A 56065-nucleotide genomic window follows, 5' to 3' on the forward strand; every position below is an offset into this window, starting at 1 on the left:
GGGGTCTGCCAGCCGCCGTTGACATCCGACAGGAAGGCCGGGTTGAAGAACTCCTGCCGATGCAGGACCCGTGCCAGCGGGAGCGTGAGGGCCGCCTCGGCGGCGAGGTTCCAGACCGCCAGCGATCGTGTCCACACCCGCACCGCTCGGATCGCGTCGAGCGTCACGAGGCCGGCGAGTCCGGCGAGTCCGGCGAGGATAGGCCAGATCCAGCTTGACCACGGGCCCGGGTCGAGCACGTCAAGGCGTATGCCGTCGCCGGTGCGGTAGGGCTGCGCAGTGTGTTGCCATATGACCAGGACGATCAGCAGCGCGTGCCATGCCATCCGGGTGTAGGCCGCCACGTTGTGCTCTTTCGACGTGGCGGTGGCCAACAGTCCACCGGTGAGCAGTCGTAGTTGGCGGCGAACTGTCGCTGTCCGTGGGCCGATGCCGTCCTGTGTGCAGCGCAGCAACGCGGCGGCGGCGAGCAGGATCGGGAACAAGACCAGGAAGTGCAGAGCCCGCACGTAGGGATTGAGATCGGTAAGTACCAGGATCCCCCCGATCAACGCCTGCGCCGGCACCACCAGCGCCAGCACCTGCACCCGGTCAGCCAAAGCATGATTTCGGAGGAGCGGGCCGGGCTTGGATCGTCGCGGCGACCAGCGCGACGGCCGCCAGCTCGAGGACGACGCCGATCAGGCGGTTACCGAACTCGATGTAGCCATGAACGCCCATCTCGGGAGTAGCGACCAACGAGGCATCGGTGCATCGTGGCCAAGTCGGGCAGCCCAATCCGGAGCCGGTCAACCGGGCGACCACGGTTGGGTGCTGAGCTCACTTCGGCCCTGTCTTGTTTCACTTCGGCTCGTCACCCAGCAGTGCGGCAACGAGGGTGCTCTTGAGCCATGCTTCGTAGTCATCGAGAGACCAGCCGGAGCCCACGACGAGGCTGTCGTACACCCCGGAGCTCATCAAGGCGACGGCGATGTCCTCAGCCTTCGGATCGACGCCACGCCCGGTTCCGCGGACGCGCTCGATGACCATCTCGACACCGAGCCTGTTTCGTCGTGCCCCTTCTGCTTGCGTGACAGCGATTTCTGGGGCGACCGCGGCACCGGAGGTCAGCATGGTGACGAGGTCGCCACAACGTTCCCGGACCTGGCGGCTGGCCCTGGCCAACAGCCCAAGCAGCTCGACGGGGTCTGTCATCTCTGCCGCCTCGGCCATCAGTTCCGGGAGACCAGCCTCCTCGTCCATCAGATCGACCAGCCCGGTGAGGACTCCGGCCTTTGAACCGAAGTGCGCGTAGATGGTCTGGGGTGCGACGCCGGCTTCCTTCGCGATCGAGCGGATCGGCGTGCGGGCGTAGCCATGTGTTGCGAACAGCCTGCGCGCGGCGGTGAGGATCGTGCGCAGTGTGAGCGCCTCGCGCCGATCCCGGAGCCGGACGACCCCCGGTAGATCCGACATGTATGCTCCCAACTAGAACAGCGTTCCAGTGTTTGGATCGCTGTTCTCGACCCTATCAACGGGCGACTGTGAGGGAGAAACGCATGAAGCTCGTCATCTTCGGGGCGAACGGCCCCACTGGACGACTCGTCACGCAGCGTGCACTCGCCGAGGGGCACACCGTGACCGCCGTGACCAGGCGGCCCCATGCCTTCCCGATCGAAGAGCAACGGCTGCGGGTGGCGGGCGCGGACGCCCTGGACGCGGCAGCGGTGGACGAGGTGGTGGCCGGACACGATCGCGTCATCTCGACCGTCGGCATCCCGTACACCCGGGAGCCGGTCACGATCTTTTCCCAGAGCGCGCGCAACATCATGGCGGCGATGGGCCGACACGGCCTGCGGCGACTGGTGTGCGTGACCTCGATCGGCGTACACCCCGAGCTCCCGCCAGAAGAGAAGTTCTTCTTCCGTAAGGTGATCGGGCCGATCCTGCTGGCCATGGGGCGCCCTCTGTACGAGGACGCACGCCGCATGGAGGAGATCGTGCGGGCCACCGATCTCGACTGGACGATCGTCCGTCCGTCAGGACTGTTCGACGCAACGACCGTCACCGACTACCGCATCGCCGTCGCACCACAGCGGCTGCCCGGCATGTTCACCTCTCGCACCGATTTAGCCGACGTGCTACTGCGCGAGGCCGTGGACGACCGACACGTGCGCGCCTGCATCGAGGTGATCACCGCCCAGGGCACGCCGAACTACGCCAGCGTCTTCCTCAAAGAGGCACTGCATATCGGCAAGTGATGAACTTGGAATGATCTTGGTACGTGGCACGGGGAGATCTGACGGACGCGCAATGGGCGGTGCTGGAACCGCCGTTGCCGAAGGAAAGAATCCCGGACGACCGCCGACGTGGGCCATGCGGCAGCTGATCGACGGCATACGGTGCCGGGTCGGGTTCCGGGTCCGTACCGGCGTCCCTTGGCGGGACCTCCCCGCCGAGTACGGCCCGTGGGGCCGGGCGTACGCCGTGTTCCGCCGCTGGCAGCGGGACGGCACCTGGCATCGGATCTTCACCGAGCTCCATGCCCAGGCTGACGCGAAAGAGCTGATCACCTGGGACATCAACGTCGGGGTCGGTGGTGGTGAGGGTCTGTGGTGATGTTCTGGGGTGGGGTGGGGTGGCGCGGGGCTGGTCAGCGATTGTTTGTGGGTGGGTGGACGAGACAGGCACTCACGGGCAAGATCGCCTGGTCACCGGGGGCGCGGACTGGGAGCCATGACTGTACGACTGCTGGCCGAGCAGGGCGCCAACGTCGCCTTCACCCATGTCAGCTCCGAGAAGCAGGCCCAGGTCGTCATCGACCACGTGCGTCTCAAGGGAGCGAAGGTCATCGCCTTCAAGTCCGCCCAGGCAGACATGAGTTGAGCGTCGGCGCTGATTGACGACGTGGTCGCGCACTTCGGCGGCCTGGACATCCTCGTCAACAACGCGGCGATCTCGGTGGAGCAGGGCCGCGCGGCGGACGACCTAGACGCCGACCGCCGCACTGGACCGGATGCATCCCACCAACTACCTCGGCGTGATCGCCGTCATCCGGGCCGCCTCCCGAGCGCTGCGCGCGGGCGGCCGCATCATTACGGTGACTTCCGGACTGGGCTCCCGGGTCGGTGTCCGGGCCTTGCCGACTACTCGGCGACCAAGTCGGGGATCGAGACGCACACCATGGGGGTCGCACGGGACCTCGGGCCGACGGCGTGGAAGGGCCGCACCCCGAGACCCTCAACGCTCTTTTCAGCTAGCTGTCCCTGCAAGGCATGGGGCACCCCGACGAAATCGCCGCGGCGATCGCCTTCCTGGCGAGCCCGCCGCGTCGTACGTCACGGTCGCGGTGCTGGACGCCCACGATGGGCGCAACGCCTGAACCGGAACTCTGCCGCGCACCGAAAGAAATGTCCGTCGCCGTGCGACGGCGCTACATGGATCGGGCGATCGCTGCGCTCAGGACCACTCACGATTCGGCACCTGCCTTTCCCACCCCGCTGCCCAGCCTTCCGGGGCGAGGCCCCAGGGCTTGGGACCGGTGCCGTCCGTCCACGCCTGGAGGGAGGCCCGATCCACGCACACGATGCCGCACTGGTCGGCGTACTCCACCGCTGGCGTGGTGAAGTCGCTTGTGGTGACCAGCACGGCGACATCGGCCTCGTGGACGGTGAAGCACGTGCCGCCGAAACGCTGGAGATCCTGAGAGCCGACCCGGTGTGAGTCGCCGTAGTGCTTGCACTGGATGACGATCCGGCGCCCGTCGGCCGTCACGGCCACCACATCGGCGCCCAGGTCCCCCGCCCCTCCCACAACCTCGACGGTAGAACAGCCGTCGCGTTCACAGAGGGCGGCGATCGCCTCCTCGAACTCCTCGGGCGTCAAGTCGTCGTAACCGACGGCGACCTCAGCAGCTGGGCGCTGAGACGGAATCGCAAGAGCCTCCAGTTCATCGGCCGTCTCCCTTGCCGCCTCGTCGAGCGCTGATGCGGCTCGGCGGGCCGCCCTCGCCACGTGCAACCGGTGCCGCAGGCCCACGAGACTTGCCACGCCCACGACGACCAGGACGCACACCCAGGCGGGGCGCCGCTCGAGAGTGCCGGCCATCATGCGCACGGCGAATCCGACGACGCTCACCACCACAGCGAGGAAGACGAAGAACAGGGTGGTCGAGCGAAGGTCGAACTTGTGCCGCCGGTTCGCAGCCGATTTACGAAACGCAGGTGCGGTCACGACATGCCCCTCCTCATGGGACCAATGGAAGATCACTTCCACCGTCTTCCCAAGATCAGGACCTTCATCGTCCCGCCGCGGTGTCGTACATCGCTCCAAGAGGACGAAGAACGAAGAACATCCATCTATACCGCCCGTGCGTGATGTTGACCGCAGGTCGTCACTTTTCGTAGCGAGCCCGTGCTGTGGCACGCGCGCGGCGCGGTTCCCGGTCGGGAAGCAGCCCTCTCGTCCGCCCCCCGCTCCTGGCCGGGAGATCTCCCGCCCATTCAGGAACAGGTCAGCTGGCGAGTGTGAGCGCAAGAGCAGACGTGAGCGGAGCACCCAGCTGGGGGTCACCGAACACCGAACGGACGAACTCGCTGGGGAGAGCCTGGCGAGCGCAAAGCCCGCGCGGGATTCGCCTGCGGTCGGTACTGTCCCGTGCGACGCCGACGCCGACGCCGACGACCAGGCCGCGCTACACCGGGGCACGGGTCCAGCGCTCCCAGCGCACCTACGCGTCAGGCTCTTGGCGTAGGACCAGGAAGCAGCGCAGCCGTACGCCGGGCTTGCCGCGGTTGAATCTGGCAGCTGGCCGATCATGTTTCCTGGGTCGTGAGGACACTCTAAGTTTTGGGCCCGGGTTCCTGGGCGGCCCTCCCATTCGGCGTTGGTGTGGTGCGCGATGGCGACCGGCTGGCCGTATACACAACCTGTCCACGCGGGTTGGGGTACGGCGTCTGTTCGCCTCGGCGCGCCACCCTCCCGGAGGCGATCGCACTGTCACGCGAAAGTGAGTAACAGCAGGCCGGATGCGGAGCGCTCGGTTCTGGCCCTTGTTGCGGGGCCAAGGCCCGCCAGAGGACGATCTTCCGCCTGTTCGCCCGCACCGAAGAGTCGTCACCGCATCCCTGTGTTGAAACAGGGGCGGTGCTTGTCGTGTCGGTGGGAAGGAGGATCCGTAACCAAGGGAGGCTGATGTGTTGCGCGATCGGATGGGTCTGGCGGATGTGCTGGCGGCGGCGGAGGATGCCGCGCCGGTGGACTCCCTCGATGTCGTGGCGCGCAATCTGCGGGAGCGGTTCGGCGCGCGGTACGTGTCGTTCCTGTTCGTAGACGTGGTGGGCCGGCGCCTGCTGCGGGTCAGCGACAAGTCGAACGCGCAGCAGGAGCACCGCACCGAGCACGTTCCGCTCGCTGACAGCAGTGTCTACGACGAGGTTTTGCATACCCAGAAGGTGGTGCGGGCGCCGGAGGACGGGCAGGGGCAGCGGGTGCTGGCCCCTGTCACCAACCGGGGTGACGCCATTGGTGTGTTGGAGTTGTTCCTCACCGAAGTGACGGAGGATGTGCTGGAGCAGGTGGAGGAGGCTGCGCACGCGCTGGCGTACATCATCGTCACCGACCGCCGATTCACCGACCTCTACCACTGGGGCAACCGCACCGCATCGGTCAGCCTGGCCGCGGAGATCCAGCGCCAGCTGCTGCCCTCGGCCGCCTCCTGCGAGGCCGCCGAGTTCGCCCTCGCCGGCGCCCTGGTCCCGGCCTCCGACATCGCCGGTGACACCTACGACTACTCCCTCGACCAGAACACCCTGCACTTGTCCATCACCGACGCCATGGGGCACGACGTCGACGCCGCCCTCATGGCCACCCTGTTGGTCAACGCCTCCCGCGGCGCCCGCCGCGCCGGCACCGGCCTTGCCGAACAGGCCCGCCAGACCCACCAGGCCCTCCTCGACCACGGCCGCCGTACCTTCGCCACCGGCCAGCTACTGCGCATCGCCCTGGACGGGACCAGCGCACAGCTCGTCAACGCCGGCCACCTGTGGCCGCTGCGACTGCGCGACGGCAAGGTCGAGGAACTGCCCCTAACCGTGAACCTGCCCTTCGGCGTTGTCGGGCAGGGCCCTTACCAGGTGCAGGACCTGGATCTGCGCCCCGGCGACCGCCTCGTGCTCTACACCGACGGCATGCAGGAACGTCAGGCCGAGACGGTCGACCTGCCCCGCCTCATGTGCGAGACCGCCGCCGAGCACCCCCGCGAGGTCGTGCGCACCCTGGTCGGCGCGGTCGCCGACGCCTACGGCGGCCGTCAGCCGAGAGACGACGCCACCGTCCTGTGCCTGGACTGGCACGGCCCCGAACGCGAGGGCCGGGGCAACCCCGGCTTGCTCAGGAGAAACCGGCAGGAGGGAGTCGACGAAGACATCCCGCGTGCGGTCGGCTCCCACGCCACGGTCGACCGGGCCATCGGTGTTCTCATCGCGGCTCACGGCATTTCGACGGCCGCCGCCTTCGAGATGCTGGGCGAAGTCTCCCAGCACACGAACATCAAGCTGCACTCGGTCGCGGAATCCGTACTCGCCTGGGCGTTGGGGCAGCCACTGCCGGGACCTGTGGGCCAGCAGCTGGAAGCAGCGGTGCAACGGCGCATGCCGGGTGAGGCACCGGAAGAGCCCCGGTAGGGGAGCGCGATCGATGGAACACGGCCTCGTCCAGCGGGTGGCACAGGGCCGGCGTGGCCCGCTCCCTATTCAACCCGAAGGTCGGCGAACTGATCCGAGAAACCCATCCGAGTAACCAGGGCGCGGTTCCCCCGGTGGCTCCCCGCTCCGGGCGCGAGGAGGAGCGGAGCCGACCGTGCGAGGCGGCGGTGCGGGGCCGCCGCCCGGCGGACGGGTTTGACGCGCCATCAGGTCTGGCGCTGTCCCCCCCCGGTCGGAGCTGGCCGTGGTTGGTGACGGTGCTGTTCATGCAGGCCGACACAAAGTTCTGGGACTCGCTGGTGGCTTGCACTCGCTGGGGATGGGCCGGCGCCCGACTGTCCGCCCAACTGGGCTTAAAGGTCGGACGGATGACCTTGCTGCGAAGGGTCATGGCGCTGCCCGACCCGCAGCTCAACACACCGCGCGTGCTCGGCGTGAGCGATTTCGCGACCCGCCGCGGGTCCTGCGGGGAGGCCCATCGCGTGGTCGACGTACTCCCGACGCGCGACTCCGGGCCGCTGGCCGCGTGTGGGCCACTCACCCGGGTGTGGAGATCATCTGTCGGGACCGGGCGGGCGCCTTGGCCGAAGGCGCACGGCTCGGCGCTCCCACCGTGATCCAGGTCGCCGACCGGTTTCATCTGTGGCAAGGCATCGGCCGGGCCGTTGAGACTGGTCTCGCTGCCCACCGCGAGTGCCTGAGTGCACCAACGCCGCGTACTAAAAGTGACGTTAAGACGTCCAACTGCACTTCGGGTGCGCGCCTCGAACCGGCCCCTGACGGCCGCCGGGCCCAGCGCAAGAAAGCCGCGCACACCATGGTCCACGAACTGCTCGCCCAGGGCTGCTCGTGCAGGGCGACCGCCCGGCATCTGCCTCAACACCGTGCTGCGCTTCGCACGCGCCGCCGACTGGCAAGACACCCTCCGAGAGAACCGCTCCCGCCCAGCCGGTTGGACCCCTAGCTGGAGCGGCGATTGCCTGGCCTGACAGGCTTCGCACTCCACCTGCTCCGAGACCTCGACGGGTTGACCGCCGGCCTCACCCTCCACTGGAGCTCCGGCGGTACGGAGGAGGCCGTGAACCGCATCAAAAAGATCAATAGCCAACTCTACGGACGAGCCGGATTCGAACTACTCCGAAAGTTGATCCTGCTTCAGTGACCATGCATGGCCGCTCCTCCAAGAACTGTGCCGTATCGAGCTGTTGACGTCCCCGGGACGGCCGCCTCTGTGAGGGGACCTGTCTTGCCACGGAAAATTGAAAATGCAAGGGTTTGTGCATGACACCTGCATTCAGCGGTTCGTCCCCCTATTGCTATTCCAACTCGCTGGCGATGGTCCTGGGGATCGACGCGCCTGCGCCGTCGGCAATTGAGGTATTGACCGGATCTCCGTACTGCCCAGTTGACCGAGGGTGAACTGCCCCACTTCGATCCCTACGGGTGGATCCCGACCTCGGGCTGGACCAGGCCATCGATCTGCTCGGCTGGACATGTCGGCGCACCAGCGGCGGCGAGGCGACGGAGGCCATTGACCGTCTCCGGCAAGCCAGCAAGTCGGGACCAGTGCTGGCCGGCCCGGTCGATGTCGGGTTGCTTCTGCACCAGCCATGGTCCGCGGGGGAGCCCAATGGCTGTGACCACTGGGTCGTGGTCCTCGCGGTGGACGATGAGCAGGTCCTCTTCCACGATCCCGACGGCTTTCCTTTCGCTACGTTGCCCATCGGCGCATTTGCTGCTGCATGGAGCAGCCAGCTGGTGGAGTGTGCAGGCCCCTTCACTATGCGCAGCGATTTCCGGCGCGTGCGTCACGTCGATGTCCTTGCCGCGCTGCGGAATTCGCCCCCGACAGCGCAACGATGGCTTGCTGGTGGCCAACAAGACGAATGCCAGACCCCACCCGGCGCCTTGGGCCAAGGTGCTGCGGTCGAACGTCTCGCTGCCCAGATACTGACTGGGCTGGACGACCGTACTCACGGTCATCTGGCTGGCTTCGCCGTCCGGGTCGGCACCCGTCGCCTTGCCGATGCGTCACTGTGGCTGGACCGGGTGGGTGCGCGTAATGCCGCCGAGGTCGCCGGCTTCCAAGCCCGGCTGCTGGGAAGCGTGCAATACAACCTTGTTGCGGGTGAGACGCAAGCGGCGGCAGCCACACTCCGACAACTCGTAGATACCTACGGTGAATTACACAATGCGCTTGAGGCGACTTTCGGGAATTGATGCCTGCGCAGCCAGCATCAGCGGAACTACTCCTCAAGCCGGTCCTGCTTCAGTGACCCTCCGCAACTGCTCCCCAAGATCTGTGCCAGAACGAGTTTCGACAGCGGTCTTGCCGCATGGGCTGAGCGCCGGGCTCGATCAGTGCAGGATTTGGACCGCGTAGAGGGCGCTGATGCTTGTGGCGAGGGTGGCGCGCAGGAGATGAAGCGCGGTCTCTGGTAGAAGCGGCTGGACACGGGCGCCGACGTAGCCGCCGACCAGGCCCCGGAGCCCGCAGGGCAAGCCCAGCGGCCGATCGGGAGCAACGTCGCCGGTGGCGGCCAAGAGAGAGCAGCGCGTAGGTGATTGCGCCGACCACGGACGTCACGAATGTGGAGACCAGAGCGGTGGGCGCGACGATGGCCACTGGAGCTCCGCGGCCGACGAGGATTGGGCCGAGCAGGGAGCCGCCCCGATCCCGTAGATGCCTCGGGCGACGCCGACGGCCAGGGCCGGCGATGTCGTCGCGCGGAGCTTCGGCTCGCGGGTGGCGCGGGCTGGTGGTGGGCGCACGGTCCAGTACCGGGCCCGGACGGCATCGCCTGCGCAAGCCGTCATGGCCAGCGGGCACTTCAGGCGCGCTCGGTCGGCGCTTCCCGCAACAGCCGTTCGCGACGCCCGTGGCCTGCACTTCGCTGTTCATCGCTGGCGCCGCTGGCGCCGCTGACGTGCTCCGTGAACAGCACGCCCCTCCGTACGCCGCCCGTCATCACCGCCAGCTTCCCGTGCCAGGGAGCCTGCCAGCTCTGCAGGCTCATGCCCCACGCCAGATCGGCCGGCTCGCCGCGAAGAGTGACAGGCCCGGTCCGGATAGACGAGACGCACCCGGCCTTCCTGGCCGGGTGCGTCAGTGCCCTGACGGGGCGTGGAATGAGGCGTTCAGGTCCCGCCCGCGGTGTGGGGTCTGCGGTGGTGGCCGCCGTGCCGGTGGTGGCACCAGGACTCGTCACGCTGCCATCCTTGATGGGGGAGCGCCGCTTCCACGCCGATCTGCCGCCCCTGAACTGCTGAGTTGCCCGCATGTGAGAATGTCGCCTGTGACCGGATCGTCTTCCCCGCCCGACGCCGAAGGCACGTCTGGCAACCACGGCCTGGGTTCCCGTACCGCTGTCATGCTCGTGTTCGCGTCCTCTGCCGCGGTCCTGGTGGTCGAGATCGTGGCTCTGCGGTTGCTGGCGCCCTACCTCGGGCTCACCCTCGAGACCAGCACCATGGTGATCGGCATCGCTCTCACCGCTATCGCCTTCGGCTCCTGGCTGGGTGGGCGTATCGCCGACCTGGTCGATCCGCGACGGCTTCTGGGCCCTTCGCTCGGAATCTCGGGAGCGGTCGTGGCACTCACGCCCGCCGTGCTGCGCACCACCGCGGAGTGGGGGCCGGTGATGCTCTTGCTGATCGCGTCGCTGACCATCCTCGTGCCGGGCGCGCTGCTGTCCGCGGTGACGCCGATCGTCACCAAGTTGCGTCTCACCAGCCTTGCCGAGACCGGAACGGTGGTCGGCCGACTGTCCGGCGTCGGCACTGTGGGCGCCATTGTCGGCACGGTCCTCACCGGCTTCGTCCTCGTATCGCGGTTGCCGGTGAGCGGCATACTGATCGGCCTCGGAACGCTGCTGGTGGCCGGCTCGGCACTGGTCGAGCGGCGAACGCGCGGGTGGAGCGGCACCCCCGCCCTGACACTCGTGGTGGTTGCCGGCGGGCTCGCCGCCGTGGTCGCGCCCGGTGACTGTGACACGGAGACCAAGTACCACTGCGCACGGGTCGTCGCGGACCCCGACCGAGGCGGCGGTCGCACGCTCGTTCTGGACGGTCTGCGGCACTCCTACGTCGACCTGGACGACCCGACCTTCCTGAAGTTCGCGTATGTTCGCGCCATCGCGTCGGTCGTCGATGCCGGCTTTCCCGCAGGTGAGTCGCTCACTGCCCATCACCTCGGCGGCGGCGGGCTCACCTTTCCCCGTTACCTCGCGGCCACACGGCCCGGGACGCGCAGTCTCGTATCCGAGATCGACAGCGGAGTGGTACGTATCAACCGCGACCGCCTCGGTCTGACACCGGGAGCCGGTGTCGACGTACGCGTCGAGGACGGCCGACTCGGTCTGCGGCGACTGGACGACGGCAGTCGTGATCTCGTCGTCGGCGACGCCTTCGGGGGCGTCAGCGTGCCGTGGCACCTCACCACGGTGGAAGCGATGACTGACGTACGGCGGGTGCTCAGCGAGGACGGCCTGTACGTCGTCAACCTCATCGATCACGGTCGTATGGCGTTCGCGCGTGCCGAAGTGGCCACCCTCAGCTCGACTTTCCAGCACGTCGCCCTGGTCGGCGAACCCTCGGACATCGGCCTCGACCCGACCGCCACCGCCGAGGGCGGCAATGTGGTGGTGCTCGCCTCCAACCGCCCCGTCGACCTGCCGGCGCTCCAAAAGGCGCTGGACGCCCGGCAAACCGGCTGGAAGATCGCCGCCGGCGACGACCTCGCCTCCTGGACGGGCGATGCCAGGCCGCTCACCGACGACTACGCACCAGTCGACCAGCTCCTCCAGCCCTCCGGCCCACAGAGCAGCCAGTGACGGCATCTCGCCCGGCCGCCGTCCGGGTCGAGGACGTACACGCGGACCTGCCCGCTGCCGTGCCCGAAGATCTGGAAGGGATCCGGTAGGTGCGGTTGTCCGAGTCGCCCCCCGTCGACCTGGTCGCGATGAGCGCCCTGGCCGACCGGCACCGCATCGCCGTGGCCGCTGCTGCACCTGGGCGTGGCCGGCTTCGAGGAACTCGGTGACGTACGGCTGTCGCTGACGGCGGCTCAGGCCGTCGAGGCTCGCCGCCTGCTCGGCGACACCTTCGTAATGCCTGTGCACGCCGAGGGCTAGGCGCACTACACCGAAGACCGCAGCCACGCCCAGCAGGCCTTCGACGCCGCCGGAGCCCCGCTGCACTGGCCCACCCCAGTCCGGCCCATCACCCAGCCGGACCCGCACACCGACGACACCTCACCCAGCGCCGTCGGCGCACCGGCCCGCTCCTTCTACGCTGCCGTGGACGCCCGTCCATTCGACCCGGAACGCGTACGGGCCCATGGCATCCACACCGGAGCCGCATTCCTCGGCGCCCAGCAGTCGGTGCCCGCGTGGACTTCGTCGGCACCGACCTGTTCACCGCCGGCAGCGGAGCCTTCACCGCACAAGGCCACGTCGAAGACCTGCTCACGCTCAGCAGCCAACTGCGCACGGGCCACACCGGATCGTGACCGCGTCACCGACTGCCGTAGACAGGTTCCTGTCCCGCTCCCGGTGCGAACATGGCGTGTTCGTCGAACAGGCAACCCAGTCCGTCGAGGTCCCGGTCCTTGAGGTACTGGGCGAAGCGTTCGTGCACAACCGCCGGTGTCATGTTCTTTCCCTCGTTGCGGACGGGCGATCGGCTACAGGCCGATCTGCGTGAGCCACTGACCAGTGGTGCGCGGCTGCAGACCCAGAAGCTGCTGGGCGCTGTTGTGCGCGCTGATGGTGTTGTCCGGCACGGTGGCGAGGCGCTCGTACAGTGCGGTGACCGCGGCCGCTCCCGCGTCTCCGATCAAGGGGACGAGCAGGTGGCCGAACGCCTCAGGCGAGAGCGGTTCGTAGGACACGCGTCGGCCGAGGTGGTCGGTGAAGGCCCGTGCGAGGTCGGGGCCCGTGATCCCGGGGTGCTGACCCACGGCGATCGTGCCGGTGATGTCGGGCCGGTCGAACAGGGCGGCGGCGACGTCGGCGTTGTCCAGGTGCGACGACCAGGAGACCGGGAAGTCCGCGGCCGGCGGGTAGCGCAGCACTCCCTTGATGCGCACGACGTCGAGGATCGGCGGCAAAAGCAGGTTCTCCAGGAAGAGCCGTGGAGCGATCACCGCGTGCGACAGACCGGTCTCCTCCAGGCCGCGTACGAGTGTTTGGACGGCGGAGTCGTCCGGGGCCTGGAGCTGGGGGTGGGAGCTGTCGATGATGGCGCCGCTGGTGGAGACCACCACCCGGCGGGGCCTCGCCTGGGAGAGGGCGGCAACGATGTTGCGCGCGTAGGCCAGTCGGTCCTCCTCCGAGACAACAGGCAGATGCACGAAGACGCCGTCGGCACCCGCGTAGACGCTCGCCAGCTGCTGGACGGAGGTGTAGCCGGCCGCGACGACCGGGGTGCCGTCCGGGTGGGTACCGGGCTTGCGGCCCACCGCCACGACAGGCTTGCCAGCGGTCTTCAGGAGGGAGAGGAGGGGGCTGCCCTGGGCGCCCGCGGCGCCGTGGATGACGTAGCTCATGACATCATTAGTGCACACGATGCACCGGTTACATCAACTGCACTATTGGAGTAGTGTCCGGTATGTGACAACGAACATTCCGCCTCTTCCCGAATGCGGGGTCGCCCGGTTCCTGGCCGTGCTGGAAGGGCCGTGGGCGACTCTGGTAGTGCGGGAGCTGCTGCCGGGCAAGCGCCGCTTCTCCGAACTGCGTGCCGCGCTTCCAGGGATCAGTCCGCACACCCTGACCAGCCGTCTGCGAAGGTTCGAGGCCTACGGGATTGTGACCCGTTCCGTCCACGCCGAGGTACCGCCGCGCGTCGAATACGAGCTCACGCCGCTCGGGCAGCAGCTGCGCACGGTGCTGGACGCGATGGCGCAGTGGGGTGAGACCGTCCAGGATCCCCAGCTCTCTGTGTCCGCCGCCATCGCGGAGGACGTCGACGCTGCTGAGGCGCCAGCGCCAGTGCTGCACAACGGGTCGGCGTTGGCTCCGTATCCGGCTCCACATCGTATGACTGATCACTAATTGGACAGGCACATCCGATCAACCGGCCAACGCGCTGAAGAGACATGCCTGTCGACCATCGTCTGGTGCGATCGCCAAGGTAGTGGCCTCACGGGCGCACTCAGGTGTGCATCTCGGCCGGGACGGGACGGAGGGCCAGTCCGGCGGGTTCGGTCTGGCCCTCAACGCCGTCGTGCTGTGGACGACCCGCCGCCTTGACGCGGCCGTCGACCAGCTCCGCGCCGAGAGCCACGAGATCCCGGGCGGGAAGGTCAGACGCTGGTGGTGCTGCCGCTCAGGCAGCTTCTTCGTGTGCCAGGTTGCCGCCCAGTTCGCGGGAGGCTTCGGCCTGGGCGAGGAGTTCCTTGGCCTTGGCCGTGGCGCCTTCGATGGCGTCGGTGCCGGCGAGGAAGCGCAGCGGCGGCTCGATCTGGTCGGCGAGGGTCAGCAGGGCGTGGGCGAGCTTGGCGGGGTCGCCGGGTTGCTGTCCGTTGATGCTCTTCCAGGCTTCGACCGTGGCGGTGGTGCGCTCGGCGTAGTCGTCGATGGTCGGCTCGGGCCAGGTGGTGGAGGCGTCCACGAGCAGCTCGGTGCGGAAGAAGCCGGGCTCCACGATCGTGGTGCGGATGTTGTAGGGCTTGATGTCGTGGTGCAGGGCTTCCATCCAGCCCTCGACGCCGAACTTGGAGGCGGCGTAGGCGGAATTGAACTCCGAGCCGACCAGGCCGGCGATCGAGGACAGGGTGATGATGTGGCCGTCGCGCTGAGCGCGCATGACGGGCAGGACAGCGCGGGTGACGTTCATGGGCCCGTAGAGGTTGGTCTCGATCTGCCGGTGCATGTGCTCCGGGGAGATCTCCTCGAAGAAGCCGGCGTAGAAGTTCCCGGCGTTGTTGATCAGGATGTCGATGCGGCCGAACCGGTCGACCGCGGCCTGCGCGGCGGCCTGTGCGTCCTCGAGGCTGGTGACGTCCAGCTTGGTGGCGAGCAGGTTGTCCTGCGGGCCGCCCAGGGTCTTCTCGACCTCCTCGGGGCGGCGGCCGGTGGCGACGACCTGGTGGCCGGTGGCGAGGGCCTGGCGGGCGATGTCGGTACCCAGGCCGCGTCCGGCACCGGTGACGAAGATGACCTTGCTCATGACGGGTTCCTTTCCGGGGCCGTATGCGGCCCGGGTGGATGGGGGTGGTTGATGGGTTGCCTTGGCCGGGGAGGCCGGGCGATGGAGGTGCTCAGGCTTGCTCGGTGGGCATGATCCACAGCTCGCCGACGGCGGCGTGGCGGGGACGGGTGACCATGTAGGCGACGCCGTCGGCGATGTCCTCGGGGGCGAGGACCTCGGTTCCCTCGAAGAAGGGGTTGATCACCTCGTCGCGGATCTCGGGCTTGTTGTGCGTGCCCAGTTCGCTCTCCACGGCGCCCGGCTCGAGGACACCGACGCGTACGTGGCGCTGGGTGATTTCCTGGCGCAGGGACTCGGTGAAGGCGTGGACGCCGAACTTGGTGGCGTTGTACACGCCGAAGCCCTTGCTCGCCACGCGGCCGGCATACGAGCCGATGTTGACGATGTCGGCGACCTGGCGCGGGTCCTGTTCGGCGGCCTTCAGCAGGTGTGGCAGGGCGGCCCGGGTGATGTAGAGCAGGCCCTGGACGTTGACGGCGATCATGCGGTCCCACTCCTCGGCGTCCGCGCCTTCGACGGGGCCCAGAAGCATCAGGCCGGCGTTGTTGACCAGGGTGTCCAGCCGTCCGAGCCGCTCGATGACCTGCTGTACGGCGCCCTCGGCCTGGACACGGTCGGTGATGTCCGCTGCCACCACCAGTGCCGTGCCACCGGCCTGCTCGATCTCGGCAGCGAGGGCTTCCAGGCGGTCCTTGCGGCGGGCCACCAGCGCCACCGAGGCGCCCTGCTCGGCGAGCTCGCGGGCGGTGGCGGCACCGATGCCGCTGCTCGCGCCGGTGACGACCGCGACCGTGCCGGTCAGTTTTGGAGCCATGGGGGTCCTCATCTCCAGACGTACTAAGGGCAGAACGGCGGGCAGCGGCAGCGACGATCTCCTACGACCGGCACGGCGACTTCTCGAAGGATCAGTGCCGTGCACCGGGCCCGCTCTCTCCAGGCAACCACCCGCGAACGTCCCGGGGAGCGCCATGAAGGGCACCGCTCTTCCGGGGGTCTGCCAGTACCCCCTTCAGCACGCTGACCTGCCAGGTACCGCCGTACCGTGGACCCATGGACCGCAGCAGCGAGATCCGTGAGTTCCTGCGCACCCGCCGGGCCCGGATCACCCCCGAACAGGCCGGCCTCGCCCCGCACGGCGGCGTCCGCCGCGTGCCGGGGCTGCGCCGCGAGGAAGTCGCCCAGCTCGCCGGAGTCAGCGTCGACTACTACATCCGCCTGGAGCGGGGCCGCACCCAGGGCGTCTCCGAATCCGTTCTGGAGGCCGTCGCCCGCGCCCTGCATCTAGATGACACCGAACGTGCGCACCTCTTCGAGCTCGCCCAGCCCACCGCTACCCGGGCCCGCCGCAAGCGCGCCCTCGCCCCGCAGCGAGTCCACCCGGTCCTCTACCGGACTTTGGACTCTCTCAGCGTCCCCGCGGTGGTCCAGGGACGACGTACAGACGTCCTGGCCGCAAACCGGCTGGCCCACGCCCTCTACACCGACTTCGAGGCCCGGCCTCACCGCGAGCGCAACTTCGCCCGCTTCGTCTTCCTCGACGAGGCAGCCCGCACGTTGTACGCCGACTGGGACCGGGTCGCCGGCGACTGTCTGGCCATGCTGCGCCTGTACGCCGGACGTCACCCCGACGACCCGCAGCTCACCGAGCTGATCGGGGAACTGTCCCTGCACAGCGACACCTTCCGCAGCATGTGGGCCGACCACGACGTCCAAGCCCACACCACCGGTACCAAACGCCTCCACCACCCGCTCGTCGGCGACCTCACCCTCGACTACGTGGTCCTGGCCGTAGAAGGCGACCCCGAACAGACCCTCACCATCTACACCCCCGAACCGGCTTCCCCTTCTGCCCAAGCCCTGGGCCTCCTCGCCAGCTGGAGTGGCACTTCGGGCACCGGGCCGCACGCTCGTGAAGAGAAGACCGACTCAGCTGGAGGTTGAGAGGTCGTTGGCCTGGATCATGCCAGCCCGTCGGCATGCCCTGTGGTGCTCGGTGGGGCGGATCTGACCTAGCGCCGGTCGTTGCTCTCCCGCACCCGTTCGACCAGGCCCTTGGCCTCCACCCGGTCGAGCCGTTCGGGAATGGGGTGGGGGAGGCCGCGTCGTCGCAGGTAACGGGGGTCGTTCCTCGACGTGTAGGCCTTGCCGACCAGAACGTGCTCAGGTTGGCGGCGTGGCCGCACGATTCCGATGAGGCAGCGTAGTTGGCCGAGCCGGGCGGGGAGTTCTGGGGTTGGGCTGGGCTGGGCGCACCCTGGGTCCCCCGGGCCCGCACCGCCGCCGGTGCCCCGGCGTGGCTGCGGCTTCCGGGGCGGGTCAGCGCACCGCGGTGTCCTCCCCGGCGGTGAGCCGCGCGAGTGTCCGCCCCGGAGGGCAAGGCGTCGGAAGAGCTGTGGGACGGTTGCTCCACCACGCCTTCGGCGACCTCGACGGACACCGGCCCGCCCTCCTGGGCGTGCACGACACCGTCGACGACCCATGGCCTACCGCGCCGAGCTGTCGGCCCGCGTGAACCAGCCCGTCCTGTCCGACGACCCGATCCTCCAGCAGGCGCTCCCTCTGCCGGACTCCTGGTGGCAGGAGCTTGCCGGGGTGCTGGAGATGGACCTGCACTGGGCGAACCTCACCGCATCCCTGCAGATCCTGGACTGGGAAAGCTGGGGCAGCGCGCCAGTGGGTTTCGACCCCGGCATGCTCTACGCCCACACCCTGCTCCAGCCAGACACCGCCATCCGCGTCCGCGCCGCCTTTCCCGTCCCGGGCGGCCCGGCCTGCCTCGTGGTGTCCTGGCACTGTGCGTGGGTTGGGGGAGGGGATGGCCGTTCTGTGGTGTGTGTCGTGGGCTGCTGGAGCGTCAAGGGGGATCATCCGGGCTTCGTCGTGAGCCGTTCGGCCAGGAAGGCGATGATGTCGTCGCGGGCCTGCATGGTGGGGTGGCCGTCCTGGTCGACGAGGTGTGCGGTGACGACGCTGTGGGCGCATCCGACGACGTCGCGGAAGAAGGGCGGGGGGTTGGTGTTCGCTGTTCTGGCTGGCAGGACGCGGCCGTCGAATGCGTCCCCGAGCAGCGCTCGGTAGGCCGCGAACCGCCGGCCCGTGCACCACGTGTCGTTGTCGAAGCGGTAGGCGAGGACTTGCAGTCCGTCGCGTGTGATGCGTTCTGCCACGGCAGCGGCGTCTTCGTCGCTGATCTCCAGAGCGCCGGGGTCATCGAGTGGAAGCGAGGGATGGTTGACCACGGGGGCGATGACGGCGGGTTCGAGTGCCATGGTCAGGGCGAAGTTGCCGGTGAAGCACAGCCCGACGGCGCCGACGCCGGGCCCGCCACGCTCGGCGTGGGCCAGGCGCGCGAGGCCGCGCAGCCAGGTGACCACGGGGCTCGTGCCGCCGCCGGCGAAGGCACGGAATTCGGCGCTGACGCACGCGCGTCGAACGACGCTTTCGCGCGCCTCGGTCAGCGGGTAGGCGCCGTCGACGCCGAAGAGGGAGGGCAGATACACGGAGAAGCCGGCGTCGCGCACCCAGCGCGCGAACCGCGCGACGTCGGGGCTGATGCCGGGCATCTCGGGCATGAGGATGACGGCTGGACCTGTCCCGGCGACGTACACGGTCTTGTCGACGCCATCGACGCTGACGGATGTGCGTGTGAAGTCGTCCAACGGGTCGCTCTGTCCTCGCATGATGGTCATGACCGAGATGATGGTGAGCGGCCCCTTCTCGTGAGAAGCGGCGGGATCGCCACCTGTCCGGGTAATATCGCCACTCGTTCGAAACCGCCGGAGGGCCACATGAGTCCGCTGCGAGTCGGCGTGCTGGCCTACCCGGGCTGCTTCGCCTCAGAGGTCTTCGGAGTTCCCGACCTCCTGGCCATGGCAACGCACGTGGCCGCCGCGCAAGGCTCGCTTCAGCCGGCCTACGAGGCATCGGTCATCTCGCCCCGGCGGCGTGTGATCTCCTGCGGGGGCTCGGTCCTGGACGTCTCGCCTGTCCGCCCCGTGGACGTCCTGATCGTGCCGGGCTTCGAGCTCGCGCCCACGCTCGATCTCGACGCGACACTGGCGGACCTGCAACCGGAATTAGCCTCGATCCGATCTCAGGCAGCCTCGCAGACCGCCGTGGTGTCGATCTGCGTGGGCGCCTTCCTGGTCGCTGAGGCCGGGCTGCTCGCAGGGCGCGAAGCGACCACGTCCTGGTTGTTCGCGGACCGGTTCGCCCGCAGGTACACCGACGTGCGCCTGCGCCCGGAGAACCTGGTCGTGACCGACCGGGGGGTGACGACCACCGCCGCCTTCAGTGCCATGTACGACTTCGCGCTGCAGTTCGTCCGCGAGCACCACGGCCCCGGCGTCGCCCGTAGCACCGCGCGGATCGCCCTGGTCGATGACGCACGTTCCACGCAGACTCCTTATGTCGACTTGGGGCTCATACCTCCCATGGGCAGGGAGTTCTCACTCAGCGTCAAGCGCTGGCTCGACCAAAACCTCCCCGCTCCCTACAACCTGGCCGCCCTCGCTCAAGAGTTCCACGTCAGCACGCGAACCCTGCTCCGTCGTTTCGGTGAGGAAGCCGGCGAGACGCCCCTGGCGTACCTGCAAGCGGCCCGGGTGCGTCGAGCCAGACACCTGCTGGAGACGACCGACAGGACCATCGCACGTATCGCCGCCGACGTCGGTTACCGCGACTCCGGGGCGTTCGGCGGTATCTTCGCCCGGCATACGGGTCGGCGGCCGGGGGAGTACCGGGCGGTATTCCGTCGCCGCGGCGACCGGCAGGAGCCGGCGCGCCACACGGGCCGTCGCCGATGATGGCTCCAGGACGTCTCGCACACCGTTGGCGGGGCGGATCGCCTTGATCATGCGGACAGCGCGTGTGTGGCGGCCGGGATCGGCTCGACGCACGTGCCGCCTGCGCTGAGCGCAGCAGTCGTGGACGCGCCCGTCGTGCTTGTACCGGCCGTTGCGCGCCCGCGTCGGCCGAGAGCGGCCGTGGCTCCGCCTGACCTCTCTGAGCTGCAACTTCTGCGGATAGAGAGCCGTGCGCACGGCACCAGCGTCCCGGCATGCGCCGGAGCGGTGCCGCGCTCGCGCACACCCCTGAATCCGCGGATTCCGCGGCCCGTCGTGGTCGCGCGTGGAGGGGAGGGCACGATGATCGCCGAGGAGATGGACAAGCTCAAGGAGTCCTCGGGCACGGCGTTCGACGACGCCTTCATGGAGATGATCATCAAGCACCACGAGGGCGCGTTGGCCATGGCCCGGACCGAACAGGCCGACGGTGCTTACCCCCCCGGCCAGGAAGATGGCCGGTGACATCATCACCTTGCAGAGCGCCGAGATCAGCCAGATGAACCAACTGCTCGGCACGGACTGACCCGAGGCCGACAGCACGGGGCGGGCGCCCAGCGTGCCCGCCCCGTCCCTGTGTGCCCACCGCGTGAACGGGACGCGCCTGCCGGCCGCGGCCGGCCCCGACACGGTCCACGAATCCATCGACGAATCCATCGACGCGGCATGCACCCGCACGGTGCCCCATCGGATCGCCGCTGCGCCCGATCACCCCTGGAAAAATACCCCTAGGGGGTATACCGTTGGCGGAAGACGGGAACGGACCACACTGGACGGGAATGGGGATGAAGGTCATGGACCACACCGCTCACCACGCCAGCACCGTGCACGACCACGCCGCGCACGAGGGTCACCACGGCGGGCCTGCCGGAGCGTCCTGGGGCATGGCGGCGAAGGCAACCCTGCACTGCCTGACCGGGTGCGCCATCGGCGAGATCACCGGTATGGCGATCGGCACCGCCCTGCTGTGGGGCAACGTCCCTACCATGGCGCTGGCGATCGGGCTGGCATTCCTTTTCGGATACTCGTTCACGCTGTTCGCCGTCGTGCGGGCCGGCCTGGACCTCAAGACCGCGATCAAGGTGGCGCTGGCCGCCGACACCGTCTCCATCGCGGTGATGGAGCTGGTCGACAACGGCATCATCGCTCTGGTCCCCGGGGCCATGGACGCCCACCTGGACGAGGCACTGTTCTGGGGCGCGCTGCTGGGCGGCTTCGCTGTGGCCTTCCTTGTCACCACCCCGCTCAACAAGTGGATGATCGGCCGAGGCAAGGGCCACGCCGTCGTCCACGCCTACCACTGACCTCAGCAGCCGCCGAGCGGCCGGGAGCCCCCGCCAAGGGCTCCCAGGGCCCGGGCGTATGTCACGGCGTGGCCGGGCGCGGCTAACGTGCGCTGGCAGATCGGCCGAACACGGCCGGGCACGTCGCCGGGATCCACTACGCCACATGCGCACCCACCACGCCCGCGTGGCCGAGGCCCTGGACGGACTCCTCCGCAGTCCTCTCGGATGCGACTTCCATCTATACCGCCCTTGCGTGAGGTGACGCGCTGACAGATGGACACGCCGTGAGGGGACTGAGGCGCGGCATATCTCCGCCACGGTGTGCCACCCCGCAGGGGACCGGGCGGTCACCGAAAGTGAGTAACAGCAGGCTGGGCGCCAGTACTCAGGATTTAGCCTGGAAAACTGGCCTGTGCTGTGCTCCCGAGGGGTGTCGGTCTGGACGACTGTCTAAGGTGCGTTCTCGGTTCGCCTACCGCTGGGGGCTCTGCGCGGCCGCAGTCCGCGTCGCGCTGTCTCGCCCGCGAGGGGCGCAGCGGGCTGCGGCCGCCCTCGGCAGTCCGGGTCGTGCCTGGCTGATGTTCGTTTGTCTTCAGCAGAGTGCGCACCTCCGGGCGGCGACCTATGCACGAGCAGCCGGCCACTGGCCCGGCCCACTTCGTCGCCTTCGACCTGCTCCGGGCGGGCGCCGACCTGACAGCGCAGCCCTACCAGGCTCGCCACGCGGCACTGGAACCGCTCTTCGCTGATCACAGCCTGCAAGGGCCCTGGACTGTGCCCCTCCACGACCGACCCCAAGGCCCGCCGCGGCGCGAACCTCGTGCTGGTGGCCCGCCGGGCGGACCGGCTTGAAAGCCTGGCCGCCGAACTCACCCGCGGCCACGGCGTCACGGTGACCGCCGTCGCCCGCGATCGCGGCCTGCCCGACGCCGGCCGCACGCTGCGTGCCGAACTCGAGTCCCGCGACATCTACGCCACCGGACTGGTCAACAACGCCGGTTTCGGCACCCACGACGCGTTTACCGACGAGGATCCCGACCGCCTGCAAAGCATGATCGCGCTGAACGCCAGCGCGCTGGTCGACCTCAGCCGCGCCTACATCGCCCCGCTGACCTCTGCCGACACCGGCGTCCTGATCAACGTCGCGAGCCTGCTGGGCTTCCAGCCGACCCCATACCTGAGCGTCTACGGCGCCACCAAGGCATTCGTCCTCAGCTTCACCGAATCGCTGTGGGAGGAGACCCGCGGTACGAACCTGCGCGTCCTGGCCCTGTGCCCCGCCACCCGGGCCGAGTTCTACGACGTCGCCGGGAGCAGGTCGTGACGATTGCCCTCGACTGTCCTCGACACGCTCGACCGCCGATCCGCGCCCCCCTCAGTGATCACCAACGGCCGGCCGCTCGCCCGCGAGTACGCCGTCATGGCGAGCCAGGGCCGGTTCAAGGCGAGAGCCGGCCAGTGCCCCAATCGTGTTGACCGCCTCCGGCAGGCAGTGCTGGAGTCGGCACGTGGACAGCATCCCCGCCAATCGGCGGCTCTGGAACCAGATCAGCAGCGCCTACCAGCGCAAGCATGACCCGCACATCGGCGCCGCACCCCGGCTGTGGGGCATGTACTCCATCCCCGACGCGCACCTGAACGCCCTTGGCGACGTCACCGGCAAGCGCGTCCTCGAACTCGGCTGCGGTGCCGGCCAGTGGTCCAGGGCGCTCGCCGCCGAGGGCGCCATCGTGGTCGGGCTCGACCTGTCCGAAGCCCAACTCGCCGCAGCGGCCCGCGCGATGGGAGCGGCCCGCTACCCGCTAGTGCAAGGCGCCGCCGAACAGCTCCCCTTCGCCGCAGACAGCTTCGACCTGGTGTTCTGCGACTTCGGTGGGCTCAGTTGGGCGCCCCCGCACCTGGCCGTCCCGCAGGCCGCACGTGTCTTGGGCCGAGGTGGGCGCCTGGTGTTCAACGTCGCCAGCCCATGGTTCGAAGCTTGCTACGACGAAGCCGCCGGCCGCGTGACCACGACGCTGCAGCAGGACTACTTCGGGCTGAACACCATCGCCGAAGACGACGGCGCGACCAGCTATCAGCTCACCTACGGCGACTGGGTCAAGGTCCTGCGCGGCGCGGGTCTCATCATCGACGACCTCATCGAGCCGCGGCCCGATATCGGAACACGCAACGGCTACAACGAAACCGACCCACCCGACTGGGCACACCGCTGGCCGGCGGAACTGCTCTGGGTAACCCACAAACCGTAAGTCCCGCCGCGCCGAGACGCGAAGGCATCCCCTCACCGGACATGCCCAGGGCCCCGGCTGATCCTGGGCGGAGCCAGAGCCGGATCGAGGCGAGGGTGCGGTCCCGTGGAAGACGTAGGCGCGTTGTCGAAACGTGTGGCCACGGCCCGGGTCCGGCCCGCACGCGTATGCAAGTGCGGGCGCACCCACCGTGAGGAAGCCCCCCTTGTCCGCGGCCTGTTCACCCAGGGTATCGGCCGCTAAACGCCGGTTCCTGATCTGGTAGAGGGCCGTGTGCACATCCTGTCGGACGCAAACGGACTGCCGTCTTTGTCGGCGTCTCTGCCGGCAACACCCACGACAGCGAGGGACTGTAGCCGATGGTGGAGGGTCACCAAACGAGACACGACCCCCACAACGGCCGCCACTTCGAGTCCCAGCGACCGCGCCGACCTGCGCAGATGGCTCCGCGGCAAACGCATCGGCGTCCGCATCGCCCGCTACAAGCGACTCATCCGCCTCACCACATAGGACATGGTTTAAGCCGAGGATGAGGACGTCGGGCTGGCTGTGGGAGCGGGGCAAGTTCCGCGGCCTGTTCCACAGACAGACCTGCGGCCCCGTCGGGGTCCGCGTGCTCCACTTTCGGATTGTCGCAATGAGTCACTTGAGTCTCCAGTGGCTGGAGGGTTCAGGATCGCGCCCATGGAAGACGAACGACCCGACGTGCTCACCATCGGCCAGCTTGCGCTCCGCACCGGACTTCCGGTGCGTACCCTGCGCTTCTGGTCGGACGAGGGAGCGGTGCCGCCCGTGGCTCGCTCCGCGAGCGGTTACCGGCTGTACGACGCCGGGTCCGTGGCCCGTGTCGAGCTGGTCCGCACCCTGCGGGAGCTGGGCCTCGGTATCGATGACGTGTGCCGGGTGCTGAGCGGCCGGACCACGGTCGCCGAGGTCGCCGGCGCGCAGGTGGCCGCGCTCGATGCGCAGATCCGCTCGCTCAAGGTGAGCCGGGCCGTCCTGTCCACCGTGGCGACGCGTGGTTCGACCGCTGAGGAGACAGCACTGATGAACCGGCTGGCGCGGCTTTCCGCCGCCGAACGCAAGCAGATCATCGACGAGTTCAAGGAGGAGGTGTTCGGCGGTCTCGACGTCGAGCCGCACCTGCGCGACCGCCTGCACACCCTCAGCATCGAATTGCCCGACGATCCCACACCCGATCAGGTAGACGCCTGGATCGAATTGGCCGAACTGGTGCGGGACCCCGGCTTTCGCGCCCGGTTGCGCACCTGGATGCAGCTCAACACGCCCGTGCCGGGGCAGGGCCGTCCCCCCGGGGCGTCCGTCTGGTGGGCCAGGCAGGTCGTGCAGACCGTCGCGGAGGTCAGGAAACGCGGGGTCGCCCCCGAGGGACCGGAGGCGGCCGAGGCGCTGTCCGAGCTGTTCGGCGATGCCGATCGGACTGCCGTACGGCGCAGCGTGGAGGCCGGGATCGATGCGGGGGCGGAGCGCTACCGCAGGCTTGTCGCCCGCGTGCGCGGGCAGGGTTCGGCGCCCGATGCGACCGAGGAACTGGAGTGGCTGGCGCGGGCTCTGCGCGCCGCAGATCAGGACTGACCGGCCGCATGTAGGCGTCCCGGGCGGCCCCTCCCATCGAAGTCCCCGCCGACCCAGGGCCGACCATCGTCACCCACACCCTCGCCCCCACCGCGACCCACGCCACCGTATTCCTGCGGCTTCCCACCCACACCCCAAGTCCGGCTCCCAGACACCGGACCCGGCAGCTGACAGCGGCCCCCACAAAAACGCTGCCCGTCATTCCGCATCGGCGTCTTTGTTCGCGTCCCGGACGCGGAAGGCTCGCAGGCCCTGCCTAGGGCCGCTGTCCTGGATATTGCACAGATAGCGGCCCAGGAAGTTGATGTGCCGTTCCTTGAACGGAGAAAGCCGGGCGACATCCTCGTCCCGAATCTCGTAGCTCTCGGCACGGCCGATGCGGATCCTGTGACCGGCCGCATGGAACCGAGGTTGAAGGCGACGGCGTAGCCGGCCGTGTCATCCGCGCCTCGCCGCACTTCACTGACCGGCAGCAACTGGCTTGGGATGGGACCGGATGACCATCATCGACAGCTGCCTGTTCCTCGCCAGTCACGGGGAGCAGTCCCGCCTGTACCTCGTTCGCGTCGTTCGCGTTGAACGCCGACGCCTGGAAGGCCAAGTGGCCGCGCCGGGAACAGTTGGTCCGGCCGGCAGGGTTGCATCGACCGAGGGCCCGGCGCCGCACGGGCGGGGAACACGGAGACCACAAGGTCGTCCGCCCCACCAGGATCCGGGCCTCAGGATCGCGGTACGCCTGCCGCGCGCTTTGAAAAGACGTACTTCTGCAGGAGGACTGTTTCATGACTGGCCGGCCTATGACGCTCATGGCAGTACACGCCCACCCTGACGACGAGGCCACCGGAACCGGGGGTGTCCTCGCGCGGTACGCGGCGGAAGGCATCCGCACGGTTCTCGTCACGTGTACCGACGGCGGTTGCGGTGACGGACCGGGGGGGCGTCAAGCCCGGCGATCCCGGGCATGATCCGGCGGCGATCGCCGTGATGCGCCGTCAGGAACTCGAGGCGAGCCGTGAGGTTCTGAAGATCAGCGATCTGGAGATGCTGGACTACGCCGACTCCGGGATGATGGGCTGGCCGAGCAACGACGCCCCCGGATCCTTCTGGCAGACCCCCGTGGCGGAAGGCGCCGCCCGCCTCGCCGATCTCATGCGGCACTACCGCCCCGATGTGGTCGTCACCTATGACGAGAACGGCTTCTACGGCCACCCCGACCACATCCAGGCCCACCGCATCACAATGGCGGCGCTGGAGATGACCGAGCTGTCACCGAAGGTGTACTGGACCACGATGCCCCGCTCGGGGATGCAGCGGTTCGGCGAGATCATGCGCGAGTTTCATCCGGACATGCCGGAGCCGGATCCTGCCGAGGCCGCCGCGATGGCCGAGATCGGTCTTCCCGACGATGAGATCACCACGTGGGTGGACACCACCGCGTTCAGCGGTCAGAAGTTCGACGCGCTGGCCGCGCACGCCAGCCAGGGGGAGAACATCTTCTTCCTCAGGATGGGCAAGGAGAGGTTCGGCGAGTTGATGGGCATGGAGACCTTCGTACGTGTCCAAGACGCCACTGGCGCTGCCATACCCGAGAACGATCTATTCGCAGGACTGCGCTGATCCGCTCGTCCGACGGGCCGGGACATCGCATCGACAGCCTGATGCGATCGAGCGGGTCGCACACCGGGAGGCTTGTCCACGCGAGTTCCGCTCCGGCAGGCCGCGTCCAGGGTCTCGCCGGCGGCGTCGGCGCGTCCCCGCGCTTCCGACCCGACACCGCGCTTGCCCCCAGGCCATCTGGCAGCCGTACAGGGGGGAGACGTGCGGGCTGCTGACTCACAAGGCGCGCAGCAGCCCGGGTCAGCCCGGCGGTCTGCTCCGAACAGGACAGACCGTCGAGGAAGCGACACGAAGCTGAGGGTCCGATGTCCGACACGCCGTGAGTCAACAGAAGAAGCAGCAGGCCACGGGGACGGTCTGCGACACCGACCGCCGGGCCCTACACGGGCCAGGAGGACCGCACGATCCGCGTGCCGACCTTCGTGGTCGCACCTTGTGTTCGCTCCGTTCTGGAGCGCCAGGCGCGGGGCTGGGAGTTGCGGTTCTGGCGTACGTCCAGGTAGCAGCGCAGCCGTACGCCGGGCTCGCCGGGGGCCCGGGTCGTCCGGTCCGCCGGGGCCGTGGCCCACTGCCCGGCGAGCGCCTCCCCGGGCGGTGGGAGGCCTCCACGGCGTAGGGCGTCGGTCAGCGCGCGGCCGAGCAGTCCGCCTCATGAAGGCCCGGGGTGAACCTCCGGTGTTTTGCGACGTTGAGCCTGGATCGTCTGCCATCGAAGTGGGAGGTTCAGACGACGGCGATGGCGTCGATCTCGACGAGGAACCCGGGGCCCAAGCCGGCTACGACGTGGACCGTGATCGCCGGCGGCGGGTCGGCGCGGTTCCACACCTCCTGGAAAGCGGCCACACCCTCTTCGAACGTGTGGCCGTCCACCACGGCGATAGTCCAGTGGACGATGTTCGCCAGGCTCGCCCCCTCGCTCTCCAGGATGGTCGCGAGGTTCCGGAACGCCTGACTGGCCTGCTCCCCGACGGTGGGTCCGACGACCTTGCCGTCGGCGTCGACGCCGTTCTGTCCCCCGATGTAGATCGTCTTCGCCGGCTGTTCGACCACGACGGCCTGACTGAAGGCCGGGCTGCGATGCAGCCCGTCGGGATTGATGTGCCGCACACCCATGTCTTGCCTCCTCTGAGAACGAAACCAGTTATAGGGGTTATCCATGCGGCACCACTTATAGTGGTTTCATGCGAACGAGCGCAACTGGACGGGTGTTGCACGACCCCAAGGGAGGGTCGTTCCGGTTCGACGCCGGCGCCACCTGCCTGGACTTCGCCCACACCGGCGGCGAGGGTCAGTACGCAGTGTTCGAGACCCTCCACGAGCCCGCCGACTTGGGCGAATGGCTGGCCCAGCCTCCACTGGCCGCGGTCATGACAGTGCCCGTGACGGTTCGCGAACTGGCCGCGGCCAAAGCCCTTCGTCAAGCGATCTGGGACGCGGCGCACGCCCGGGCAGCGTGCCGCCCCCTGCCGGCCGGGGCGGTCGCGACCATCAACCGGGCCGCGGCAGCGGCATCGCTGGTCCCCGAGCTTGCCGCCGACGGCACGACCACGGGCTGGGCTCCACCGGTGCGGGCCGGGCAAGCGCTGTCAACGCTGGGGCGGGAGATGATCGAGCTGCTGTCCGGGCCGCTTGCCGGGCGCATTCGCGAGTGTGCGAGCGACAACTGCCCGCTGGTGTTCGTGGACTCGTCTCGCCCCGGCGCCCGGCGCTGGTGCGCGATGGAACGCTGCGGCAACCGCCACAAGCTCCGGACTCTCCGCGCCCGGCGGGCCACGGATTCGTGACGCAGCCTCCAGATGTGGCGACGGCGTGGTGGAGGCCGTCTCCCCGTTGGCGGCAGTCGCGCAGGATCTTGCAGTTCTTCATCCGGGCGAAGGTGTGCTCGACACGGGCCCGCACCCGCCGGTGCTCGGCGTTGTCTTCCTCGCGGCCGCGCAGGGGGGCGCCCGGCTCGTCTCCGGAGCGGGACGATCAGCCCCTTGCCCAGGTAGGCGCCGTCCGCGATCGCTGTCGTCCCGGCCGCTACGGCGGGCAGGTCGGACTCGCGCCAGGCGTGGGCGTCTGACTTGTTGCCGGGTGCGGGCCGGGCCGACCTGCCGGTCACGGCCCGGGATCAGTGGGTTCCCCGACGGGCCGGCAGCGGTACCGGCCTGCCGGGGGCACTTCCGATCAGGTGAAGTTCTTGGTGAAGAACTCGTCGAGCTTGTCGAAGGGGATGAGGTCCTTGCGGTCGTACAGGTCGACGTGGTCCGCGCCCGGGACGATCACAAGATCGACGGTGTCGGGTGCCATCGCCTGGACGTCCTCGGAGTAGTAGCGGGAGTGCGCGTCGGCGCCGGCTACCAGGAGGGCCTTGCGGGGCGCGAGCATGTCGATGTTCGTCATCTGCCGGAAGGCGAAGAACGACATCGGCGTGGTCGCGGTCCACGCGGTGGTGGAGTTGATCGAGCGCGGGTGGTAGCCGCGCTCGGTGCGGTAGTAGTCGAAGAAGATCTTCGTGATCGGGTCGGCGTCCGCCGGGAGGGTCTTGGGCAGGACGCGGTTCGAGGGGGCGGGGTTGCCGTTCTTGTCGAAGGGGATCTCGTGGGACCCGCGCGCGAACGTGCCGTTCTCGGCGTCGTTCCAGCGCTGCAGGCTGAGGTGGTCCACGATCTTCTGGCGCTGCTCACGCGTGTAGTAGTCCTCGTGGCCGCGGGACATGCTGCGCGACATGTCGTACATCACGGACGTGGCGACCGCCTTGATACGGCTGTCCGCGGCCGCCGCGGTGAGAGCCATGCCGCTGAGGCCGCAGATGCCCTGCACGCCGATCCGCTCGCGGTCGACGATCTTCTGCAGGCCGAGGAAGTCGACGGCGGCGCTGAAATCCTCGGTGTAGATGTCGGGCGAGGCCACGTCGCGCGCCGTGCCACCGCTTTCCCCGGTGAAGGAGGGGTCGAAGGCGAGGGCGACGTAGCCGCGGCGGGCGAACTCGTTGGCGTAGAGCCCCGAGGCCTGTTCCTTGACCGCACCGAACGGGCCGCTGACCGCCAGGGCAGGCAGCTTGCCCCTGGCGTTCTTCGGCACGTAGAGGTCCGCGGCGACGTCGATGCCATAGCGGTTCTTGAACCGCACCGAGGTGCGCTTGACGTTCTTGTCCAGCGCGAAGGTGTAGCCGCCCTTGGCCGTGGTCTTGCCCGTGGCCTTGCCCTGCCCCGTGGCGCCCGCGGCGCGGCTGGCCTCCTCACCGAAGGAGGGGGCGGCCGTGAAGGCGGTGGCGGTGGCGGCGCCGGTGGCGGCGATCAGCCCGAGCGCTTTGCGACGTTCCATGGAGTGGACCTCATATTCGATCGGTTGGGAAAAGGCGCGACGGTCGTAGGTGTCGTGACCGACGCGCGATTCCCAGGAAACTGCTTCTGCGCCGGGCGTGGCAGGTCGGGTTTATGGGGGGTACAAGCTCGACCCCCCACCCCGCGGGGCAAACGAACTCCTGCTGCGACGGGTGGATTCGGTCGCCGTCGGCCAGGCCCTCGATCGTGGTGCTTCGAATTCAGTAGACGTGCGTACGTCTGCGTTTTCAGGGAGGGATCAGCGGCAGCAGGGCGGCACAGCAGGAAGCGGGACCGCGTCGCCGCAGAAGAACCGTGCATGTCGCAGCCATGGCCCGAACAAGGGGAGGAGACGCGGGCAGCGGACAGCCCGCGTCTCCTCCCCTCGAGCGCTGCGTCAGGGCTTGACGAGGACCTTGAGGCTCTTGCGGTCGGCCATGCCCTGGTAGCCGGCCGGGACGCCGTCGAGGTTCGTGGAGACGTCGAAGACCTTGCCGGGTTCGATGGTGCCGTTGAGGATGTCGGGCATCAGTTCCTCGATGTAGGCGCGCACCGGTGCGGGGCCGCCTGCCAGGCGGATGTTGTGGCGGAAGAGACTGCCGAAGCCGATCGGTGCCTCCTCGTACTGCGGGACGCCGACGCGGCTGATGACACCGCCCGGCCGGACGATGCCGGTGGCCTGCTGGTAGGCGGGCATGTTGCCGACGCACTCCAGGACCACGTGCGTGCCGTGACCACCGGTCAGCTCCCGCACCTGGGCGATGCCTTCGTCGCCGCGGGCGGAGACGACATCGGTGGCGCCGAACTCGCGGCCGAGGTCGGTGCGCGCCTGGTGACGGCCCATCAGGATGATCTGTTCGGCGCCCAGGCACTTGGCCGACAGCACTCCCAGCAGACCAACGGCGCCGTCACCTATCACGGTCACGCGGGTGCGCTCATTGACACCGCCCGCGACGGCTGCGTGGTGGCCGGTGCCGAGGACGTCCGAGAGGGTCAGCAGGGACGGGATGAGGGCGGAGTCGGCGGTGACGGGGAGCTTGACGAGGGTGCCGTCGGCAAGGGGGACGCGGACCGCTTCGGCTTGGCCGCCCTCCTCGGCTTCGCCGTCCCAGAAGTTGGCCTGGCCGTGGGCGCAGGAGGTGTGCAGGCCCTCGCGGCAGAACTCGCACGTGTTGTCGGAGATGGCGAAGGGTGCGACGACCAGGTCGCCGGGCTTGACGGTGGTCACCTCCGGGCCGGTGTCCTCGACGATGCCGATGAACTCGTGGCCCATCCGGGCGGGGCCGTCCTCCGGCTTGTGGGAGGCGTAGGGCCACAGGTCGCTGCCGCAGACACAGGAGGCGGTGATCCGCACCAGCGCGTCGGTGGGGTGCTTGATGACGGGGTCGGGGACGTTCTCGACGCGGACGTCGCCGGCGCCGTACAGGAGTGTTGCGCGCATCAGTGGTGCTCCGTTTCCAGGTAGTGGGTGATGGAGGCGGCGTGGGGTCAGCCGGCGATCGAGAGCAGGATCTTGCCGATGGTCTGGCGGTCTCCCGGCAGGCGGTGTGCCTGGGCGGCGTCGGCCAGGGGGAGAAGCCGGGAGATGCGTGGTTCCAGCCAGCCGTTCGCGATGCCCTCGATCACCACGTTGGCGCGAGAGCATGTCGTCGCTGGCTTGCATGAAGTGCCAGAGGTCGCCGCCGGACAACGACAGCGAGCGCTCGGTGAGCACGCTGGGTGAGATGGGGTCGGCGGGGCCGCTGGCCGCACCGAAGATCACGATGTGTCCACGCAGGGCGGCTACTTGAAGGTTTCCTTGGAAGGTGCTCGCTCCGACGCCGTCGATGACGAGATCGGCGCCGTGCCCGCTGGTCAGGCGCAGGGTCTCTTCCGCGAAGTCCTGTTCGGTGTAGCGAATGACGTCGTGGGCGCCTGCTTGGCGGACCACTTCTGCCTTCCTCGGTGGACACCGTCCCGATGACGTGGGCGCCCAGGTGGCGTGCCCATTGCACCAGAAGCAGTCCCACCCCGCCTGCGGCGGCGTGGATGAGGACCACGTCTCCTTCGGACGGCTTGCGGTATTCGTGGATCAGGTAGTGGGCTCCTCATTTCCGTGAAGGATGCGTGCTGCGTACGGGCGTGAGCCTCCGCGGCGGCCTAGACGGCTGCTGCGGAGCGGCGGCGCTGGAGGAGCGCGATGGCGATGGTGGGGATCAGGGTGAGGGCGGCGACGGCAGCGCCGACCATGGCGGGGCCGGTGGTCCCGAGCGAGGTGTCGAGGGTGAGGCCGGCGACCCAGGAGCCGATGGCGGTGCCGAGGTTGAATGCCGAGACGGTCAGGGCGGAGGCCAGGACGGGCGCCTGGCGTGCGAAGCGGACGGCCAAGGACATCAGCACCGGGTTGGCGCCGAGCCCGAAGAAGCCCAGCAGGGCGACCAGAATGATGGTGGGCACGGCGTGGCCGGCCAGCAGGGAGATCGCCAGGAGCAGGAGCGTGGCTCCCGCGGCGGCCACGACGGTCACCGTGTGCGGGCGGCGGTCGCCCAGACGGCCTCCGACGAGCGAGCCGGCCAGGGCGCCCAGGCCGAAGCCGGCCAGGACGAGCGGCACCATCGCGGACGCGATGCCCGAGCGGTCGGTCAGCAGGGGTGAGATGTAGGAGTACGCCGCCAGCACACCGCCGGTCGTGGTGGCGCAGGCCGCCAGTACCAGCCATACACGGCCGGAGCGCAGAGCGGTCAGCTCCGAGCGGATCGACACCGCTTGCTGATCGCCGTCGTCGTGGGGGACGGTGCGGGCGATGAGCGCGATGGCCGCCGCGGAGAGGGCCGCGAGCGCCCAGAAGGGGCCGCGCCAGCCCATGAGCTGTCCGGCGAATGCGCCCAGCGGCACGCCGACGACGTTGGCGAGCATGGCGCCGGCGCCGACCAGCCCCAAGGCGCGGGAGCTGGCGGCAGGGCCCGCGGCGCGCGCGGCGGCCACATTGGCCACCGCCCAGAAGGCGCCCGTGGCGATCGCGGTCAGGAACCGTGCCGCCAGGACCAGGGTGAAGTCCGAGCCGAGGGCGACGATGACGTGTCCGGCGGCGAAGACGCCCAGAGCGAGCATCAGCGTGAGCCGCTTGGGCAACCGCAGAGTCAGCATCGCCATCAGCGGCGCGCCGACGATCATCCCGATGGCGAAGACGGTGATCATCAGGCCTGTCTGGGCGACACTGACCTGCAGGTCTCCCGCGATCTCCGGCAGCAGACCGGCCACGACGAATTCGGTGGTGCCCATCAGGAACGTGCCCAGTGCGAGCACGTAGACGACGAGGGGAAGCCTGGCACGCGGTGCCTGATGAGGCTGCTCGGTCCGTGCTTCGGCGGGGGCGTGGAGGGTCGCTCCTCGCGTACTCAAGGTCCATCTCCTGGGGTTCGTGATCGAGGTACGCGTCCCAGGGAACTGCCTGTCCAAGGGTTGAGGAAGGTTGCGTTTATGGGGGGTACAAGCTCAACCTCCCTCCGCGCGCCCCGGTGGCTACGGTGGAACGCATGGACGACCACAGTGACCACCGCACCGAGATCCGGGACTTTCTCGCCAGCCGCCGCGCCAAGATCACCCCGGAGCAGGCCGGGCTGCCCACCAGCGGCCGCCGCCGGGTCCCGGGGCTGCGGCGTGAGGAAGTCGCCGTGCTCGCCGGAGTGAGCACCGAGTGGTACACCCGCCTGGAGAAGGGGCACATCAGCGGCGTCTCCGAAGACGTCCTCGCCGCCGTCGCCCAAGCCCTGCAGCTGGACGAGGACGAACGCACCTACCTGTTCGATCTGGCCCGCGCCGCCAGGCCCGCCCGGCGCGCGCCGTCCCGCCGCAGGGACGTCGAAGTCCCGCCCCGCATTCAGTGGCTGCTCGACTCCATCACGATGTCCGCTGCCTTCGTACGCAACGGCCGCCTGGACGTCATCGCCCACAACGCGCTCGGCCGGGCCCTGCACGCTCCGATGTTCGCCAGCCCCACCACCGACAAGCGCGGCCGCGCAAACTTCGCCCGGTACCACTTCCTCGATACCGGCTCACAGGACTTCTTCGTCGATTGGGAGGCCGGCGCCGCCGCCACCGTCGCGCTGCTGCGTGCCGAGGCTGGGCGTGAACCGCATGACCGGGTCCTGCGCGAACTGATCGGCGAGCTGTCCACGGTCAGCGCCGACTTCCGCACCCTGTGGGCCGCGCACGACGTCCGTATCCGCCACGAGGGCATCAAACGGCTACAACACCCGGAGGTCGGCCCCCTGGAGCTGACCTACCAGTCTGTGGACCTGCCCGTGTCGCAGCGAGCTGTGCACGACCTGAGCCTCTACACCGCCGAACCAGGCAGCACCTCCGAAGAGCGCCTCAACCTCCTCGCCAGCCTGGCAGCCACCCACGCCGGGGCGACCGAGGCCACCGACCAACTGCACTGAGCGGCTGAGCAGGGCGTCGTCTGCAGGCCGTTGAGCCCTCATCGGCCACCGTGTACTCGTTCACCTCGTCCACATCGTTCGCCAACCCAGCGGGTGACGAACGGACGCGCGTTCACTGACAGGTCGCCGGCAGCGCGCCCAGCCTCCGGTGGCGGGTCCATCCGCATGCAGATCGTGGGGCACAGTGGTGGGGCTGGAGCTGATGACGCGCATCGCTATGCCGACCGGAAACCGCTGAGTGGACCCACACAGCCCAGGTGGTGGCGATCGGCGGCAGCCAGTCCGGGCTCGCGCCGCTGACGCGCGGCTTATTCACATGTCCTGGCCGTGGTGGTGCACAAGGACAGCGAGGAGCCGGGCCAACTGCTCGCGTTCCGGCGGCGTAAGTGGCGCAAGGACCTCGCTCTCCGCTTGGGCCAGCAGTTTGTCCAGCTTCAGCAGTTGCCGGTGGCCCTGCCGGGTGAGGGTAATGACGTTCTGTCGGCGGTCGGCGGGGTTGGGGGAGCGTTCCACCAGTCCGCGATCGGCCAGCTCGTTGATGACCGTGACCATGTCACTGCGGTAGATCCCGGTGCGGGAGACCAGTTCTGCCTGGCTCGCGGGTCCGAACTCGTCCAGCGTGGCGAGTACCGCGTAATGCCACTTGCGGGCATCCGCCCGCACCAGCTTCTCGTTCACCAGACGATCCGACTGGATCGCGGCCAGTGACAGGAGCCGGGTCCGTAGATTCCGCAGCCGTGCGGCAGTGGCCTGCCGGTCGGCCGAGCGAGCCGTGTCCGGCGTGTAGTTACTCATGCCCGCATCCCTTGCGTTAGTCACACGAACAAAATACTCTGCCTGGCGATAGAATGTTAGTGTGACGAACCAATTGGAGGACGTCATGCCGGTGGCGAAGGTGCTGGACTCGACGATGTTCTACGAGGAGGCCGGCAGCGGCACCCCCTTCGTCTTTCTGCACGGCAACCCAAGCTCATCGCACCTGTGGCGCAAGGTGCTGCCCGAAGTCGACCTGCCCGCCCGCCTGCTCGCCCCGGACTTGATCGGCATGGGCCGCTCAGGCAAGCCCAACGTCCCGTACCGGTTCGGCGACCACGCCCGCTACCTGGACGACTGGTTCGACCAGCTGGGCCTGGACGGGGTGGTGCTCGTCGGCCACGACTGGGGCGGCGCACTCGCCTTCGACTGGGCGACCCGCCACCCTGACCGGATCCGCAGTATGGCCTTCTTCGAAACCATCGTTCGGCCGATGTCCTGGAGCGAGCTGGGCGACGGACCGCGCTCGCGCGCCCAGGCCATGCGCGGACCTCAGGGCGAGACGCTGGTGCTGGATCAAAACGCCTTCCTGGAGTCGGCCTTCACCGGCGGCGTGCTGAACCCAGTCAGCGAGGCGGACATGCAGGTCTACCGGGCGCCGTTCCCCACTCGGGAAAGCCGTCGCCCGGTGCTGGAGTGGGCACGCTCGCTACCGCTGGACGGGAAGCCGACCGATGTCGCCGAACGGGTCGAGCAGTACGTCAAATGGCTGGCCGGCAGCGGCGAGGTACCCAAGTTGCTCCTCACGTTCGACTCTTCGCCCACCTTGCTGATCGGCAAAGAGATGGCCGAATGGTGCGCGGCGAACATTGCCGCGCTGGAAACCCGGCACTGCGGACCGGCCGGCCACCACGCACCCGAGGACCAACCCCAGGCCATCGCCGACGCCATTGGCGCATGGGCTCGGCGGCACAGTTTGACCGGCGACCAGCGACGCTGATCACACACGGATCTGTCGATGGAGGTGATTCGGTTGTTGAGCCAGCCAGCCAGCCACCGGGACCCTTGACCACGACGACCCGACCCAGGCCTGTTGACCGACCCGAACAGGACAAGGCTGTTGCTGGTCATGCCCTTGTGGGCGAACAGGCCCACGCATTTCGCGCCCACAGCCGAGGCGGGTATCCGCGTCATCTGGATGTCAGGAACCATGCCCGCTCCACGGTGGGTCGACGGAGGACGGGATGGGAGCTGGGGTGAATCGGGATGGGAGCTGGGGTGAATGGCGGGTTGAGGATGATGGCTGCCGACCGTCGTTCGTACGGTCCATGCGGTGACCACGAGGAACTGTCATTCCATGCGGATCACGCGCCACGCATCGTCCTGCCGGTCCACCAGGAATCTGGTGTAGCCGAAGGGATTGGTGTCCAACCGTACGGTGTGCTGAGTCCCCCGCTTCTCCGCCCTGGTGTCGTCATCGGTCAGCTTCATAGCCGCCACGGCTTCGCGTTCCGCGGCGGTCAGCGGGTCGGCCAGATCCCTTACGGCGGAGGGGCAGTCATCCTTCCCCTGCTGGGTGGTCAGGGCGGTGGCAGCGGGTTTCGTCAAGAGGCCACAGGCCTCTGCTCCGTCTCCTCGGCCAAGCGCATGCAGCAGCGTGTTGGCGGTATCGGTGGCTGCATCCTCGTCCGCCTGGGCCTCCCGGCCCGACGGTATGACGAACACCGTGAAGGTAATGCCGAACACGACGACCAGGGCCCCAAGGATGATGAACGTTGCAGCATGATCGCGGTTGCTCATGACTCGGAGCCTACGAGGTAAGTGCAGGGCGTGGGCGCTACCTTGGCCATCTTGGCCATGTTAGGGAGCCTTGGGCCGCTGACATCAGTTCCTGACACCAACAGAGACGGACGGCAGCGGTCGACACCGGATGCTGTCGGACGACCGACCATGGCACATAGAGGGTTGGCCGACGTGACAGGATTCCCATGATCGACGTGGTAGGTCCGATGCAACGCGGCGGAGTGCAATGCCTGAAGGGCTGGGCGAGCCCGCGCACTGCGGTCCCATCGAACGGCTCAGAACTCATCCAGCAGTCCGCTTCCCACCCGGCGCAGCTGGGCAACTTCTCTCCCAGAGGCAACAGACCGCCGTTTCGACGTGCTCGGAGGCTGCTGGAGGTCAGCAGGTCGACGGCACCTGTACTTGTGGGGCGAACCGGGGCCAGTCCCGGTGCCCTTCCCTGTGTGACACGCGGCAGAGCGTGGTGGACACTCGGGACGCGTTCAGGTCCCAGACGTGTGCGGTGCCGTCCTCCGCGACGCTCGCGAGGGTCTCCTCACGAGGGGAGAAGGCGACCGTGCCGACGGCCGCCTGGTGACCGCGCAGCACCGCGTGCAGACGGTAGTCGTGCCGCGTGTCGTACAGATGGATGCCCAAGGCCCCGCCTGCGGCGGCAAGGAGCCCGCCGTCGGGCGCGTAGTCGAGGGTGTGCACCTCACCGGTGAGGTCGGAGAGTTCGGCCGGGAGCGCGCGGTGCGGTGTCCGGTCGGGCCGGAGGTCCCACAGCCGCACCCGGTAGTCGTTGCCCCCGCTCGCGAGGGTCGCGCCGTCCGGCGACAGGGCGACGGCGCGTACCTCGTCGGTATGGGTCCCCAGCACGGCCGGATCGGGAAACGGTCCGTCGGGTGCTGTGGGGATCCGCGCGACGCGGACCCGGCCGTCGTCACCGCCGATGGCGAGCGACGTCCCGGCCGCGCCGAAGTCGAGGGCGCAGACCTGGAGCCGCTCGCGCCCGGGCGGAAACGTGTGCAGCAGAGCCGTGCCGCGCCACACCTGCACGCCGCCGTCGCTCGTGCCGACGGCGGCGGTCCGGCCGTCGCCGCTGAGGGCGAGGCCGCAACTCCCCGCGGGAACGGACACCTCGGTCGTCTGCGCGGTGGCCGTGTCGCGCACGACGAGCTTGCCGTCGCCGGTGAGGGCTGCTTGCCGTCGGCCGGTGGCGTCCGAGGCGATACGGACGGGGACGCTCGCGCCGGGCAGCGACAACCGGGCGGCCCGCGCGTGGCTGTCCACGTCCCACACCAGGGAGGGGCGTTCGACGCCGGGCGTGTCCGAGGGGGCAGCGGCTGTCGTCACGAGCAGTCCGCCCTGGGCCATGAACGCCGCCGAGTACCGCTGGAGACCGCGGTTGCCCGGCAGGAACCCGCGGCGCAGATCCCACAACAGCGTGCTGCCGTCCATGGCGGAGGACATCAGTCCCGTGCCGTCCTTGGTGTAGCTGACGGCGAAGATGCCCTGAGTGTGGCCGTCGAGGGTGACCAGCTGGCGTCGGTCGGCGATGTGCCAGAGCCTGACCTTCAGATCGAAGCCGGCCGCGGCGAGAGTAGTCCCGTCGGGGCTGAACGCGACCGAGATGAGCGTGTTGCCCGCGCCGGTGAGCGCCGCCACCTGCCGTCGGCTCCCGTGGGTTCGCCAGACGCGGGCCGTGTTGTCGCCACCCGCCGTGGCGAGGAGGCCGCCGTCGCGGGAGAAGGCGATGCCGTACAAGGGCTTCGAACTGCCTTCGTAGGTGTGCAGCAGCCGTCGGGAGCGCGTGTCCCACAGACGGGCGGCGTGGTCCTCGCCGCAAGCGGCGACCAGCTTCCCGTCCGGGCTGAAGGCGACTGCGAACGACTCCCCGGCGGGGCCGCGCAGCATGCCCGCGCGCCGGCCGGTGCGGGCCGACAGCAGCACGATGTCCGGGTTCTTCCCGGCGACCGCGATCAGGTCGCGATCAGGGCTCAGCGCCAGATACTCGATGGCGAAGGGCAGCTCGGTGACCCACCGCGCGTGGGGCGAGCCGTGGCCCCACAGGCGTACCGTTCCGCTCTCCCCGGCGGCTACGACCATGTCCGCGTTGGCGCTGACCGCGACACCGTGTACCGGGTCGCCCGGCATGCGCAGCGCCCGGCGGCGCGTACGGCTCGCGAGGTCCCACTCCTCGACCAGGCCCTGCTCGCTGTGTGTGACCAGGGTGCGGCCGTCGGCGGACAGGGCGTGGCCCACGAGCTGTGCGGGTGTACGACTGTGCCGCAGCCGTCCGTCGAAGAAGTCGGCCTGGGCGCTGAGCAGGGCACTGCGCGAGGCAGTGTCCCCGGTGTGCCGGTAGGCCTCTACGGCCAGCAACTGAGAGGCTTCGGGGTACCCCTGCTCGCGCGCGTCGGCCGAGGCGCGGGCCAGTTGGGCGTAGAGCACGTCGGTGGTCCTGCGCTGGGCGATCGACCGCTGGTCGAGGGCGAACCCCGTGGCGACGGCGGCCAGTACCAGCGCCGTGGCCATCGCGGCGACGAGGCGGCGCAGGCGCCGTACGCGCTGCCGCTCCCTGCGCGATTCCTGCTGCTGCGTGTCGAGGCCCGCCCGCAGGAACCGCGTCTCCGCCGGGCCGAGGCGGCCCTCCTGCGCCAGGTCCTGGGCGGCGGCGAGCCGGGTACCCCGGTACAGCAGGGCGGGATCCTCACCCGAGCGCTGCCAGGAACCGGCCGCGAGGATCAACTCCTCGTGCTGACGCAGGGCCGAAGCGTCTGCCGTGATCCACTCCCGCAGGCGGGGCCAGGCGCGCAGCAGCGCCTCATGGCTGATCTCGATATGGTCGGCGTCCACGATGAGGAGCCGTGCCGTGGTGAACGCCTCCACCACGGCTGTGGTGGAGGCGTCGGCATCGTCCAGGAGTTCACCGCGAGGCACCCGGCGCCGGGTGTGGTCCTCAGCGTCGCCCACCCGTACCAGCCGGAGCAGCACGTGCCGGGCCCTGCCTCGGTGCTCGGGGGCGAGTGTCGCGTAAGCGCGCTCGGCGGTGGCGGCCACGGCGCCGTGCACGCCCCCGGTGAGCTCGTACCCAGCGACACTGAGCTCGCCGTCGGCGCCGCGCTGCTGCCAGGTGGCGCGCAGGGCGTGGGAGAGCAGGGGCAGGGCCGCACTGGACGACCCGGTGGCGTCGGTGGCGGTGGTCAGGCCGAGGTCGCGGAGCAGGAGTTCGACCAGTCCCGGTTCCAGGCGCAGCCCCGCCCGGACGGCGGGTTCGGTGATGGCCCGACGCAGCTCGGCCGTCGTCATCGGGCCCAGCGGGAGCTGCCGGACACGGAGCGCGGACACCAGCGGCGGATGGGCGAGACAGTGGCCGTAGAAGTCCGCGCGCATGCCGAGGACGACAGCGGTGCCGGCCGCAGCCCACCCGCACAGCGCGGAGATGAACTCGGCTCGCTCGGCGGGGCGCTCGCAGAGGGTGAACACCTCCTCGAACTGGTCGACGACGATGAGGGTGCGGTCCTCGAAGGGCCGCTCCGCTGCGGCCCGGCGCAGGACTTCGGCAGGGGCGGCGGTCGGAGTGAGATACAGGGCGGTGGGACGGCCCGGGCCGCGTACCGGAAGGGCTCCCCGCTCCACGCCCGGCATGAGCCCGGCCCGCAGCAGTGAGGACTTTCCGGCGCCGGAGGGTCCCACGACACATGCGGGATGTCCGGCCGTCGAGGGGTCGGCGAGGATGCGCAGCAGCTCGGCGACCGCGCGCTCCCGGCCGAAGAACCAGCGGGCGTCCCGCTCACGGAACGCGGCGAGCCCTGGATAGGGGCATGCCCCCGCGTCCGGATCGCCCACGAGCGCGAGCAGCGCACCGTGCGCCTCGAGCACGCGGTCGCAGCTGCGGGCGAATTCCTCGCTCGGCCTCTTCTCGCCGCGTTCGACACGGCTGATGTGTCCGCGGCTGTAATGGATGAGCTCGGCCAGCCGGGCCAGCGACAGATCCGCCGCCGCACGCCGCTCCCTCAACTCCCGGGCGAAGCCGAGCCCGCCACCATCCTCGGCCAGGCCGTCCATGGCGTCGCCGCTCCGTCGCTCACCATTCGTGCTCCCGCCCGGAACCTCCTCACCCTGCTCCCTCTCGCCCGGCATCTCCTCCCCGCACCCATCGGCACCAGGCACCGCAACCTCCCAGGACTGTCGTACCGCCCGCACCCTGCCCCGCACATGGTGGCCTGGCCCGGCAGGCCGAGAAACGGAGAGCTGCCCGCGTTCACCCGTAGTGACGACGTCGCCCGGCCTTGCCGTCCGTCGCCCGCCCTCGTGTGGTCGCGGTGCCCGGCCCTGTTGTCCGTCGCCTGTCGGTGGAGGCGACGGACAACCGCTTCCGCCCCCCGAGCACGCTGCCGAACATCAAGTGGCACCGGGCAGCTCGTCCGGCACCCAACCCGGCGGCGGCTCGCGAAAGGACGCCGCCCACGATCCGCAAGGAGTACCCATGCGCACAAGCACTCTCGCCCGCACAACGGTGGCCGCCTCGATGCTCGCCGGCCTCGCCGCGATGGTCCCGACGGCGGGCGCGGCACCGGAAACAGGCGCCGCGGTCGCGGCACCTCGGGCCCGGGTCTGCCTGGTCATCGACCCGAACTACCGCGAGTACGGCGCTCCTCTGGGGCACGTCGGCTGGATGGTCCAGGACCCGGCCCGTAACCGCTGGGTGGGCGGCGCCACCGAGATCGGCGACCTCCCGGCACAGCCGGGGGCCAATCCGGACCGGGCCGCTTTCGGCAGCTGGTCGGCGCGTGGCACCTACCGCGCCATCATCGACACGTTCAAGGCCAAGCGCGGCGGCTACGAGAAGATGCGCTGCCGCTACTCCCGGCACGGGGACGCGGACAACGCGGTCAAGGTGTTCAATCGCAGTACCTACCGTGCCTACCACCTGCTGACCGACAACTGCCTGACCCGGTCGGTGGCGGCGTTCAAGGCATACTCGTCCGAATTCCGGTCCCTGCCCGACGGCAAGCGCACCCGTCCCAACGCCTACTACGACGACACGCTGCGGGGCTGGACGACGATCCGCCTCTGACCCCTGTCCCCGGCAGCCAGGGGAGCCGCCGTCTTCTCGGCGGCTCCCCCAGGCGTATGTCACACCGTCCGCCACGGGGCCATCGAGGGGTGGGTCGAGGACGACACGGAGTAACGCACGGACCGACGCCGGCCCGCACGACGAGGCAGTACGCCGTCCGCGAGGGGACGGTCCGCGCCTGGCCGAGGTACTCCCGGAGCGTGCTGGGGGGCACGAGCGATAAGGGGGAGTGGTTCATCAGCGCGGCGCCCTGGGAGCCGCGGAGATGGTCGCGTATAGCGGTCAGCACGGGGTGCTGGTCCCCGCTGCGGAACAGCAGCACGTGCGGGTAGACCGGGGTCGGGTCGTGCAACGGGATGCGTCGTAGTTCGTAAGTCGTGGGTCTGGGGCCACAGGTAACGGTCCCGCTGCCGACGAGGGTGGCCGGCGGGGCCGAGTCGGCCAGCGCGTCCATCAGGGCCTCATCACCCGAAGTTGGGGCCGAGCGCGTCGACGCTCAGGCCGAAGGCCTCGGACAGCGCCTGATAGAACGCCGCCCACTTCGGGCCCGGCCTGATCCCAGGGATCCAGATGCGGTGACCGGCCAGGTCCCGGGACCTGGCCTGCCGGCCCGGCACGGAAGGTCGCGTCGACGGTCCCCGTCCGCAGCGCTTCAACATCCACGCTCCTCCCTTACTTCCACAACCATGGGTTGTGGCTGGTGTGGTGCACGGTTGTTTGATCGAGTGTTCTGCGCGGTGGTGGGATGAGCGCATGTCTACCCGCACAGAGCAGGTCATGTATGTCCGGACGCCTGAGTTCACGCGTCATGCGGAGCGGATCGCGGAGGTGACCGATGCGACGTCTCGACTGAACGTGCTTCCGTTCAGCGACAGTGAAGGCCGCGCGAAACTACTTTCTGTTGTGTTCGGTGGTCGGCTGCCGGAGTCCGTGATGATCTACCCGCCGTTCTTCACCGAGTACGGGCTGAACACGACGTTCGGGGAGAACGTCTTCGTCAACCAGGGATGCACCTTCATGGACAAGGGTGGCATCCGTATCGGGAACGGCGTCATGATCGCCCCGAAGGTCAGCCTCATCACTGGAGGCCATCCACTGCCCTTGGCCGAGCGCCGCGAGTTCCTCTCCTTCGCTCCGATCGTCATCGAGGACGATGTCTGGATCGGGACGGCTGCCGTGATCACGCAGGGGGTGACCATCGGTGCCGGTGCGGTGGTCGCTGCCGGTGCGGTGGTCACTCGTGATGTCCCTGCCGGCACCGTGGTCGCGGGAGTGCCCGCCCGGGTGATCAAGACGATTGACAACGAGTAAGTGCCAACGGTTGTGGATTCGCTCGACTTTCGAAGTTCTGGCAGGGCTTGGTGATCAGTGGCGGTGCCGAGGCTTGCTGTGGCTCGCGGCCGTCAGGCTGGCTCCGTCGCCTGGTGCCGACGGGCGAGGACCACCAGGCCGCCGATGACCGCGAGGCCCATGAGGACGGCCCCGAACACCGTGGCACCGCTGGTCAGGCCCACGGCGTCGCTGAGGTAACCGGCGGACACGGGCAGTAGCCCCGCCGGGACGTACCCGCCGACATTGAGCGCGGCGTTGGCCTCCGCGAGGCGCTGGGGCGGGACGCTGGAGTTGAGCAGCGACAGTCCGCCGAGCTGGCCCATGCCCTGGCCCGCGCCGGCGAGCAGCGCGGAGGCGATCAGGATCGGCACCGACGAGGTGTGCACGGCGACGATCAGCGTGATCATGCTCAGCGTGGTGCTGACCGCGCCGGCCATGAGGATGGTGCGCCGGTCGAGGCGTTGCACGGCGAACTGCACGCCGGTGGCGGCGAGGAACATGACGAAGGCCATGGCGCCGGCGACGATCCGGCTGGTGGTGCCGAGCAGACCTGACAGGAGCGAGGGGCCAAGCGATAGGACGAAGGAGGTGGCCGTAATGCCGGGCGCGAACACGGCGACGCCGAGGGCGAGTTGGCGGCCGTTGCCGCGTGGCACGCCGGGCACCCGCACCCAGGCGCCCTTCGCGGGCGCCGCGGGGCGCCGGAGAGGCATGCGCAGCACGGCAAGTGCCGCGGTGAGGAGCAGCACGGCCTCGACGACGAAGACAGTGACGGTCGGCCCGGGCAGCGACTCGGAAAGTACCCCGGCCAGGAGCGGGCCGAGACCGGCACCGAAGACCATCGCACAGGAGGCGAGTAGGGCGGCGAGCCGCCTGCGCTCGGGACCAGCCACGTCGGTCACCGCGGCCATGCCGGCCGAAACGACGGCGCCGACGGCGATTCCGGTGAACAGCCGTGCCACGATCAGCGCGGCCACCGTGGTGGCGGTCGCGAAGATCACACAGGCGGCCAAGGCGAGTACCAGGGCGGGCAGCAGCACGGGCTTGCGCCCGAGCCGGTCGGAGACCACTCCGGACACCAGGAGCGAGCCGATGAGCCCGAGGATGTAGAACGCGAACACCACGGTCAGGGTGCCTTTGGAGAAGCCGATGTCGCGCTGCCACAGCACGTACAACGGCGTTGCCGCGTTCGAGAGGACGAAGACGGCCGTGACCGGCCAGGCGGCCAGCCATACCCACCCCAGCGGAGCGGCGGAGCCGCCGCCGGGCTCCGCGGTGCCACTTCGTTGCTTCCCGTCGACGGCCTGGACGGGCGCGTTCGGGGTCTCGGACATGACTGTTCCCTCCGACTTCCTTGCAGTACGACTTGAGTCGAACTTAGCAGGCAGTACGATTGGAGTCGTACAGAGGAATCGAGTTATGAGAGGCTGCCCATGTCTTCGACCGCGGCCACCGCATCCGCCATCAAGGTGCTCCCGGCCCCTCCCGGCCTACCCGAACCGCTGCCGGAGCCGACGGTCGAGGAGCTGCGTTTGGAGACCGTTCTCGGGGCGCTCAGCGATCCCTTGCGGCTGACGATCGTCCGCAAACTCCTCCTGGAATCAGAGCAGTTCGACCACTCCTGCGGCTGGTTCGGCTTCGACCGGCCCAAGTCGTCGCTCACGCACCACTTCAAGGCCCTACGCGAGGCGGGGGTCACGCGCCAGCGCCAGTACGGGCTCGAACGCCGCAGTCACGTACGCGTCGACGACCTGAACGCCTGCTTCCCCGGCCTACTCGACCTGGTCGCGGCCTGGGCCCCAAAGGCATGACGAGGCGCCGCTTGACGAACGACGGCAGGCGGGCGAGGGCCACAGCAAGCCCCGACACCGCCGCGCCGCACGGTCACTCGCCAGCCGGAACGGCGAAAGCCGAGGGATTCGTTCATTCATGATCAGGCGGCGGCCTCGGGACGCTCGACGAGCCGACCGTTCTGGAAGCGGGCCCCAGTGCGGACGAGGGCGACCAGGTGCGGCGCGGTCAGCCGCAAACGGCATTTCGTGGTCGACACCCGCGGCCTGCCCCTTCGACGCTCCCTGTCCTGCCGGCGAATCTTCGGGGGCGTCTTCGAACGTCAGCCGAAGCCGCGGAGCGACGTGAGAACGTACCCCAGCAGGACGAGGAAGGAGCTGCCGACGGCGAGGAGCATCTGCGGCAGGCTCGGCTGGCCCCCCAGCATCAGGGGACTCCAGCCCCAGAACACCAGCACCGTCAGCGCGGTGCGCGCTGTCTGGAGCGGCGCCGACCAGGCCATCTCCTGAAGGTCGTCGGCGTTGGGCACGAGGGTGAACACAGGGGCCAGGATCGCGCCGAAGAGTGCGACAACGATGAAGGCGATCAACGAGCCCATGCCCAACTCGTCGTCCTGGAAGGCCTTCCAGCGGTTCTCGGCGAGTGTGGGCAGGTCCTTGCTCTCGTTGACGTAACCGCCGAGACCGAGGTCGGACCGGGCCCATAGGACGTGGACCTCGGTGCCTTTGCCGGGCTTCTCGTACGTATAGGCGCCGCGCACGGTGAGCCGTTCGGCACCGCCGGGCACGGCGACCACGAGCCGGGACGCGTATCCCTTTACGACACCGTCGCTCAACTCCTCTCGTATCGACTGCCGTTCCAAGACCGTCGCGGTGCTCACCTCTGCGCCTGCGTCGCGCAGGGCGTCGAGCTTCTCGCCTGCGTTGGACGAGGTCAGGAGGGCGGCCCCGAACACGGCGGAGGAGAACGCGACGAGTGCCCAGAGGGCACCGGTGCGAAGCTTGACCCAGAACTCGTCCGTGAACCCGTCGGCCTTCGGCGCGCCGCGCAGCACGCACAGCGCCACTGCCCGCGCCACCGCACACCCCACGGCGACGGCACCCCACACGAAAGGTTCGTGCCAGGGCCGGGCCATGGCGGTGGCCCCCAGCAGCCACATGCAGGCGACGGCGGCCGCGACCCACGCCGCGAGCGAGCACAGCCGTACGAGCCATATCAGCGCCGAACGCACAGACCCCCCGATGTCATGTGAAGCGACCTCACGGCAGCGTGCGCATCGACGTGCCGATGTACACGGCCAGGACGAACAGGAAACCACTCCCGGCGAACGCCGTCTCCATCAGGGGCGGCTCCCGCTCAGTGCAGGGGCCGCCGGTTTGAGTGGGCCGGCGTTTCCGGCAGCCACCGCAGCTCAAGCCGCCTCGCAACCCGGTTTCCCGGGCCCGCACATCAGCTCGCACGCCGACGGGCTTTCCACCCCGAGGCTGTCAAGAGGAGCCGCAGCTCCCGCCTTCGGCGGAGCGCGGCCGACTGCGTGAGGCTGCCTCCGAGCCGCAGTCGCTGCGCCTGGAGGTCTACCAGCGGCTGCTGAAGGGCTGGGCGGCGAAGTACCCCGCACACGGCCGCCTCGACTCCCCGGCGGTGCCAGTTCGCTCTCAGCAGCGCAGTCCGATGATCTTGTAACAGGCAGGGAGATCGTTGTCGTCGGTCAGCCTCGCGACGGTGGTGCCCGCGACCGTCGCGAGGCCGAGCACCACCAGCGCGACGACGGCCCTCGCTTGCAGCGGGAGCGCGTCCCACCGGCGGCGACGGACCCGTGAGGGTTCCGGCCGGCGGACATTGAATCCAGGAGCGGGTTGGTGCGCTCGCAGTTGACGTGCCTGCGCGCTGTCTGGGCGACACAGCCCGGCATTGGGATGCTCGGCTTCCAAGGCGTGCTGGACAGAGGTCCGGACCTCCCGGCCGGACTCGGCCCAGACATCCGACCCACAGACCTTGCAGACGTACGCGGGCATGCACCCCCCCAAGACGCGGCCCGGTCAGCGTAGCGGCCGCCGCCAGGTCGGGAGGCTGACCGGTCCCTCTCTCGTCCTCGACAGTGCGGCCGGGGCGAACGCTAGGCACAATGCCGCAGGCGCTGCCGGGAGGATGGAGTGGCCAGTGCACTGGCTGAGGGGGTGGGACCATCTGAAGCCGCTGCTGTCGCAGCGCGAACGACCCTTCCGACACCCTGGCCGCAAGCCGTTGCCTGCCCGCACCCCTCCGAGTGGCCCTTTGCCGCTCGGTGGCCGGGACGTGGGTCTGGGTCAGCATGTCCAAGGGACTGAACGGGCGTCTAGTTGCAGAAGGCGGTGTCCGTTGCGGACATGACCGCCTTCGCGCTCTTCTCCGGGTCGCTGAACGTGCCGGGGAGTGCGGTCACCGCCAGGCCGACGGAGCGGCCGTCGCCGGTGGCGCCTCCCCGGGTCTCGTAGCCGTCGATGTCGCCACCGTGCCCCCCCCAGTACACGCCGCCGCAGCTCAGCGGAATACTGAAGAGGCCCAGGCCATAGCGCCATCCGGGCATGAGCGGTGCTTCAACGGTCTTACGCATCTCGGCCAGCTGGGCGGGCGCCAGGAGCTTGCCGTCGAGCAGCTGTCGGGCGAACTTCGCGAGGTCGCTCGGCGTGGAGATCAGCTGGCCGGCGGCACCGCCCCAGGAGGGGTCCTGCACCGGCCGTTCGGTGATCTTCTCGATCAGCATGCCCGCAAGGAGGTAGTTGGTGTTGCTGTACTTCCACTTGGTGCCGGGGGTGAAGTCCGCGGGGTGGGCCAGGGCCGTGCCGCAGCAAGCAGGTCATGGGGGTGGAAGAACTTGTGCTGGACCTTCCGGAAGTTCTCCAGGCCTATGTGTTCGGTGTAGTTGGGAAGGCCGCTGGTGTGCTGCAGCAACTGGCGGACGGTGATCTTCCTGCCGTCGATGCCCTGTCCCCGTACGACTCCGGGCAGATACGTGTCGATGGGCTCGTCCAGTGCGACCTCGCCCTCGGCGACCAGTTGCAGGACCACGACCGCGGTGAACGTCTTGGTGTTGCTGCCGGCCCGTACGTAGCCGTCGTGCGGAACCGGAACCCGCTCGTTCAGCCGCGCGGACCCGGAGACCAGCGAGGAGGTACGACCGTCCTTGCGCACCCACGCGAACTCTGCGGGGTATTTGTCCTCGCTCACCAGCGAGTCGAGGCTCTTCTGCAGCGCCTTGTTTCCGCTCGCTACCGCTGCCGCGTCCTGTGGCGGATTCGCCACGGCCGCGACGGTGGTGACAGATCCCACCAGGCCAGCCGCCGCGATGACCAACAAGCCCTTCCGCACTCCTGAGATGGTTCCCTACACCGCAGCGTCCGCACGGCATGGTCACGGGTCGTCGTGGGCTGAACCGGTGTGGATGAGGCGTCGACCACGGCCCGGATGGCCGCGGCGACATCCCGCGGCGCTTCCGACTGCGAAAAGTGGCCGACGTCCTCAAGGGCGGTCACACGGGCTTGCGGCAGCATTCCCCGTGTCTCCTCCAGCCGCGTTCCGTCGCGTCGCCACCGATTTTGTCGCCGACCTGCCCGGCGACGCTCGTCGCTAGCTTGTCCTGGTCGCCCTCTCCAGTGGCGAGCCGGCCCTCTCAGCTGGCCCTGGCTAACAGGCGCCAACACAATGAGGCAGACGGCCCACCGGCGGGGGCACGTGTTCGTATGGCGCTTCGAGCGGGGCTTCGGCGATGCCTATGTTTTGGTCGCCTTCAAACGGTTCGAGCCGACTGCTGTGGCCGGACCAGCAGTCGTCAACTGCGACTGGTAGTCGACAGGTTGCGCTGGCTGCCAGCGTGTAGTGTCCGGTTGCGTGCTGGCTGAACGACGACACCAACTCATCCTGCAAGCCCTGCGCTCGGGCGGCACGGCGTCCGTGACTGACCTCGCCGAGCAGCTTGATGCCAGTGCGGCGACCATCCGTCGGGACCTCCTGAAACTGGAGGGGGACGGGTTGCTTACCCGGGTGCATGGAGGAGCGGTCGTCGAGGAGGATCAGCCGCCCTTCGACGAGGCCGCCATGGTTCAGGTGAGGGTGAAAGACGAGATCGCCGCCCAAGCAGCCAGGATGATCGAGGACGGCCAGTCGGTCATTCTCGACAGCGGAACCACGGTGCACCGGCTGGCGCTCCAACTGCGCGGCCGCCGACTCACTGTAATCACCAACAACCTCGCGGTCTACGACGAACTCATCGATGACGAGAACATCGACCTGATGTTGCTCGGGGGCATGGTCATTCGTGAATCACGCATGTTGGACGGCTTCATGGCCGAGGATAACCTCCGGCAAGTCCATGCAGACTGGCTGTTCATGGGAGCTTGCGGCCTTCGCCCTGGAGGCCAGGTCATGGACACCACCGTCGCCGAGGTGCCCGCCAGGCGCGCCATGATTTCCGCCAGCGACAAAGTGGTCCTTCTAGCCGACAAGAGCAAGTTCCCGGGAACCGGCATGGTGAAGATCTGCGATCCGGAAGACCTGGATGTGGTCATCACCAACGCGTCGGAAGACGACGCGACCTGTATGGCCCTGCGTGAGGCCGGCGTGAGGGTGATACCGGCAGCTCCGGACGCAGTCGGCGGCTGACACAGCACCTCGTACTGCCGGTGAACGATGAGACAGCAGGCGAGTCTGAGGAACGCCTCACGGATGTCAGCCCTGCGTTCCCACCGGATTCGAAAACGCCGGAAGCCGGGCACGCCCTCACCGCGGTCCTCGCGCCCGTCGAGGCCTGTGGTTAGGTCGCTGAGGGCGCGAGCTTTTCAGACACCCTCAACCGCGCCGCCTACACCCTCGGAGGGCTCATCGCGTCCGGCCGCCTCCCTGAGGACGCTGAACAGGCCCTCAAGGACACCGCGGCCGCGGCCCGCCCGGGCCAGGAACTACGCATCCAGCAGATCATCCGCAGCGGCCTCGCTGCCGGCAGGAAGCGCCACCTCCACACAGGCGGGAGGCGCACCTCCCCCTGCGCGACGGAACGTCGAAGGACACCGAGCGTGCCGCCGTGGCCGAGCTGATGCACATCCGATCACCGAGTTCCTGCGGATCGGCGACGGGCGGGGCTTGGACGTCGGCGGCTGGCGAAGGCACCGAGAATGCGCAGACCTCCGAGACTCACTCGACCGCCAGCGCGGTGACAGCCGCGGCGCCTCGGGCGATCTGGCTGACACGCTCGGCAGCTGTGCTGACGTATCCAAGGTTGAGGGGCGGGACCGCGCCGACGTGGTTGAAGGCGAGGTGGTCTCTGCGTCCACCCCAGAACCGACTCCGGGACGACCCGCCTGGTCGTGGGCCGCCCTCCGGTGGCACCATCTGTGGGATGCCCCTGCCCTCTTCCCTTCAGGTCGGTCCCTACACCGTCATCGCCCTTGCCGACGGCGTGGGCCCCTTCTTCTCCCCCAGGTCGGAGGCGTTCCCCGACGCCACCACCGAGCAGTGGGCGGCGGCCGACCGGCTCGATCCCGGTGCGCTCGACGCCGATGGGCGCTGGCGGCTCCAGTTCCGCGCGTTCGCGATCCGCAGCGACCGGGGTGTGACGCTGGTCGACGCGGGGATCGGACCGGCCGACAGCCCGGCGGCCTCGTGGGCGCCCGTGCCCGGGGCGCTGCCGGCCTCGTTGGCCGCCGCGGGTATCGAACCGTCCGATGTGGACACCGTGGTGCTCACGCACCTCCACACCGACCACGTGGGCTGGGCCGTCGTCGGCGGCGAGCAGACGCGGCCGTTCTTCCCGAACGCCGCATACCTGTTGCAGCAGGCCGAACTCGACGCGATCGAGGAGATCAACCCGCAGCTGCGGTCCACCGTGATCGACCCGCTGCTCCGAGCCGGTCAGCTACGGCTGCTCGACGGTGACACCCCGCTGCGCAGCGGTGAGCGCGTGTTCGCCACGCCCGGTCACACACCCGGACACCAGAGCGTGACCGTCGCGTCCGGGCGTGAGCTGGTCGCCGTCACCGGTGATCTGCTCGTGCACGCGATCCAGGTGCTCCACCCCGAACTCGCCTACGCCCACGAAATGGACCCTGGGCAGGCAAGGGCCTCAAGGGAACAGGTGCTCCGGAGCCGGGCGGCCGACACTCTTTACCTTGCGACCCCGCACCTGACCGAGCCGTTCCTCACTCGCTGACCCACCAGGCGCGGCCGGGGTGGCGAGTCGGAGCACGATCCAGTTCTGCAGGTGGGCGATGCCGTGCTCGACCCCGGACACGACGCGAGGACGCGCTGCGGAGTTCCCAGCCCTGCGCATGGACACAGAACTCACGGCGCCGGCACACGACTGCTCACCGCTGGATGACCTAGCAGGCCCTCGCCAAGGCACCGGAGAGCTGCCCTTGCACGTGGTCTGGCCCGGCCGCAACGGCTACCCCCAGACCTGCTTGTCGCCCAATGCCGGTGATGCGACGCCCAAGACATGTCCCGCAACAATCACGCAGGATAGTGACGCAACCAGTTGTCGAACGGCTGAGGAGTCAGTCGAGGCCGGTCGCCCATGCCGTCAGCGCGACGAAGTCGTCGACGACAAGCCGCATCGGGGGTCTACCGGGTGCAGTACGACATCCCCGGAACCGGGCTTCAGGGGGGTCGCAGCGTCCAAGAACGCTGCGACCCCACCGTCACGCGGCGTCGGCAGGGGATGCTCCAGTACTTCAGCGACCTTCCGCACAAGCCTTTCAGCAGACAGGCGCCCGGCCTCGCATCGGAGGACCGGGCGCGTGACCGGGGTGCGCCGCTGCGGGCGGCAGCGGTCAAGGGACTGGTTCGAGGAACTCGGCCAACGCTGACGCAGCCCGCACCCCGGCGGCCACAGTTGTCCAGAGTGCGTGATCCATCACAGCAGGTGATCGGGCGCAGGGCTGGACGCCATGACATCGTCCAGGTCCCGCAGCTGACCTGCCGGCTCCCGTCAATCGCATTGAATAGCGCCACGACGACCTCCAGCGGTTCTGAGATCAGTCGCTGCCTCTCTGAATCGAGTCGCTTGTACGCCACGCCTCCGCAACGACGCATCGTGACCAGAGTCACCGCGCAGCCCGGCGCGAAGAAGGCCCTTCCCGCCGTACGGACGGGCGAAGTGTCAGAGAGTGCCGGAGTCGGCGATGGTGATGGTGGCTGAGGTACGGCCGGACCGCGAGCCGTAGCCCTCGATCTTCCGTACGAGTTCCATGCTGCTCTCGTCGGCGACCTCACCGAATACGACGTGCTTGCCGTCAAGCCACGACGTCACGATCGTGGTGATGAAGAACTGAGAGCCGTTGGTGTTCGGGCCGGCGTTGGCCATGGAGAGCTGGCCTGGCTTGGTGTGCTTGAGCGTGAAGTTCTCGTCGGGGAACTTCTCGCCGTAGATGCTCTTGCCGCCCGTGCCGTCGCCGCGGGTGAAGTCGCCGCCCTGGAGCATGAACTCCGGGATGACGCGGTGGAAGGACGAGCCCTTGTAGCCGAAGCCCTTCTCGCCGGTTGCCAGCGCGCGGAAGTTTTCCACGGTCTTGGGGGCGACGTCGTCGAACAGGTTCATGTTGATCCGGCCGGCGGGAACATCGTCGATGGTGATGTCAAAGAAAACCTTGATAGTCATGCCCCCATCCTGGCATCTGGCACCGTCCGGAGCCCAAGCGCCCCGAGGGTCTCTCCGCTCCCTCGCAGACCGCGTGGCGCCGAGACGCTGGACGGCGCAGAGGCCGGTGCTCAGTGTCGGTCGGATCCGAACAGTGCGTCGATGATCCGCCGCAGTACTGCCTCTTCCTGATCGGTGTCTTCCGTCCGCTCGTATTCGGTCAGCGCAATACCGGCGAGCGTGAATTCTTCTGTCAGTGCCCGCACCGCTCCGAGCAGGTCTTCGACGCCGAGTCCGCCGGGCTCGGGTGTGCCGACGGCCGGGAATATCTGCGGGTCGAGGACATCGAGGTCGATGTGCACGTATACCGCCTCGGCGCCGGTGGCGCGCACTGAGGCCAGGAGCGGGCCTGGTTGGGCCAGTTGCTCGACGCTGAGGTGCCGTATGCCGCGGCGCTCGATGAGGTCTCGTTCGCCCGGGTCCAGCGACCGGGCGCCCGCCAGCACGAGGCGGTCGGGCGAAAGGCTCCGCACGGGTTGCAGGCCCTCGGGTCCGTCGCCGATGAGCGCGCGCAGCACCATGCCGTGGAACGCTCCGGACGGCGAGGACCGCGGGGTGTTGAGGTCTGCGTGCGCGTCGAACCACACCAGCGCCAGACGGTCCCCGAAAAGGGAGAGCGCGGTTTCGACCGGTGCGAGATCGACGGCGCAGTCGCCGCCGATGGTCACTGTCGGGGCCCCCGGTGGGACCTCGGCCAGGGCCTCGCGCACTGCTTGCAGGTGTCGCTCCAGCACGTCGGCGTTCCGTACGCCGCCCAGCCAGGTCCCGACTCCGCCGTCGAGAGCGACCGTGCGCCGCCGGCCTTCGGGAATCAGCTCGGCAAGCCGGGCAGCCCCACTGCGCAACCGGCCGGCGGTCGCGGACCCCGACCCCTGCCACTGCGCCACCTCAAGTACGACCTGATCAGACACGAAGATCTCCCCTCCATGATGATCAACGCAGCCTATGCCGCGTCACCGGCCGTCCTGCAAGCCTCGCAACTGCGCAGGCCGAGAGGCCGGGGCACCTCTGGGGTCGTAGTGCTGGAACACCATCGACCTCGATCACGAAGCGGGAGCGGGAGCGATCCGGAGCCAAGAGCAGGAAGTCCATCTGATGCAGATGCGGGGCCTCGACTGCTTGCGAGGTCCGCCCTCATTCAGCGGTTGTTGGGGCTCAGCAGCGTGGCCGCCGCGGCGATGAAGGCGACGGATGCCTCCTTGGCCGTATGCCGCTGGGCATCCAGCTCGGTCCGGTCGACGGCCTTGCGCAGCGCGAATGTGGCATCTGCGGCCTGCTGGGCCGGGCCGGCCAGCTCGGGGACCAGGACCTGGAGGCGGATGTAGGGCGCGGTGATTGCCGTCCGGGTGTCGTGGGACCTCGTCTGGGCTTCCAACTGGTGCTCGGTGCCTGCCTCGGTCAGAGCAAGACGCTCCCGATGGAACATCGCCGAGCGGTGCGCGTCCAGGGCGGCGGCGAAGTCGGTGACGGCGCTGAGCTGGTCCTGGCGGTGGCTGTCGGCGCGCTCCTCGGCGCGTGCGGTGCGTGCCGAACGGTGCTGGAGGAGTCCGGCGGTCACGGCACCGGCGAGGGTGCCGAGTACGGCAACGATCGAAGGCCATATGGACATCAGGTGTTGGGTCCTCTGTCGTACCAGGCGGGAACGGATCCGTGGAGCTGGGCGCACGCCAGCCAATCAGGTCGTCGCCTCACTGGTCCAGGTCGCCACGAAGTGCGCCGGTCACTCCCGTGCCGCCTGAGCGGCAGCTGCCCCGCGTCGGGCGAGTCGCTGCTGCAGCCCCTAGCACGCCAGCCGGTCCCGCTGACACACGACCAGCTCGCCATTTATGCGAGCTACCACACTTGTCTCATCAACAGCCCTTCTTGCGCTGGCAGATCACCGGCGTGAGTGGTCCAAGGGCGCGGAGAAGGCGCCCGCGCTTCGGCTCCGGGACGGTGGACGCCTCTGGAGCCAGTGAGGTGATCGAAGAGGGACGGGGCAGTGCCCGTGATCGCGGATCTGTGTGCGACGGGCCGAGCCCGCTTAGAGCTGGTTTCATTTGCTGGGTTGGGGACCGGTTCTCGACACGAGTTGAGCCAGCTGGCGCAGGCGTTGGCAGTAGCAGAGGTCGTCTGCTTTGTTGACCAACGGCAGGATCTGGTCCAGGTCTGCGATGCAGTCGCGCAGGATCCGGTGACGTTCTGCGTCGAGAACGCCACCATTGTTTAGCCAGGTGGACACGCATCCGGCGATGCCGGCGTCAAGCAGCACCATGTCGATGCCCGCCAACTCGGCACCGCGCAGGCCGGCGGGGAAGGCGGCGTGCAGGTGTTCCTGCCACAGGTGGGCCACAACGGCCTCGTGCTCAGTAGGGCTGTTCACACGACTCATCTTCGTGCAGTGTTCTTCACGGCGGTGCTGATCACCTGCTCAAACGGCGGTGACAGATGAGGGCTGCGGCTATGCCGACGAAGGCCAGGAAGTGCTCGGCCCTGCGTTCGAAGCGGCGGTGCAATCGTCGGCATCCAGCCGGCCACGACACTGTCCTCTCAGCAACCCAGCGGTGTCTGCCCAGCCGCTGTGAGGACTCGATGCCCTTGCGGACGATGCGGTGCCGTATGCCGCGCTTGCCCAGCCAGCGGCACAGGTGGTCGTAGTCGTAGCCCTTGTCGGCATGGAGCTTGGCCGGGCGGCGAGGCCGCGGGCCGCGCCGGGAACGGATAGGCGGGATGCCGCGCACCAGCGGTTTCAGACCGAGGCTGTCGTGCATGGTGGCGCCAGAGATGCCCAGCGACAGAGGCAGTCCGTTTCGGTCCGTGATCCGCTTCGGGCTGCGAGGGTTCCACCTGCTGCAGGCAGTACACGCACCTGGACTCCGAGTCGACGCGGCCCATGCACCGTCGGCAGTCCCCGAGCTCGAGGACCGGGCCCCGGCCGTCCGGGACGCCTTCGCCGTTCTGGAGGAAGCCGTGGCGGCCGGGCACGTGACTGGTACGGCGTCGCGACGTGGGTGGGCCTGGAGGAAGGGGCCCTCACGGTGGGAGTTGCTCTTCTTGGCCGGTGAAGCGCCGTCATCGGTCGCTAGTGCTGTGACCGGGCTGGTTCGCCGGGTGGCGGTATTGTCCGCGCATGAGTCAGTTCCCCTGCGCGTTGGAAGCCCTCGTCGTGCGTACCGACTTCTCGGCAGACGGTGCTTGGGAGGCTCTGCGGGCGGCGCTGTTCTCGCCCAGCGAGGACGGGTTCTTGGCCAACGTCGCCCTCGTCGATGACCGCCAGTACGAGGCTCTGTCACCTGCCCACGCTCTCGAGCTGATCCCCGCGGAGTACCAGCACCCACTTCTTGTCTTGGCGGACTCCGTGGCTGTCGCCTCGGCTGAACTGCCGCTCCTCGTAGTGGACAGGTCGAGTGGGCATGGGCGTAGCGTCCGCGTTGTGGCGGCCGAGCTGTGGAGCATCGAGA

At 68.9% G+C, this 56065-nt stretch carries 49 protein-coding genes and 12 pseudogenes (2 of these 61 cut by a window edge); 27 read left to right on the forward strand and 34 right to left on the reverse strand.

Annotated features, from left to right (window positions below; translation table 11 throughout):
* Both AC07DF_RS10850 and AC07DF_RS10855 read right to left on the reverse strand, forming a co-directional pair.
* Window positions 1–587: the 5' portion of a hypothetical protein gene (locus tag AC07DF_RS10850; protein WP_478969221.1), read on the reverse strand. 88 nt of this gene lie to the left of the window's left edge; only the first 587 of its 675 coding nucleotides appear in the window; its start codon is at window positions 585–587; the stop codon falls past the left edge of the window.
* Window positions 588–840: 253 nt separating this feature from the next.
* Window positions 841–1455: a TetR/AcrR family transcriptional regulator gene (locus tag AC07DF_RS10855; RefSeq protein ID WP_478969223.1), complete on the reverse strand. Its 615-nt coding sequence runs from the start codon at window positions 1453–1455 to the stop codon at window positions 841–843.
* An 83-nt stretch (window positions 1456–1538) separates the two neighbouring features.
* On the opposite strand from AC07DF_RS10855, the gene AC07DF_RS10860 reads away from it, so the two are divergent.
* The 3 genes from AC07DF_RS10860 to AC07DF_RS10870 all read left to right on the forward strand — a co-directional run bounded on the left by AC07DF_RS10860 (window position 1539) and on the right by AC07DF_RS10870 (window position 2865).
* A complete protein-coding gene (locus tag AC07DF_RS10860; RefSeq protein ID WP_478969225.1) occupies window positions 1539–2240 on the forward strand; it encodes an NAD(P)-dependent oxidoreductase in 702 nt (233 codons plus the stop codon).
* Between the two features lie 115 nt (window positions 2241–2355).
* Entirely contained in the window at window positions 2356–2598 is a 243-nt protein-coding gene (locus AC07DF_RS10865; protein WP_478969227.1) for a transposase, read from the forward strand.
* A 117-nt stretch (window positions 2599–2715) separates the two neighbouring features.
* On the forward strand, window positions 2716–2865 hold the full coding sequence (locus AC07DF_RS10870) for a hypothetical protein (RefSeq protein ID WP_478969229.1): 150 nt from the start codon (window positions 2716–2718) through the stop codon (window positions 2863–2865).
* Window positions 2866–3438: 573 nt separating this feature from the next.
* On the opposite strand, the gene AC07DF_RS10875 is transcribed toward AC07DF_RS10870, so the two are convergent.
* The gene (locus AC07DF_RS10875; protein ID WP_478969499.1) at window positions 3439–4212 is read right to left on the reverse strand and encodes a restriction endonuclease; all 774 of its coding nucleotides are present in this window, start codon (window positions 4210–4212) and stop codon (window positions 3439–3441) included.
* 977 nt (window positions 4213–5189) lie between these two features.
* On the opposite strand from AC07DF_RS10875, the pseudogene AC07DF_RS10880 reads away from it, so the two are divergent.
* The 3 genes and pseudogenes from AC07DF_RS10880 to AC07DF_RS10890 all read left to right on the forward strand — a co-directional run.
* Window positions 5190–6344: pseudogene (locus AC07DF_RS10880) on the forward strand (PP2C family protein-serine/threonine phosphatase); the annotation flags it as partial.
* Window positions 6345–6365: 21 nt separating this feature from the next.
* Window positions 6366–6662, forward strand: a complete 297-nt coding sequence (locus tag AC07DF_RS10885) for an ANTAR domain-containing protein (RefSeq protein WP_478969501.1) — start codon at window positions 6366–6368, stop codon at window positions 6660–6662.
* 1464 nt (window positions 6663–8126) lie between these two features.
* Window positions 8127–8903, forward strand: coding sequence for a cysteine peptidase family C39 domain-containing protein (locus AC07DF_RS10890; RefSeq protein WP_478969231.1), 777 nt, complete (start codon window positions 8127–8129; stop codon window positions 8901–8903).
* A 138-nt stretch (window positions 8904–9041) separates the two neighbouring features.
* Here the strand turns inward: AC07DF_RS10890 and AC07DF_RS10895 are convergent.
* Window positions 9042–9458: pseudogene (locus AC07DF_RS10895) on the reverse strand (TSUP family transporter); the annotation flags it as partial.
* 56 nt (window positions 9459–9514) lie between these two features.
* Window positions 9515–9700, reverse strand: coding sequence for a hypothetical protein (locus AC07DF_RS10900; RefSeq protein ID WP_478969233.1), 186 nt, complete (start codon window positions 9698–9700; stop codon window positions 9515–9517).
* Window positions 9701–9970: 270 nt separating this feature from the next.
* Between AC07DF_RS10900 and AC07DF_RS10905 the strand changes: the two genes are divergently transcribed.
* Window positions 9971–11515, forward strand: coding sequence for a fused MFS/spermidine synthase (locus tag AC07DF_RS10905; protein WP_478969235.1), 1545 nt, complete (start codon window positions 9971–9973; stop codon window positions 11513–11515).
* A 682-nt stretch (window positions 11516–12197) separates the two neighbouring features.
* On the opposite strand, the gene AC07DF_RS10910 is transcribed toward AC07DF_RS10905, so the two are convergent.
* Both AC07DF_RS10910 and AC07DF_RS10915 read right to left on the reverse strand, forming a co-directional pair.
* Window positions 12198–12335 carry a hypothetical protein gene (locus AC07DF_RS10910; RefSeq protein WP_478969237.1) on the reverse strand — a complete coding sequence of 46 codons (138 nt, stop codon included), beginning with the start codon at window positions 12333–12335 and terminating at the stop codon, window positions 12198–12200.
* A 31-nt stretch (window positions 12336–12366) separates the two neighbouring features.
* The gene (locus AC07DF_RS10915) at window positions 12367–13230 is read right to left on the reverse strand and encodes an NmrA family NAD(P)-binding protein (protein WP_478969239.1); all 864 of its coding nucleotides are present in this window, start codon (window positions 13228–13230) and stop codon (window positions 12367–12369) included.
* A gap of 64 nt (window positions 13231–13294) precedes the next feature.
* On the opposite strand from AC07DF_RS10915, the gene AC07DF_RS10920 reads away from it, so the two are divergent.
* Window positions 13295–13738 carry a winged helix-turn-helix transcriptional regulator gene (locus AC07DF_RS10920; protein ID WP_478969241.1) on the forward strand — a complete coding sequence of 148 codons (444 nt, stop codon included), beginning with the start codon at window positions 13295–13297 and terminating at the stop codon, window positions 13736–13738.
* A 100-nt stretch (window positions 13739–13838) separates the two neighbouring features.
* Here the strand turns inward: AC07DF_RS10920 and AC07DF_RS10925 are convergent, their stop codons facing one another.
* From AC07DF_RS10925 to AC07DF_RS10935, 3 genes are all read right to left on the reverse strand, one after another.
* Window positions 13839–13970: a hypothetical protein gene (locus AC07DF_RS10925; protein WP_478969243.1), complete on the reverse strand. Its 132-nt coding sequence runs from the start codon at window positions 13968–13970 to the stop codon at window positions 13839–13841.
* A 42-nt stretch (window positions 13971–14012) separates the two neighbouring features.
* Window positions 14013–14855 carry an SDR family oxidoreductase gene (locus AC07DF_RS10930; protein WP_478969245.1) on the reverse strand — a complete coding sequence of 281 codons (843 nt, stop codon included), beginning with the start codon at window positions 14853–14855 and terminating at the stop codon, window positions 14013–14015.
* Between the two features lie 91 nt (window positions 14856–14946).
* Complete coding sequence (locus tag AC07DF_RS10935) at window positions 14947–15711, reverse strand: SDR family NAD(P)-dependent oxidoreductase (protein ID WP_478969247.1); 765 nt, start codon at window positions 15709–15711, stop codon at window positions 14947–14949.
* A gap of 236 nt (window positions 15712–15947) precedes the next feature.
* Between AC07DF_RS10935 and AC07DF_RS10940 the strand changes: the two genes are divergently transcribed.
* Complete coding sequence (locus AC07DF_RS10940) at window positions 15948–16838, forward strand: helix-turn-helix transcriptional regulator (protein WP_478969249.1); 891 nt, start codon at window positions 15948–15950, stop codon at window positions 16836–16838.
* Between the two features lie 68 nt (window positions 16839–16906).
* Here AC07DF_RS10940 and AC07DF_RS10945 read toward each other — a convergent pair whose 3' ends face one another.
* Both AC07DF_RS10945 and AC07DF_RS10950 read right to left on the reverse strand, forming a co-directional pair.
* Window positions 16907–17080 carry a hypothetical protein gene (locus AC07DF_RS10945; protein ID WP_478969251.1) on the reverse strand — a complete coding sequence of 58 codons (174 nt, stop codon included), beginning with the start codon at window positions 17078–17080 and terminating at the stop codon, window positions 16907–16909.
* 681 nt (window positions 17081–17761) lie between these two features.
* Window positions 17762–18586: a dienelactone hydrolase family protein gene (locus tag AC07DF_RS10950; protein WP_478969253.1), complete on the reverse strand. Its 825-nt coding sequence runs from the start codon at window positions 18584–18586 to the stop codon at window positions 17762–17764.
* Between the two features lie 120 nt (window positions 18587–18706).
* Here AC07DF_RS10950 and AC07DF_RS10955 point away from each other — a divergent pair, with 120 nt between their 5' ends.
* The 9 genes and pseudogenes from AC07DF_RS10955 to AC07DF_RS10995 all read left to right on the forward strand — a co-directional run bounded on the left by AC07DF_RS10955 (window position 18707) and on the right by AC07DF_RS10995 (window position 26489).
* Window positions 18707–19702: a GlxA family transcriptional regulator gene (locus tag AC07DF_RS10955; protein WP_478969255.1), complete on the forward strand. Its 996-nt coding sequence runs from the start codon at window positions 18707–18709 to the stop codon at window positions 19700–19702.
* A 27-nt stretch (window positions 19703–19729) separates the two neighbouring features.
* Window positions 19730–19912, forward strand: a pseudogene (locus AC07DF_RS10960) (DUF6153 family protein); the annotation flags it as partial.
* Between the two features lie 117 nt (window positions 19913–20029).
* Window positions 20030–20267 (forward strand): annotated as a pseudogene (locus AC07DF_RS10965) (DUF305 domain-containing protein); the annotation flags it as partial.
* Window positions 20268–20535: 268 nt separating this feature from the next.
* Window positions 20536–21045: a DUF4396 domain-containing protein gene (locus tag AC07DF_RS10970; protein ID WP_478969257.1), complete on the forward strand. Its 510-nt coding sequence runs from the start codon at window positions 20536–20538 to the stop codon at window positions 21043–21045.
* 754 nt (window positions 21046–21799) lie between these two features.
* On the forward strand, window positions 21800–22351 hold the full coding sequence (locus AC07DF_RS10975) for an SDR family NAD(P)-dependent oxidoreductase (protein WP_478969503.1): 552 nt from the start codon (window positions 21800–21802) through the stop codon (window positions 22349–22351).
* A 184-nt stretch (window positions 22352–22535) separates the two neighbouring features.
* A complete protein-coding gene (locus AC07DF_RS10980; protein WP_478969259.1) occupies window positions 22536–23276 on the forward strand; it encodes a class I SAM-dependent methyltransferase in 741 nt (246 codons plus the stop codon).
* Between the two features lie 270 nt (window positions 23277–23546).
* A pseudogene (locus AC07DF_RS10985) lies at window positions 23547–23756 on the forward strand (IS5/IS1182 family transposase); the annotation flags it as partial.
* Between the two features lie 204 nt (window positions 23757–23960).
* Window positions 23961–24872, forward strand: a complete 912-nt coding sequence (locus AC07DF_RS10990; protein ID WP_478969261.1) for a helix-turn-helix domain-containing protein — start codon at window positions 23961–23963, stop codon at window positions 24870–24872.
* A gap of 782 nt (window positions 24873–25654) precedes the next feature.
* Window positions 25655–26489, forward strand: a pseudogene (locus tag AC07DF_RS10995) (PIG-L family deacetylase).
* A gap of 379 nt (window positions 26490–26868) precedes the next feature.
* Here AC07DF_RS10995 and AC07DF_RS11000 read toward each other — a convergent pair.
* Both AC07DF_RS11000 and AC07DF_RS11005 read right to left on the reverse strand, forming a co-directional pair.
* Window positions 26869–27075, reverse strand: a pseudogene (locus AC07DF_RS11000) (DUF6207 family protein); the annotation flags it as partial.
* A 137-nt stretch (window positions 27076–27212) separates the two neighbouring features.
* A complete protein-coding gene (locus tag AC07DF_RS11005) occupies window positions 27213–27602 on the reverse strand; it encodes a RidA family protein (RefSeq protein WP_478969263.1) in 390 nt (129 codons plus the stop codon).
* Between the two features lie 68 nt (window positions 27603–27670).
* On the opposite strand from AC07DF_RS11005, the gene AC07DF_RS11010 reads away from it, so the two are divergent.
* Complete coding sequence (locus AC07DF_RS11010) at window positions 27671–28273, forward strand: CGNR zinc finger domain-containing protein (RefSeq protein WP_478969265.1); 603 nt, start codon at window positions 27671–27673, stop codon at window positions 28271–28273.
* Between the two features lie 19 nt (window positions 28274–28292).
* On the opposite strand, the pseudogene AC07DF_RS11015 reads toward AC07DF_RS11010, so the two are convergent.
* The 6 genes and pseudogenes from AC07DF_RS11015 to AC07DF_RS11040 all read right to left on the reverse strand — a co-directional run.
* Window positions 28293–28581, reverse strand: a pseudogene (locus AC07DF_RS11015) (transposase); the annotation flags it as partial.
* A gap of 77 nt (window positions 28582–28658) precedes the next feature.
* A complete protein-coding gene (locus AC07DF_RS11020) occupies window positions 28659–29798 on the reverse strand; it encodes an alpha/beta hydrolase (RefSeq protein WP_478969267.1) in 1140 nt (379 codons plus the stop codon).
* Window positions 29799–30194: 396 nt separating this feature from the next.
* Window positions 30195–31238, reverse strand: coding sequence for a zinc-dependent alcohol dehydrogenase family protein (locus AC07DF_RS11025; protein WP_478969505.1), 1044 nt, complete (start codon window positions 31236–31238; stop codon window positions 30195–30197).
* Between the two features lie 47 nt (window positions 31239–31285).
* Window positions 31286–31426 carry a zinc-binding dehydrogenase gene (locus AC07DF_RS11030; RefSeq protein ID WP_478969507.1) on the reverse strand — a complete coding sequence of 47 codons (141 nt, stop codon included), beginning with the start codon at window positions 31424–31426 and terminating at the stop codon, window positions 31286–31288.
* A 79-nt stretch (window positions 31427–31505) separates the two neighbouring features.
* Window positions 31506–31727, reverse strand: a pseudogene (locus AC07DF_RS11035) (zinc-binding dehydrogenase); the annotation flags it as partial.
* Window positions 31728–31936: 209 nt separating this feature from the next.
* On the reverse strand, window positions 31937–33178 hold the full coding sequence (locus AC07DF_RS11040; protein ID WP_478969269.1) for an MFS transporter: 1242 nt from the start codon (window positions 33176–33178) through the stop codon (window positions 31937–31939).
* Window positions 33179–33312: 134 nt separating this feature from the next.
* Between AC07DF_RS11040 and AC07DF_RS11045 the strand changes: the two genes are divergently transcribed.
* Window positions 33313–34218: a helix-turn-helix transcriptional regulator gene (locus tag AC07DF_RS11045; RefSeq protein WP_478969271.1), complete on the forward strand. Its 906-nt coding sequence runs from the start codon at window positions 33313–33315 to the stop codon at window positions 34216–34218.
* A 312-nt stretch (window positions 34219–34530) separates the two neighbouring features.
* Here the strand turns inward: AC07DF_RS11045 and AC07DF_RS11050 are convergent, their stop codons facing one another.
* A complete protein-coding gene (locus AC07DF_RS11050; RefSeq protein WP_478969273.1) occupies window positions 34531–35013 on the reverse strand; it encodes a MarR family winged helix-turn-helix transcriptional regulator in 483 nt (160 codons plus the stop codon).
* An 85-nt stretch (window positions 35014–35098) separates the two neighbouring features.
* Here AC07DF_RS11050 and AC07DF_RS11055 point away from each other — a divergent pair, with 85 nt between their 5' ends.
* The gene (locus AC07DF_RS11055; protein ID WP_478969509.1) at window positions 35099–35971 is read left to right on the forward strand and encodes a haloalkane dehalogenase; all 873 of its coding nucleotides are present in this window, start codon (window positions 35099–35101) and stop codon (window positions 35969–35971) included.
* A gap of 350 nt (window positions 35972–36321) precedes the next feature.
* On the opposite strand, the gene AC07DF_RS11060 is transcribed toward AC07DF_RS11055, so the two are convergent.
* Together AC07DF_RS11060 and AC07DF_RS11065 are read right to left on the reverse strand one after the other, a co-directional pair.
* Window positions 36322–36771, reverse strand: coding sequence for a hypothetical protein (locus tag AC07DF_RS11060; protein WP_478969275.1), 450 nt, complete (start codon window positions 36769–36771; stop codon window positions 36322–36324).
* A gap of 381 nt (window positions 36772–37152) precedes the next feature.
* Window positions 37153–40824: an nSTAND1 domain-containing NTPase gene (locus AC07DF_RS11065; protein WP_478969277.1), complete on the reverse strand. Its 3672-nt coding sequence runs from the start codon at window positions 40822–40824 to the stop codon at window positions 37153–37155.
* A gap of 421 nt (window positions 40825–41245) precedes the next feature.
* Between AC07DF_RS11065 and AC07DF_RS11070 the strand changes: the two genes are divergently transcribed.
* Window positions 41246–41836, forward strand: coding sequence for a hypothetical protein (locus AC07DF_RS11070; protein ID WP_478969279.1), 591 nt, complete (start codon window positions 41246–41248; stop codon window positions 41834–41836).
* Window positions 41837–42300: 464 nt separating this feature from the next.
* On the opposite strand, the gene AC07DF_RS11075 is transcribed toward AC07DF_RS11070, so the two are convergent.
* On the reverse strand, window positions 42301–42453 hold the full coding sequence (locus AC07DF_RS11075) for a hypothetical protein (protein ID WP_478969281.1): 153 nt from the start codon (window positions 42451–42453) through the stop codon (window positions 42301–42303).
* A gap of 160 nt (window positions 42454–42613) precedes the next feature.
* Here AC07DF_RS11075 and AC07DF_RS11080 point away from each other — a divergent pair, with 160 nt between their 5' ends.
* Window positions 42614–43147: a sugar O-acetyltransferase gene (locus tag AC07DF_RS11080; protein WP_478969510.1), complete on the forward strand. Its 534-nt coding sequence runs from the start codon at window positions 42614–42616 to the stop codon at window positions 43145–43147.
* Between the two features lie 92 nt (window positions 43148–43239).
* Here the strand turns inward: AC07DF_RS11080 and AC07DF_RS11085 are convergent, their stop codons facing one another.
* Window positions 43240–44502 (reverse strand): MFS transporter, encoded by a 1263-nt coding sequence (locus tag AC07DF_RS11085; RefSeq protein ID WP_478969283.1) that lies wholly within the window; start codon window positions 44500–44502, stop codon window positions 43240–43242.
* Between the two features lie 99 nt (window positions 44503–44601).
* Between AC07DF_RS11085 and AC07DF_RS11090 the strand changes: the two genes are divergently transcribed.
* Window positions 44602–44979, forward strand: a complete 378-nt coding sequence (locus AC07DF_RS11090; RefSeq protein WP_478969285.1) for an ArsR/SmtB family transcription factor — start codon at window positions 44602–44604, stop codon at window positions 44977–44979.
* Window positions 44980–45281: 302 nt separating this feature from the next.
* Here the strand turns inward: AC07DF_RS11090 and AC07DF_RS11095 are convergent, their stop codons facing one another.
* From AC07DF_RS11095 to AC07DF_RS11105, 3 genes and pseudogenes are all read right to left on the reverse strand, one after another.
* Window positions 45282–46190 (reverse strand): hypothetical protein, encoded by a 909-nt coding sequence (locus AC07DF_RS11095; RefSeq protein WP_478969287.1) that lies wholly within the window; start codon window positions 46188–46190, stop codon window positions 45282–45284.
* Between the two features lie 424 nt (window positions 46191–46614).
* Window positions 46615–46974, reverse strand: coding sequence for a hypothetical protein (locus AC07DF_RS11100; protein ID WP_478969289.1), 360 nt, complete (start codon window positions 46972–46974; stop codon window positions 46615–46617).
* Between the two features lie 320 nt (window positions 46975–47294).
* Window positions 47295–48268: pseudogene (locus AC07DF_RS11105) on the reverse strand (serine hydrolase domain-containing protein).
* A gap of 558 nt (window positions 48269–48826) precedes the next feature.
* On the opposite strand from AC07DF_RS11105, the gene AC07DF_RS11110 reads away from it, so the two are divergent.
* A complete protein-coding gene (locus tag AC07DF_RS11110) occupies window positions 48827–49597 on the forward strand; it encodes a DeoR/GlpR family DNA-binding transcription regulator (RefSeq protein WP_478969291.1) in 771 nt (256 codons plus the stop codon).
* Between the two features lie 2 nt (window positions 49598–49599).
* Here AC07DF_RS11110 and AC07DF_RS11115 read toward each other — a convergent pair.
* Window positions 49600–49704 (reverse strand): annotated as a pseudogene (locus AC07DF_RS11115) (IS5/IS1182 family transposase); the annotation flags it as partial.
* Between the two features lie 632 nt (window positions 49705–50336).
* On the opposite strand from AC07DF_RS11115, the gene AC07DF_RS11120 reads away from it, so the two are divergent.
* Window positions 50337–51140: an MBL fold metallo-hydrolase gene (locus tag AC07DF_RS11120; RefSeq protein WP_478969512.1), complete on the forward strand. Its 804-nt coding sequence runs from the start codon at window positions 50337–50339 to the stop codon at window positions 51138–51140.
* A 948-nt stretch (window positions 51141–52088) separates the two neighbouring features.
* Here the strand turns inward: AC07DF_RS11120 and AC07DF_RS11125 are convergent.
* The 5 genes and pseudogenes from AC07DF_RS11125 to AC07DF_RS11145 all read right to left on the reverse strand — a co-directional run.
* Window positions 52089–52586 (reverse strand): peptidylprolyl isomerase, encoded by a 498-nt coding sequence (locus AC07DF_RS11125; protein ID WP_478969293.1) that lies wholly within the window; start codon window positions 52584–52586, stop codon window positions 52089–52091.
* Between the two features lie 110 nt (window positions 52587–52696).
* Window positions 52697–53536 carry an arginase family protein gene (locus tag AC07DF_RS11130; protein ID WP_478969295.1) on the reverse strand — a complete coding sequence of 280 codons (840 nt, stop codon included), beginning with the start codon at window positions 53534–53536 and terminating at the stop codon, window positions 52697–52699.
* A 227-nt stretch (window positions 53537–53763) separates the two neighbouring features.
* Window positions 53764–54234, reverse strand: coding sequence for a hypothetical protein (locus AC07DF_RS11135; protein ID WP_478969297.1), 471 nt, complete (start codon window positions 54232–54234; stop codon window positions 53764–53766).
* A gap of 426 nt (window positions 54235–54660) precedes the next feature.
* Window positions 54661–54996, reverse strand: a complete 336-nt coding sequence (locus tag AC07DF_RS11140) for a hypothetical protein (RefSeq protein WP_478969299.1) — start codon at window positions 54994–54996, stop codon at window positions 54661–54663.
* Window positions 54997–55027: 31 nt separating this feature from the next.
* A pseudogene (locus AC07DF_RS11145) lies at window positions 55028–55426 on the reverse strand (transposase); the annotation flags it as partial.
* A 308-nt stretch (window positions 55427–55734) separates the two neighbouring features.
* Between AC07DF_RS11145 and AC07DF_RS11150 the strand changes: the two are divergent.
* A protein-coding gene (locus AC07DF_RS11150) for a DUF6924 domain-containing protein (RefSeq protein WP_478969301.1) crosses the window boundary here: on the forward strand, window positions 55735–56065 show its 5' portion. Its footprint extends 80 nt past the window's final position; the window shows 331 of its 411 coding nt (coding positions 1–331); its start codon is at window positions 55735–55737; its stop codon lies off the right edge, out of view.

The organism is Streptomyces sp. NPDC044719 (assembly GCF_056433405.1).

Bases quoted from the DNA above. Each gene is read 5' to 3' on its own strand.
- AC07DF_RS10990 (WP_478969261.1), top strand. From the start codon at position 23,961: ATGGAAGACGAACGACCCGACGTGCTCACCATCGGCCAGCTTGCGCTC.
- AC07DF_RS11090 (WP_478969285.1), top strand. From the start codon at position 44,602: ATGTCTTCGACCGCGGCCACCGCATCCGCCATCAAGGTGCTCCCGGCC.
- AC07DF_RS11050 (WP_478969273.1), bottom strand. From the start codon at position 35,013: ATGAGTAACTACACGCCGGACACGGCTCGCTCGGCCGACCGGCAGGCC.
- AC07DF_RS11070 (WP_478969279.1), top strand. From the start codon at position 41,246: ATGCGCACAAGCACTCTCGCCCGCACAACGGTGGCCGCCTCGATGCTC.
- AC07DF_RS11025 (WP_478969505.1), bottom strand. From the start codon at position 31,238: ATGCGCGCAACACTCCTGTACGGCGCCGGCGACGTCCGCGTCGAGAAC.
- AC07DF_RS10950 (WP_478969253.1), bottom strand. From the start codon at position 18,586: ATGACCATCATGCGAGGACAGAGCGACCCGTTGGACGACTTCACACGC.
- AC07DF_RS10860 (WP_478969225.1), top strand. From the start codon at position 1,539: ATGAAGCTCGTCATCTTCGGGGCGAACGGCCCCACTGGACGACTCGTC.
- AC07DF_RS10855 (WP_478969223.1), bottom strand. From the start codon at position 1,455: ATGTCGGATCTACCGGGGGTCGTCCGGCTCCGGGATCGGCGCGAGGCG.
- AC07DF_RS10935 (WP_478969247.1), bottom strand. From the start codon at position 15,711: ATGGCTCCAAAACTGACCGGCACGGTCGCGGTCGTCACCGGCGCGAGC.
- AC07DF_RS11020 (WP_478969267.1), bottom strand. From the start codon at position 29,798: ATGGAACGTCGCAAAGCGCTCGGGCTGATCGCCGCCACCGGCGCCGCC.
- AC07DF_RS10900 (WP_478969233.1), bottom strand. From the start codon at position 9,700: ATGAGCCTGCAGAGCTGGCAGGCTCCCTGGCACGGGAAGCTGGCGGTG.
- AC07DF_RS10970 (WP_478969257.1), top strand. From the start codon at position 20,536: ATGGACCACACCGCTCACCACGCCAGCACCGTGCACGACCACGCCGCG.
- AC07DF_RS11065 (WP_478969277.1), bottom strand. From the start codon at position 40,824: ATGGACGGCCTGGCCGAGGATGGTGGCGGGCTCGGCTTCGCCCGGGAG.
- AC07DF_RS11085 (WP_478969283.1), bottom strand. From the start codon at position 44,502: ATGTCCGAGACCCCGAACGCGCCCGTCCAGGCCGTCGACGGGAAGCAA.
- AC07DF_RS11055 (WP_478969509.1), top strand. From the start codon at position 35,099: ATGCCGGTGGCGAAGGTGCTGGACTCGACGATGTTCTACGAGGAGGCC.
- AC07DF_RS11100 (WP_478969289.1), bottom strand. From the start codon at position 46,974: ATGCCCGCGTACGTCTGCAAGGTCTGTGGGTCGGATGTCTGGGCCGAG.
- AC07DF_RS10870 (WP_478969229.1), top strand. From the start codon at position 2,716: ATGACTGTACGACTGCTGGCCGAGCAGGGCGCCAACGTCGCCTTCACC.
- AC07DF_RS11010 (WP_478969265.1), top strand. From the start codon at position 27,671: ATGCGAACGAGCGCAACTGGACGGGTGTTGCACGACCCCAAGGGAGGG.
- AC07DF_RS10905 (WP_478969235.1), top strand. From the start codon at position 9,971: ATGTCGCCTGTGACCGGATCGTCTTCCCCGCCCGACGCCGAAGGCACG.
- AC07DF_RS11045 (WP_478969271.1), top strand. From the start codon at position 33,313: ATGGACGACCACAGTGACCACCGCACCGAGATCCGGGACTTTCTCGCC.
- AC07DF_RS11005 (WP_478969263.1), bottom strand. From the start codon at position 27,602: ATGGGTGTGCGGCACATCAATCCCGACGGGCTGCATCGCAGCCCGGCC.
- AC07DF_RS10910 (WP_478969237.1), bottom strand. From the start codon at position 12,335: ATGACACCGGCGGTTGTGCACGAACGCTTCGCCCAGTACCTCAAGGAC.
- AC07DF_RS11135 (WP_478969297.1), bottom strand. From the start codon at position 54,234: ATGTCCATATGGCCTTCGATCGTTGCCGTACTCGGCACCCTCGCCGGT.
- AC07DF_RS11125 (WP_478969293.1), bottom strand. From the start codon at position 52,586: ATGACTATCAAGGTTTTCTTTGACATCACCATCGACGATGTTCCCGCC.
- AC07DF_RS11140 (WP_478969299.1), bottom strand. From the start codon at position 54,996: ATGAGTCGTGTGAACAGCCCTACTGAGCACGAGGCCGTTGTGGCCCAC.
- AC07DF_RS10940 (WP_478969249.1), top strand. From the start codon at position 15,948: ATGGACCGCAGCAGCGAGATCCGTGAGTTCCTGCGCACCCGCCGGGCC.
- AC07DF_RS10865 (WP_478969227.1), top strand. From the start codon at position 2,356: ATGCGGCAGCTGATCGACGGCATACGGTGCCGGGTCGGGTTCCGGGTC.
- AC07DF_RS11060 (WP_478969275.1), bottom strand. From the start codon at position 36,771: ATGAGCAACCGCGATCATGCTGCAACGTTCATCATCCTTGGGGCCCTG.
- AC07DF_RS10930 (WP_478969245.1), bottom strand. From the start codon at position 14,855: ATGAGCAAGGTCATCTTCGTCACCGGTGCCGGACGCGGCCTGGGTACC.
- AC07DF_RS10915 (WP_478969239.1), bottom strand. From the start codon at position 13,230: ATGAGCTACGTCATCCACGGCGCCGCGGGCGCCCAGGGCAGCCCCCTC.
- AC07DF_RS11080 (WP_478969510.1), top strand. From the start codon at position 42,614: ATGTATGTCCGGACGCCTGAGTTCACGCGTCATGCGGAGCGGATCGCG.